Source organism: Saccharothrix sp. S26 (assembly GCF_021390395.1).
In the GTDB taxonomy this organism is placed as follows: Bacteria; Actinomycetota; Actinomycetes; order Mycobacteriales; family Pseudonocardiaceae; genus Actinosynnema.
Genome location: NZ_JAJUWT010000021.1, coordinates 115344 through 173014 on the forward strand (window position 1 = coordinate 115344; position 57671 = coordinate 173014).

The window sequence follows — 57671 nt, forward strand, 5'->3', positions numbered from 1 at the left end:
ACCTGCACCGTCGTCGCGCCCTGCGGCACGCACAGTCGCCCGTACACCTGGTGCACGGTCAGCGCGACCCGCACCGGCGCCGTCACGTCCTCGCACGTGGTCCGCGCGCCGGCCGTGCCGGGCACGAGACAGAACCCGGCGGCCAGCAGCACGACGGCGCCGATGCGGCGCAAACGCGACCAACCCACGGAGAACGACCTCCAACTTCAGTTTCGGGGTACCGCCGTCATCAGCATTCCGCTGGGGTAGGCGGCGGACGTGAACTTGACGCGCACGGGCTCGCCCGGCACGGGGACCAGTCGCCACCGCGCCGCGACGGTGGCGACGGCGATGGCGATCTCGGTCTGGGCGAACAGGTTCCCGACGCACTGGCGCGCGCCCGCGCCGAACGGGACGAACGCGCCCTTGGGTATCCGCGCGGCGCGTTCGGGCGACCACCGGTCGGGGTCGAAGCGGTGGGGGTCGTCGAACGACGCCGGGTCGTGGTGCAGGGCGTGCGGGCTGAAGATCACCTCAGCGCCCTCGGGCAACACCGCGTCGCCCAGCTCGACCGGCTCCAGCGTGCGCCGCATCAGGAACCACACCGGGTACATCCGCAGCACCTCGTTGACGACCTGCCTGAGGTAGACCAGGTCGCCGATGTCGGCGAAGGTCGGCGTGCGCCCCGCCAGCACCTCGTCGACCTCGGCGTGGACGCGGCGCTCGACCTCGGGGTTGCGGGCCAGCTCGTGCAACGCCCAGGCCAGCGCCAGCGCGGTCGTCTCGACTCCGCCGACGAGCAGCGTCATGACCTCGTCGTAGACCTGGTCGTCGGACATGCCGGCGCCGGTGTCCGGGTCGCGGGCGGTCATCAGCACCGACAGCAGGTCGCCGCGGTCCACGCCGTCCTCCCGCCACCCGCGCACGACCTCCAGCACGATCGCGCGCATCCGGGCGATGGCGTCGTCGAACGCGCGGTTGGCCGGCAGGGGCAGCTTCTCCACGAACGACGGCGACACCGCCCGGACGATGCCCTGCTTGAGCACGGTGAACAGGGACCGGCGGATCTCCTCGACCGCGCGCTTGCCCAGTTCGGTGGAGAACAGCGCCTCGCCCACGACGGTGACGGCCAGCGCCTGGGCGTCCTCCTCGACCACGCGCACCTGCCCGGGGCGCCAGTCGGCGGTCCACTCGGCCGCGACGCGCGCCATGGTGTCGGCGTAGCGGCTGACGCGGAGCCGGTGGAAGGCGGGCTGCACCATCCGGCGCTGGCGTCGGTGGAACTCGCCGTCGGAGGTGGCCAGCCCGTTGCCGAAGATCGGCCGGAACCTGTCGAACAACGCGCCCTTCCTGACTGACGACCCCTTGCCGACGAGCAGTTCGTGGACCAATAGAGGATTCGTCACAAAGTAGGTGGGCATCGTGCCGAGGTCAATTCGGACCACATCGCCGTGTTTCCGCAATAATGCGGTGAACAACTGTCGTCGGCGCAGCATCGACACGGTGTGGCCGAGCAGGGGAAGGCGGCCCGGTGCGACCGGGACGGACATGTCCGCTCCTCGCCTGGTTGAAGGGAACGGCCCACGATAGAACCCGTTCGGGTGACGTCGACAGTGCCCGTTCGGGTGACTATGCACGCTCCGGTGGCCCAAAGACGCCGGGGAACCGGGTGGTTAGGATGATGCCCTCCATCGAAGGGGTGTTCGCAGTGGTGCAGACGGAGTGGATTCCCCCGAGCGTCGACATTTCGGTGCCGAGCATGGCTCGCACCTACGATTTCCTGCTCGGCGGCGCGCACAATTTCGCGGTCGACCGCGCGCTGGCCGAACAGGTCGAGCGCGTCATGCCCGACGCCCGCTCCGCGGCCCGCGTGAACCGCGCCTTCCTCGGCCGGGTCGTCCGGCACATGATCGGGCAGGGCGTCACCCAGTTCCTCGACATCGGCTCCGGCATCCCCACCGTGGCCAACGTGCACGAGGTGGCTCAGGCCGTGGACCCGCGGTGCCGGGTCGTGTACGTCGACAAGGACCCGATCGCGGTGGCGCACAGCGAGCTGATGCTCGCCGACAACGACCACGCGGCCATCGTGCACGCCGACATGCGCGACCCCGCGGCGATCCTCGGCCACCCGGAGACCCGCCGCCTGATCGACTTCGACCAGCCGGTCGGCTTGCTGGTGCTGATGATGCTGCACTGGGTGCCCGACGAGGCCGACCCGTGGGGGCTGATGGCCACCTACCGCGACGCGCTCGCGCCCGGCAGCCACCTGGCGATCACCCACGTCACCGCCGACCAGCAGGACGAGCGCCTGACCGACGTGACGGACCTGATCAAGGACAGCCGCAGCGCCGACCAGCTCACCGAGCGCTCGCACGACCAGGTGCTGGCGCTGTTCGGCGACTTCGAGCTGGTCGAGCCGGGCCTGGTCGGGTGTGCGGCGTGGCGGCCCGGCGGACCCGGTGACATCTCCGACACCCCGGAGATGAACATGGTGATCTACGGCGGTGTCGCCCGGAAGCCGTGACCCCACCGTCGGCGCACGGGGTCGTGCGACCGACCGACGCGCTCACGGCCGGCCCCCGGCCGGCGGGCTGCCGCGCAACTCCAGCGAACGCAGGACCGAACCGATGTCGCAGCCCGCACCCGCGCCCGAGCCCCGACCGGCCACCCCGGACGGCGCACGCGCGCGTGACCTCCTCGCCCGCAAGTGGACCTACCTGCTCAGCGGCGTCGCGCCGACCGCCCTGACCAAGGACGAGCTGGAAAGCGCACTGCGCGCCCAGCTCGACGCGTTGTGCTCGGCCCTGACCGCCGACCGGTTCGACGCCGCGGCGGTCGAGCGGATCGGCGAGCACGTCGTCGCGACCGGGTACGTCGGCGAGGACGGGCTGCGCCGCACCGTGGACGTCCTCGGGCGCGGGTTGCCGGCGCTGCCGGAGTTCCGGTCGGGCCACGCGCACCGGGTGGCGCTCGGGATCGGTGCGCTCGCCACCGGTTTCCTCACCGCGAACCGGCGGGCGGTGTTCGAGCAGCAGGAGCGGTTGCAGCTGTCGCTGCTCAAGTCCGTGCGGGACGCCAAGTGGCACCTCAAGGAGAGCGAAGCCCGGTTCGACGAGGTCGTCACGTCCTCGGCGAGCGGCGTGGCGATCGCCGACCTGGACGGGCGCCTCGTGCGGACCAACGACGCGATCGGCGACATCCTGGGCCGCACGGCCGAGGAGCTGACCGGGGCGAGCCTGTTCGACTTCGTGCACCCCTACACGGTCGGGATGCTGCGCGAGGCGATGCGGGCCGTGGTCGAGGGGCGGCAGGACCGCGTCCGGCAGTCGCAGCGGTTGCTGCGCGCCGACGGCGACGTCGCCCGGATCTCGCTCACCGCGTCGCTGGTGGGTGACGCCGGCGCGTCCAGCCACTTCGTCGTGGTCGTCGAGGACGGCACCGAGCTGATGCTGCTGCAGAACGAGCTGAACCGGCAGGCGCTGCACGACGTGCTCACCGGCCTGCCCAACCGGCAGTTCTTCGGCACCCACCTGGAGAGCGCGGTGCGGCGCGCCGACCCCGTGCACGGCCTGGTGCTGCTGCACCTCGACCTCGACGCGTTCGGCCTGCTGTGCGACAGCCTCGGCCGCCGCGCGGGCGAACGGCTGCTGGTGCACGTCGCGCGACGGCTGAAGTCCGTGGTGGCGCGCGAGAAGGCGATGGTGGCCCGGTTCGACGGCGACGAGTTCGGCGTCCTCGTGGAGAGCACGGCCGGCACGCCCGACATCGCCACGATCGTGGCCGCGGTCAACCAGGAGCTGGCCGAACCCCTGTACGTCGACGGGCGCGGTGTGGCGCCGTCCGCGTCGATCGGCGTCGTGCGGGGCGGGCGCGACGACGACCCGGTCGAGCTGCTGCGGGCGGCCGACCAGGCGTTGCGGCGGGCCAGGACGCGGCGGCGCGGGCAGTGGGAGGTGTTCGACCCGGTCCACGACCTCGCGGAGCGGTCGCGGCAGGAGTTGGCGATCGGCATGCCGGGCGCGTGGGAGCGGGGCGAGATCACCGCCCGCTACCGGCCGGTGGTGCGGCTCGCGGACGGCGGCGCGGGTGGCGTGGAAGCGGTGCTGCGCTGGGACCGGCCGGACGGTCCGGTCGGGCACGAGCGGTGCGTGCGGCTGGCCGAGAAGACCGGCTTCGTGCTGCCGCTGGGCGAGTGGCTGCTCGGCGTGGCGGGCGGCCAGGTCGCCTGGTGGCGGCGCAACGGCTTCACCTCCCCGTTGACCGCGGCGCTGACCGCGCACCAGGCGTGCGACGCCGACCTCGTGCCGCGGGTGGTGCGCGCCCTGGACGGCTGCGGCCTCGCGGCGGACGAGCTGGTGCTCGGTTTCCCGGCGCGGGTCGTGACCACGTCGGAGGCGGTGGACAACCTCGGCGTGCTGGCCGAGATGGGCGTGCGGATCGCGGTGGAGGACTTCGCCCTGGGCCCGGACGACTTCGCCGCCGCACGGGACGTCGGCGCGCACGCGATCCGGGTGGCCGCGCGCTGGGCCGACCTGGGTACCGGTGTGGACGCGGGCTACGCGGCCGCCCTGACCGCGGCGCTGCGCGACACGGGCGCGACCGTGTCGGTCTCCGGCGTCACGACCGCGGCTCAGGCGCAGTGGTGGCGGCGGGCCGGCGCGCACCTGGCCACCGGTCCGTTCTTCGGAGCCGACGCGCCCGCCGGGGATTTCCGCGCCACCCCGGGGGAGTAGCGACCCGCTCCGGTACCAGAGCCGGCCGCGGTTGTCAGCGCCTCCCACACTGCGGCACACCGCGCGGTGCGGTGGTCGTCGGCGGCATCCTGGCCGGGCGTCCCGTCGACCGAACCAGGAGACACGCCATGACCGTCGAAGTGCAGCACCCGTTGAACGACGTCGACACCCAGTCGATCGGCACCCTCGTCGCCGCCATCCAGGAGGATCCGGGCAAGGCGGCGACCACCTGGGCCGCGCGCGTGGCGTGGCAGGGCGGGTTCCGGTCGCAGGCGCGGGTGCGCGGGTTCGACCCGACGCCGTCGGACGAGCCGTCGGCGCTGGGCGGCACGGACACCGCGCCGAACCCCGTCGAGCAGCTGTTGAGCGCGCTGGGCAACTGCCTCGCCGTGGGGTACGCGGCGAACGCCACCCTCGCCGGCATCGAGATCGACGAGCTGAGCATCGAGCTGAAGGGCGACATCGACCTGCGGGTGTTCCTGGGGCTGGCCGAGGGGCACGCGGGCTTCGACACCATCACCGCCGCGGTCAGGATCGCCTCCGCCGCCCCGCGCGAGGACATCGAGGCGCTGCACGCGAAGGTCGTCGCCTCCTCCCCGGTGGGCCACACGCTCGGCCGCGCCGTCCCGGTGGCGATCGACCTCGCGTGACCGGCGTCCGTTCTCCCGGATCCCCGCGACCTTCGGCGGGTGTTGTCCCCCGTGCGAGCTACACGCAGGTGTCCACCGCGCGGTGACGTTTTCCGGCGGCCGACTCCCTAGCGTTTCGGGCAACCGCGGCGCATCGGGTCGCGGAGATCCCACGGAGGACGGGTCATGCGGTTGTTGGTGCAGTTCGGGGCGGTCGCGCTGGTCGCGTTCGGCGGCAGCGCGATCACCGGCGCGGCGGGGTGGAACGTGCCCCTCACCCTGGTGTCCGGCTTCGCGACGGCGGTGCTGTCGCTGCTCGTGTACGCCTGGGCGGTGCGGCGGACCGAGCACCGGGCACCGGTCGAGGTGGACGTGGCGGGCGCGGCACCGGCGTTCGGGCGGGGGCTGGTGATCGGCCTCGGCATGTTCGCCGCCGTCATCGCCAACATCGCGTTCCTCGGCGGCTACCGGATCCTGGGCTGGGGTTCGCCCGCCGGTGCGGTGGCGTTGTTCGGGTTCACGGCCGCGGCCGTCGTGGTGGAGGAGCTGCTCTTCCGCGGCATCCTGTTCCGCATCGCCGAACAACGCCTCGGCACGTGGGCGTCGCTCGTGCTCACCGGGTTGCTGTTCGGCGCGGCGCACCTGTTCAACGCCAACGCCACGCTGTGGAGCGGGATCGCCATCGCCGTCGAGGCGGGCTTCATGCTGGCCGCCGCGTACGCCGCCACGCGCAACCTCTGGGTGCCCATCGGCGTGCACTTCGGCTGGAACTTCGCCCAGGGCGGCATCTTCAGCACCAGCGTCTCCGGCACGGACGCGCCGCAGGGACTGCTGGACGGCGTCACGTCCGGCCCGTTCCTGCTCAGCGGCGGCGAGTTCGGTCCGGAGGCGAGCGCGTACTCGGTGCTGGCGGGCGTGGTCGTGACGGTCGCGTTCCTGTGGCTGGCCAAGCGGCGCGGCAACCTGGTGCCACCGCGTCGCCGTCGCGCCACCGCGGCTACGCTCGCCGGGTGATCGGCCACCGGCAGCTCCCGGACCTGTGGCGCCGCTTCGACGTCACGGTCCGGGACGTCCCGCTCGCGCTGGCGCTGGCGCTCGCCTCGCTGGTGCCCGCCCTGCACAGCCGCGGCACGCAGCTCGGCGACCTGCCGACCCGGCCGATGGACGCGCTGGCCGCGGTCGTGGTCGCGCTGGAGTGCCTGCCGCTGGTGGTGCGCCGGCGGTGGCCGTTCGCCTGCCTGGTCCTGGTGTGCACCGGGTTCGCGGCCGACCAGCTGCTCGGCTACCACACGGTCGCGGGCACCGCGCTGCCCATCGCGCTGCTGAGCACGGGCCTGCACCTGGACCGCCACCGGCACGTCGCCGCCGTGCTGGCCTCCGCGGCGTACGTGCCGCTGGCCGTCGCGCTCGACCGGCACGGGTCCACCGAGGGCGTGGCCGGGTTCGTGACGTTCTACCTGGCGCTGGCCGCCGCGTGGGCGATCGGGTCGTGGCTGCGGCTGTCCCGCGAGGGGGAGGCGCAGCGCCGCCGGCACGTGGCCGAGGCGACCCGGCACGCGGAGCGCACCCGCATCGCCCGCGAGCTGCACGACGTGGTGACCCACCACGTGACGGCGATGGTCGTGCAGGCCGAGGCGGCGCGGTACCTCACGGCGGCACCCGAGCGGCTGGACCAGGCGTTGACCGCGATCACCGACACCGGCCGCAAGTCCATCTCGGACCTGCGGCACCTGCTCGACCTGCTCGACCCCGACCACCACGCCGATCCGCGCACGCCGTCGGTCGGCGACCTGGACGCGCTGGTGGAGCAGGCCCGGCGGGCCGGGCAGCCGGTGGAGTTCACCGAGGAGGGCGTGCCACCGGCGGGGAGCGCGAAGGTGGTGGCGTACCGGGTGGTGCAGGAAGCGTTGACCAACGCCCTCAAGCACGCGCACGGCAGCCGGACGACGGTGCGCGTGCGCCACGGGGAGGACGAGATCGTGGTGGAGGTCGGCACCGAGGGCGGTGGCGCCCGTGCCGCGTCGCCCGGTGGCAGCGGGCGCGGCCTGGCCGGGTTGCGCGAGCGGGTCGGCGTGCTGGGCGGCGAGTTCAGCGCGGGCGGGCGTGACGGCGGTTTCGTCGTGCGCGCCCGCATCCCCGCGGGCAGCCCGTCGTGACCGCGCCGGTGCGGGTGCTGGTGTGCGACGACCAGGCGCTGGTCCGCACGGGGTTCGCGACGATCATCGACGCGCAGCCCGACCTGGAAGTGGTGGGCGAGTGCGGTGACGGGCGCGCCGCGGTCGACCTGGCCGTGCGGCTGCGCCCGGACGTGGTGGTGATGGACGTCCGGATGCCGGTGCTCGACGGGATCGAGGCCACCCGCCTGCTGGCGGGCGCGGGCGTGGCCGACCCGGTGAAGGTGCTCGTGGTGACGACGTTCAACCTGGACGAGTACGTCTACGAGGCGTTGCGCGCGGGGGCCAGCGGGTTCCTGCTCAAGGACGCCCCGCCGGCCCAACTGCTGCACGGCATCCGCACGGTGGCGACGGGGTGGGCGCTGCTGGCCCCCGAGGTGACCCGGCAGCTCGTCGGCCGGTACGCCGAGCGGATCCGACCCGTGCCCGGCGCGCCGGACGACGTGGCGCTGACCTCGCGCGAGCTGGACGTGCTGCGCCTGATCGCGGACGGGTTGTCCAACGGCGAGATCGCCGCGACCCTGGTGCTCAGCCCCGAGACCGTCAAGACCTACGTGTCGCGCATCCTCACCAAGCTCGACCTGCGCGACCGGGTGCAGGCCGTCGTCTACGCCTACCGGCACGGCCTGGTGGCCTGATCAAATCGCGGCCGTCACGGGACGTGGACGACGCGGTCGTCGGTCTCGACGTGCCAGGTCTCGGCGACCCGGGCCAGGGGCACCGGACGTGCCCGCACCTCGATCCCGCCCGTGTGCACGGCGGCGGCGGCTCCGGCAGCTCGGCGAGGAAGTCGCGGGCCGGGACCGAGCCGATGCCGCTGCCGCTGCCGCACAACTGCAACCGGACCGCGCGCAGCAGCGAGGCGTGGACGGGAGCGGTCTGGCCGGCCACGGAGCCGACCCGGACCCAGTCCAGCGGCGCGCCGCGGTCGCGGCGGGCGGTCGCCATCGCGGTCATCGCGCGGCCGGACGGTTCGCCCCACACGTAGTCGATGACGACGTCGACGTCGGCGGCGCGCTCGGCCTGGTCGAACGCCACCACCTCGTCCGCGCCCAGGTCGGTCAGCGCGGCGAGCCGGGTGGCGTCACGCCCGGCCGCGATCACCCGCGCCGCGCCGAACCGCTTGGCGATCTGCACCGCCATGCGCCCGGCGCTGCCGGTGGTACCCACGGCTCGGCACCCGTCGATTCCCCGTGACGGGTAATGCCTGCCGCGCTTGGTGAGTCCCCTCGATTCCCCCGCCCCGTCGACCCGACCCCCGCAGCCATGCCGGCCACAACGTGAGGGATGTGTCAAGGACCGGGGTGGGCGGAAGACCGCCGCCGCGGGGTGGTCGACCGTCCACATGCGACACGATGTCGCCGTGCGTCGTGCCGCCCCGTTCCGGCGCGGGTGGAGCTCGTCGAGTGCAGCGGTTTCAGCGGCTGCGGGCCGTGATGTCACCGTGCGCCGTGGTGGCGTGGATGTGCAGGGCGGCGGTGCCGTCGGCGTTGCGCAGGGCGTTGTGCACGCGGCCGTGGGCGGTGCCGGCGTCGAGGGAGGCGGAGACCCCGGCGGCGGCGTCGACCGACACGTCGCCGGACTGGGTGCGCAGCACGACCGCGCCGCGCACGGCCTCGGCGATCCGGATGTCGCCCAGGCCGGTGCTGATCTCCGCCGGCCCGTCCAGCCGACCCACCGCGACGTCGCCGCTGTGCGTGGTCAGGCGCACGCTCGCGGCCCGCTCGAGCTCGACCGAGCCGTGCGAGCCCTCGAAGGTGACGTCGCCGAGCCGTCCGACGCCCCGGAACTCGGCCGAGGCGGCCTTGGCGTCGACGCGGGAACCGGCGGGCAGCCGGACCGTGACGTCGACCGCGCCGGAGGGCCCGAGGAACTGGTTCTTCGCCGAGGCGGTGATCCGCAGCACGCCGTCGCCGTACTCGACCGCGGTGCTCTCGGCGACCTTCACGTCACGGCCCTTGGCCGCGTCCGCGGGCCGGACGTCGACCGCGGTGTCGGCCCGGTCCTCGGCGACGAACCGGACTCGGCCGGCGGGGATGTCGAGGACGGCGGACACGGGGGCCGGGGTGTCGAACGTGCGCATCTTGCTCTCCTGCGGTCTGCTCCGGGCCTGCCCCGGAGGGCCGGCCGTGATCGCTGTCGTGATCACGGGAACCACACTGACCGGCCGTCCTGACACCGGGCGGCCACCGTCCTGACACGGCCCTGACACGCGCCCACCGGTCGGCGGGGCCGGTCACTCCTCCAGCGCTCGGCGTTGCGCCGGGCTCAGGCGGTCCGGGCGCACGGCGAGGGCGTACGTCCGGGGTCCGGCGGTCCGCAGCACGAGGGGATCGGCGATGGCCGGGTGACGTCGGATCGCGTCCACGGCGGCGGCGGTGCGGTCGCGCGGCCAGTCGAGCGCGGCGGCCAGCGCGCCGAGGGTGAGCGGCCGGCCGGCGTGCACGAGGGCGGCGACCGCGGTCAGCGCGTCGTGCCCGAGCGCCTCGGCCAGGGTGCCGCCGCTCATCTGCTCGGTGAGCCGGGCGAAGAACCGGCCCATCCGGTTGAACCGCGCGCCGGCGGCGGTGCCGGCGCCGAAGATCCCGACGGCCTGCCGCGCGGCGGTGGCCAGCTCGGCGTGCGCACCGGTGTCGGCCTGCCAGGCCTGGAGCCAGACGTCGTCGTCCACGACGTACCGCTCCCGTCGACCACCGGTGTCCGGTCGGCGCGTCACCAACCGAAGCCCTTCCAGCGCGCCGACGGACTTCGACACCGACGCCGGGCTGACCCGCAACCGGCGCACCAGCTCCGCCGCCGTCAGGCCGTCGTCGGCGGTGAGCAGGCAGACGAACACCCGGGCGGTCATCCGGGGCAGCCCGGTCGCGGCCAGCAGGGTCGCGAACCGGTCCACGACACCGCTCCCCGCGCCGGTCGACCGCCCGTCGGCCACCGGCTCGGGAGGGCGCGGCCTGCGTCGGCGGGCACGGTCCGCCGCGGCCCGCTGGGCCCGGTCGGCCACGTAGTCGCCCGGTGTGCCGTTGCGGGTCACCTCACGGCTGATCGTGGACGTCGGCCGGCCGAGCCGGCGGCCGATCTCGGCGTACCCGAGCCCGTCGGCCAGCCAGACCGCGATCCGGCCGCGGTCCTCGCGGGTCAACCTGCCTCCGGGCACCGGCACACCTCCTCACGGTCGCGCATGACCCACCGTACCGCGCAACGTCCGATCAGGACAGTTGCGTTCACTCGCACACCTGTTGCACCGATTTCTTGTGCGACAAGGGTTTTCGGTGGTCGGCACGTTGACGCGATCGGAAACGCAACATAGCTTCCCCGCATCCGCAAAGGGAGGGAACAACGATGCACGTGCTGGTCGTGTCGACGGTCTCCGACGACGCCGCGTTCTGGAGCGGCCTGAAGAAGGCGCACGCCGAGCTGCCCAACGGTGCGCGGTGGAAGCTGGCCGTCGCCAGCGAGGACGGGACCAAGGCGGTCAACGTCATCACCCACGACTCGGTGGAGGGCGTGCGCGAGTTCTTCGAGGCGCACGCGGGCGCTCACGCCACCACCGAGTACTTCGAAGCGGACGCCGCGAACGCGGTCGGCCTCCCGCGATGACCCTCGACGTGGAGCGGCTGCGGACCCGGATCGGCGCGCTGCTGGCGGAGCACGGCATCCCCAGCGCCGCGGTCGGTGTGCTGCGCGGGGGACGGGTCACGGAGTTCGCGGTCGGCGTGAAGAACGTGGAGACGGGCGAACCGGCGACGCCGGACACCGCGTACCAGATCGGCTCCATGACCAAGACGTGGACCGCGTTGGCTTTCCTGCAACTGGTCGACGAGGGCGCGGTCGACCTGGACGAGCCGGTGCGGACGTACCTGCCCGGCTTCACCGTCGCGGACGCCGCGGCGAGCGCCGTGATCACCCCGCGCCACCTGCTCGACCACACCAACGGCATCGAGGAGGCCTACGGCGACCCGGGTGAAGGTGACGACGTCCTCGAGCGCATGGTCGAGAACATCGCCGACGCGCCCCAGGTCTTCCCTCCGGGCCGCACCCACGGGTACAGCGCGGCGCTGGGGTACGCGATCCTCGCGCGGATCCTCGAAGTGCACGACGGCAAGTGCTGGGACGACGTCGTGCGCGACCGCCTCTTCGACCCGCTCGGCCTGACCCGCACGACCAGCCGGCACGACCGGGTGGACCCGACCCGGGCCGCGACCGGGCACCTGATCCGGTCGCCGGAGGAGGGGCCGGTCGTCACGCCGGTGGACCACCTGCCACGGGCGTTCGGCCCCGGCGGCAACGTCACGTCCACGGTCCGGGAGGTGCTGGCGATGGCGCACGTCCTGCTGCACGGGGGCGTCGCGCCGAACGGCAAGCGCGTCCTGTCGGCCGAGGGCGTCCGGGAGATGACGCACTCGCGCGTGCCCGTGCCCGATCCGCACATGTTCGGGCCGGAATGGGCCCTGGGCCTGATCGTGTGCGACTGGCACGGCCGGACCGCCTACGCCTCCGACGGCAGCACGATCGGCCAGAACGCCCGGCTGCGGCTCCTGCCCGACTCCGACACCGCCGTCACCGTGCTGACCAACGGCGGTCCCCGGGAGGGCTTCCAGCGCAAGGCGTTCACCGCGATCCTGGCCGACCTCGGGGAGGTCACCGTCCCGGATTTGCCCGCGCCGGACCCGGCGCCGCACCTCGACCTGTCCCGCTACGAAGGCGTCTACGAGCGCCCCGGCGCGCGGTACGAGGTGGCGGCCGAAGGCGGGGAGCTCACCCTGACCCTGTCGCTGGACCCGGTGCAGGCGGCGTTCCTGGGCAGGCCGGACCGCGTTCGTCACCGGCTGCTCCCGGTGACCGAGACCCACTTCCTGGTGCCGCCGACGCATCCGCTGGAGGACACCCAGACGGCCGCGCTCTACGACTTCACCGACGGCCGCGCCCGTTACCTGCACACCAACAGCCGGGTCCACCCGCGCCGGGGATGACCGGGTCCACGTCACGCCCGGGGGCGGTCGAGGAAGCGCCGCAGGCCGGTGCGGACGCCGTCGGTGGTCGTGGTGGCGGCGAACCACGCGGCCTCGACCGCCAGGCCCTCGTCGATGGGCAGGTTGATGCCCCGGTTCACCGCGCGCAGGCACGCGGTGACGGCGGTGCCGGCGTGCCTGGTGATGCGCCGGGCCAGGTCGTGGGCGGCGTCGAGCAGGTCGTCGGCCGGCACCACGGCGTTGACCAGGCCGATGGCCTCCGCCCGCCGGGCCGGGATGGGGTCGCCGGTCAGGATCAGCTCCAGCCCGCGCTTGCGGCCGACGTGGCGCGGCAACCGCTGCGACCCGCCGAACGGCGGCGGGAACCCCAGGGCGATCTCCGGCTTGGCGAAGGTCGCGTGCCGCGCGGCGACGGCCAGCGCGGCGGCTTCCACCACCTCGCACCCGCCGCCGTAGGCCAGCCCGTTGACCGCGGCGATCACCGGCTTGGGGAACTCCTCGATGCGCCGGGTCAGCCCCTGGCCCCGCCGCACGACCTCGCGCAACGCCCGCTCGGTCCCGCCGGCGATGCTGCCCGCGAGCGCCGGGATGTCCGCGCCCGCGCTGAACGCCCTGGTCCCGGCCCCGGTCAGGATCACGGCCCGGACCTCGGACGTCGTCTCCAGGCGGTCCAGCGCCGCGCCGAGCTCGTCGATCGTGGCGTAGTCCAGCGCGTTCAGCTTCGCCGTGCGGTCGATGGTGACCGTGGCGACGGCGTCGCGCTGGTCGATGTGGACGGTCATGAGCACCTCGTCGTGCGGCCGGGTGGCGTGCGGGGACGCGACGAGGCTAGGCAGCCGTGGTTGGCACAATCCACTGATTGTCCTGGATACAGTGGGCCGTGCGCCCGCCCTCCTACAAACCCGTCGTGGACGAGTTCGCCGCCGCGATCCGCCGCGGCGAGCTGACGCCCGGCACGCGCCTGCCGACCCACCGCGACCTGGCACGCGAACGCCACATCGCCCTGGCGACGGCCACGCGCGTCTACGCCGAACTGGCCGCCCTGGGCCTGGTGGTCGGCGAACGGGGTCGGGGCACGTTCGTCCGCGACCAGTCGGGGTTCGCCGGCCTCACCGCGTCGCGCGACCTGCCCGTGCCCAGGATCGCGGACCTGTCGTTCGCCCAGCCGCCCGCCGACGAGCCGCCCGACCACCTGCGCCGCGCCCTGCGCGACCTGTCCACCTCCGGCGACCTGGCGTCGCTGACCCGCCAGCAACCGCCCGGCGGCCGGCGGCACGAGCGCGCCGCCGTGGCCACGCACCTGCTCGACCGCGGCATCGACACCGCGCCGGCGAACGTCGTGCTGACCTGCGGCGCCCAGCACGCGCTGGACACCGCGCTGCGCGCGACCACCCGGCCCGGCGACGTCCTCGCCGCCGACGCGCTCACCTACCCCGGGCTGAAGCTCCTGGCCGCCGCGCACCACCTCGAGCTCGCCCCGGTCCCGGTGACCGCGACCGGGCCCGACCTCGACGCCCTCGACCGCCTGTGCCGGACCCGCCGCGTCCGCGCCGTCTACACCATCCCGACCCTGCACAACCCGCTCGGCTGGGTGCTCGACCGCGCCACCCGGGAACGCCTCGTCGGCCTCGCGCGCGAGCACGACCTGCTGATCGTGGAGGACGGCACCTACGCCTTCCTCGACCCGGCCGCCCCGTCGCCGGTGCACGCCCTCGCGCCGGAGCGCACCTGCTACGTCTCCAGCCTGTCCAAGAACCTCGCCGGCGGGCTGCGGTTCGGCTTCGCCGTCGTGCCCGACGGCCTCGTGCCGGCGTTCACGACGAGCCTGCGGTCCTCCACGTGGGGCGTCGCGGGCCTGGTCAGCGCCTTGGCCACGCGGTGGCTCGCCGACGGCACGGTGGCCCGACTGGAACAGCGACTGCGGGCCGACGCCCGCGCCCGGCAGGCGATCGCCCGCACCGCCCTCGCCGGGCTGGACACCGCGGCGCACCCGGCGTCCTGCTTCACCTGGCTGCGCCTCGCGCCGCACCTGCGCGCGGACCGGGTCGCCGCGGCCCTGGCCCGCGTCGGCGTCCTGGTCTCCACCGGTGACGCCTTCGCCACCGACCGGCACCCGCCGCAAGCGCTGCGCCTCGCGCTGACCGGCCCGGCGATGGACGACCTCGCGCCCGTCCTGGCGCGGTTGCGCGAGACGCTCGACGCGTTCCCGCCGTGACCGCCGGCCCGACCACGCGGGCGGATCAGCTCACGCAGAGGCAGAAGGGGTGGCCCGCCGGGTCGAGGAAGACCCGGAACGTCGTGCCGGGCTGGTGCGGGTGCTTGGTCGCGCCGAGGTCGAGCACCGCCGCCTCGGCCGCGTCGAGGTCGTCCACGACCACGTCCAGGTGCATCTGCTGGGGCAGCTCCTGACCCGGCCACACCGGGGGCACGTACCCCTGCACCTGCTGGAAGCAGAGGCACTGCCCGTTCTCCGCGCGGACCTCGGCCCAGTCGGGGGAGGCGGTGACCTTCCAGTCGAGCAGCGCGCCGTAGAAGTTCGCGAGCGCGCCGGGGTCGGGGCAGTCGATGACGATGCTGGGGAATCGGGCGATGGCCATGCCGGCGATGGTAGGAGCGGTTGCGGACGATCCGCGTCCGGATCGTCGCGTGGCCGGGAGAAGTCGCGGTCCCGTCCGAGGCGCGATAACCGGGCGCGACCGGGTGCGCGTGGTTGCTAGAGTTCGCCGGCCGGCCGCGGGACTCCGGTGCGACTTCCGGAACCCGCCTTGGAAGCGATGATTCGCTGTTCGCGCCCCCACTCCCCGGCCGGCCCGACAACCCCTCGACCGGAGCGTGGACGCGTGGACGCCCTCACCGCCGACGACGTGCTGATGTTCATCAACGCGGCCACGACGTCCACCGCGCAACGCGAGTTCCACGGCGGTGCCGACGACCAGCGGCTGTCGCTGGACTTCCTGCACGACTACGTGATCGGCAACTACCGCGACCTCTACGCCGCCGCGCTCGCGCTGGACATCAACGACCACAACGCCGCGCTGATCGTCCGCAAGCTGCTGGAGACCGCGGGCGACGCCACCGCCGGGCAGCGGCGGGTCGAAGGCGCCCTGATCGCCCGGCGGCTGCGCGCGCTGCCGCCGCAACGCGTGTACGACCTGTTCGGCGCGTTGCGCCGGGCGAAGGTGAACAACCGTCGCACCCGCGCGATCATCCGGGAGTGGGTCGCCGGTCGGCCGGACCCGGTGTTCGACGCGGTCAAGTACCGCACCGGCCTGAAGCGGGCACTGCGGCACGCGCACGTCGCACCCGGCGGCGAGCTCGGCCCGTTCCTGTTCACCTCCGGCGCCCGCCGCTACGACACCCCGCTGCTGGAGACGTGGCGGCGGGCGCACTACGAGCAGGCGTCGGTCTACGGACTGCCGTACACGGTGGCCGAGGGTTTCGCCGCCGAGCACGGGATCGACCGGGCGACGTTCCTCAAGCGCATCGAGCCCCGGATGACCCGGCTGGAGCGGTTGCGGGCGCAGGAGTCGGCGCGTCGGGAGAAGGCCGAGGTGGTCGTCGACCTCGGGTCGATGCCGCTGACGCGCCTGGCCTCCTACGTCCTGGCCCTGCCCGTGCCCGACCGGGTGGCCCGGCGCGGTGAGCTGACCGGCGCGCTGCGTGCCGCGGCCGTGCGCGCCGCCGGACCGGACGCGGGCACGTGGGGCCGGGTCGCCGCGGTGCTGGACGACAGCTTCTCGGCGTTCGGGTCGACGCGGAAGCGCCGCCGGCCGCTGGCGGTCGCGCTGGCGTGCCACTACCTGCTGGCGGAGCTGGCCGGCGAGTACGTGCCGCTGTGGACGTCCGGCCGCACCGACGCCCTGCTGGCGCGCCCGCACGGGATGACGCCGCTGGGGGAGCGGGTGCTCGACGCGCTGGAGCGGTCGCCCGACCGCCTGCTGATCGTGTCCGACGGCTGGGACAACGCGCCGTACGGGCTGGCGTCGGAGGTGCTGCGGGTGTGGCGGGCCAAGCTCGACCCGGACCGCCGGGTGGTGGCGGTGCACCTCAACCCGGTGTACGACGCGGTCGACTTCGACGTGAAGCGGCTCGCGCCCGCCGTGCCCACGGTCGGCGTGCGTGACGCGGAGGACGTGCCCGCCCTGGTGGAGTTCGCCCGGTTCACCGAGGGCACGACCGGTTTCGCCGAGCTGCGCGCCCGCTTCGACGGCCGGGTGGCGAAGTTCCTGGAGGAGGGGTGATGGCGGCGCCCGAACCGGCCCGACTCGACCTGACCGGGCTGACCACGCGCCCCGCGCAGGTGTGGGGTGGCGTCCGGCTCGTGCCGTTGACCCGGGACGAACCGATCACCGGGCTGCGGCTGCACGCGCGCGCCTACGGTGACGAGCCCGGCGTGGTCGAGCTGGACCGGCGCACGCGCTACACGTCCTACATCCCGCACGGCTTCGTCGCGACGTGGAGCGACGACGACACCCCGGTCGCGGCGTACGGCACGCAGTTGGCGCAGGACGCCGCCGGTGGCCGGCCGCCCGCGCGGACCGTGCGGCTGCGGACGCACCGCCGGATGGCGCGCCGGGTCGAGCGCAACCGGTTGCGTTTCCTGCCCCTGCACCTGGCGGTCGAGGGGTACCTGGCGCTGCACTTCGGCGGGCCGGAGGTGGTGTGGGACGAGTGGTCGCAGCGCGCCGTCCGGCGTGGCCTGTCGCCGCGCGTGGAGGAGGCGTACCTGGGCGCCGAGGTCGCGGGGCTGGCGGACGCGCTGAAGCACTTCGAGATCCACCCCGGCCAGTGCGGTGTGCTCGTCCACGTGGCCGACGCGGTGGCCGCCGCGTTCGTCGTGCCGCACCCCGACGACTACCGGGCGCTGCACGCCACCCTCGTGCAGGACCTGTACGGTGAACTGGTCCACCACTACGCGACCCTGGCGGCACCCGTGCCGCGGTTCGAGGTGCGGCTGCCCGACGACGTGGCCACGGTGGCCGAGCTGCGTGCGGCGGCGACCCGTCAACAGGCGGAGTGGGCGCGCTTCCACGACACCACGATGGCCGACGGTCTGCTGGGCCAGACCTACGCCATGAGCCGCGTGTACCGGATGGGCGACTACACGCTGTCCCGCTTCCTGCCGGCGTTCCGCCTCAAGCAGGAGAACCACATCGGCGAGCTGATCACCGATCGGAACGGCCGCACGGCGTACCTGAAGACCTTCCGCCTCTCGGAGGCGCAGGTCCGCCGCGCCCACCTGCTGACGACCCTGGCGGCCCACCACTGGCACCTGCCCACCACCGCGACCGCCCTGGGGCTCACGGAACCGCAACTGGGCCTGCGCCTAGACTCGGCGGGCTTCGGCGCACTGCTCCGCGAGGACGTCCTGGCCCGCTACCGCGCGGGCTGACGGCCCGGCGGCGGGCATGTGCCGCACCTCGGCAGCGCCCGGGGGTCCTCGCTCGACCGTCCGGGGCGAGGTCCGCGGCGGTGAAGGCGAGCAGGACGTGGTGCGGTGCCGGGTCGAACCGGTTCGACCGAGGTGTCAGCGGTGGCGGGCGCCCGTGCTCGACCGCAGGGCGATGTCCGGGCGCAGCAGGGCGTGGCGGTGTGGCGCGTCGGGGTCGGCGATGCGTTCCACCAGCAGGTCCACCGCGAGCCGGGCCATCTCCTCGGCCGGCACGTCGGCGGCGGTCAGGGGTGGGTGGAAGGACTCGGCCAGGCGGCCGGCGATGACGCCGGTGATCGAGAAGTCGCCCGGGACGTCCAGGCCCGCGTGGCGCAGGGCTCGTTGCAGGCCCGGCAACGCCGCCTCGTTGATCGTCACCGCCGCAGTCACCTCCGGCCACCGGTGGCGGATCTCCTCGAAGCACGCCAGACCCGCGGCGGGTTCGTCGGGGCAGCACACCGTGTGCGCGGTCAGCCCGCGCTGCCCGGCGGCGGTCAGGAAGCCGCTCGACGCGCGCAGGGCGGGCCCGTAACCGGCGGCGACCAGCTCGTCGGACCGGTTGATCAGCACGATGTCGCGGTGGCCGAGGTCGGCGAGGTGGTGCACGCAGCGGGTGATCAGCTCGGCGTAGTCGACGTCGACCCAGGACGACGCGCCGGGGCGTTCGACGTGGCCGATGGTCACGAACGGCAGCGACTCCTGCTCCAGCCGGGCCACGCGCGGGTCGTCCAGCAGGATCTCCATCAGGATCACGCCGTCCACCCGGCGGCCGGTGACCACCCGCTCGAAGGACCGGTCGTGGTCGCCGCCGCTGGGTGAGAGCAGCACGTCGAGGTCGTGCGTGGCCGCCGCCTCCACGACGCTGGCCACGAACCCCAGCTGCACGTCGGTCAGCCGCCTGCTCGCGGGCGGTATGACCAGGCTCAACGTGCGGGTGCGCCCCTCGGCCAGCGCCCGCGCGCTCGCGTTGGGCCGGTAGCCCAGCTCGGCGATCACCTCGTTGATGCGCCGCGCGGTCGCGGCCGACACCGGCCGTTTGCCGCTCAACGCGTAGGACACGGTGCTGCGCGACACGCCCGCCCGTTTGGCGATCTCGCCGATGTTCATGCGCCCTCCGTCCAACCGGTTCGACAGACCTCGAATGGTAGGGCAACGAGGTCTTGCATGGATTCTCGCCTGCCGCTACGTTGACGCAACACCGCGAGGTCGAACCGGTTCGATGACGGTTCGACGGTCGTCAGCGCGAGCCGACTGGAAGGATCCCCATGACGCGCCCCCCGTTCAGCCGCCGCCTGACCCTCGCCCTGGTCGCGGCGGGACTGTGCCTGACCGCGTGCTCCTCGGCCGGTGACGCGGGCGGTGATCCGGCCGGCCCGTTCGCGGTGTGGGACCCGTACCCGCAGTTCGACGGCACCTCGGAGTGGGTGAAGGTGATCGAGAGGTGCGGTGCGGAGGCAGGCGTGCGGGTCGAGCGCCAGGCGTACGACACCTCAGACCTGACCAACAAGGTGCTGCTCGCCGCGCAGCAGGGCGTCGCGCCGAACGTGCTGGTCGTGGACAACCCGGTGGTCTCCACGCTGGCCGAGGGCGGGGTGCTGAAGGCCAACGAGGACGTGGGCCTGGACGCCTCCGCCGCGTCGCCCAACCTGCTGGCCGCCGGTGAGGTGGCCGGCAAGGCGTACGGCGTGCCGATCGGGGCGAACACCCTGGCGCTGTACTACAACAAGGCGGTGCTGGCGCAGGCCGGCGTCGACCCCGCGTCGCTCACGGACTGGGCATCGCTGGACGCGGCGCTGGCCAAGGTCGTGGCCGCGGGCAAGAAGGGCATCACCTTCTCCGCGATCGGCACCGAGGAGGGCTCGTTCCAGTTCCTGCCGTGGTTCTGGGGCGCGGGCGCGGAGCTGACCGACCTGGCCTCACCGCGGGCCGTCGCGGCGGTGGAGCTGTGGAAGTCCTGGCTGGACCGGCGGTACGCGCCGAACTCGGTCATCGGCAACACGCAGACCACGAGCTGGCAGGAGTTCGCCACCGGCGAGTACGCGTTCGCCGAGAACGGCACCTGGCAGCTCGGCAACGCCGGAGAACTGGGATTCGAATACGGCGTGATCCCCATCCCGTCCCGTGACGGGGGCGTCGCGCCGGCACCGACGGGTGGCGAGTTCGTCACCGTGCCGGTGCAGGGCTCGGCGGACCGCGAAGCGACCGCGGCGAAGATCGCCGGCTGCCTGACCGGCGCCGACACCGTGCTGGCCACCGACACGGCGCTGACCTACGTCTCCGCCATCGGCTCGGTGCGGGAGCAGCAGGTCGCCGCCAAGCCGGAGCTGGCGGTGTGGGTCGACGCGGTGCAGGCGGCCAAGGGGCGCACCGGCGACGGCCTCGGCACCCGCTACCCGCGCATCTCGCAGCCTCTGTGGACCGCGGTGCAGGAGGTGCTCACCGGGTCCAAGCCGGCCTCCGGGGCGCTCGCCGACGCCCAGCGCGCCGCGGCGTCGGCCAAGTAGCGCCGTGGCCCGCCGCACCCTCGTCGGCTGGGCGTTCCTCGCCCCGCTCGTCGCGTATCTGCTGCTGTGCTACGGCTACCCGCTGCTGACGACGATCGACCTGAGCGTCCGCGACTACACCGTGCGCACCTTCGTGCACGGGGGCGCGCCGGTCGTCGGCCTGGCCAACTACACGGCCGTGTTCGCCGATCCCGTCTTCCGCACCGCACTGCTCAACACGCTCGTGTTCACCGCGGCCTCCCTGGTGTTCCAGTACACCACCGGCCTGGCCCTGGCGGTGTTCTTCTCCCGCCACTTCCGGCTGTCGGCGACGCTGCGCGCGTTGTTCCTGGTGCCGTGGTTGCTGCCGCTGATCGTGTCCGCGTCCACGTGGGCGTGGATGTTCAACAGCGAGGCCGGTGTGGTGAACGCGGCCCTGGCGTGGTTCGGGCTCGACGCGGTGCACTGGCTGACCTCGCCGGACTGGGCGCTGGTGTCGGTGATCGCGGCCAACGTCTGGATCGGCATCCCGTTCAACCTCGTCGTGCTCTACAGCGGTCTGCGCAACATCCCCGCCGAGGTGCACGAGGCCTCGGCCCTGGACGGCGCGAGCGCGTGGCAGTCGTTCCGGCACGTCACCTTCCCCATGCTGCGGCCCGTCTCCGCGGTCACGCTCCTGCTCGGCCTGGTCTACACGCTGAAGGTGTTCGACCTCGTCTGGATCATGACGCGCGGTGGCCCCGGCGGGGCGTCGACCACCCTGGCCACCTGGTCCTACGAGCTCGGCTTCGGCAGCATGCTGCCCCGCTTCGGCCCCAGCGCCGCGGTGGGCAACGTGCTCATCCTGCTCGCCGTGGTCGCCGGCCTGGTGTACGTGCGCGTCCAGCGGCACCAGGAGGCGTCATGACGCGCTCGTCGTGGCGGACCGCGGTGGGCGTGCTGCTCACCGGCGTGATGCTGTTCCCGGTCTACTGGATGGTCAACGTCTCCCTCACCCCGCCGGGCGAGCTGCGCAAGTCGCCGCCGGACCTCGTGCCGACCAACCCGACGTTCGACGGGTACGCGCGGGTCCTCGACGAGCAACTGCCGTACTTCGGGACGAGCCTGCTCGTCGCACTGGGCACGGTGGCGCTGACGCTCGCACTGGCCGCGCCCGCGGCGTACTCGCTGGCGAAGCTGCGCCCGCGCGGCCGCCGCCCGCTGACGTTCGTGCTGCTGGTCGCGCAGATGATCCCCGGCATCATCATGGCGCTGGGCCTGTACGGCATCTACGTCGAGCTCGGCATCACCAACACCGTGTGGGGACTGGTCTTCGCCGACTCCACGATCGCGGTGCCGTTCGCCGTGCTGATCCTGACCTCGTTCATGTCCTCGGTGCCCGACGAGGTCGTGCAGGCCGCGCGCATCGACGGCGCGGGCGCGTGGCGCACGTTCCGGTCCGTAGTGCTGCCCGCGAGCCGCAACGGGGTCGTCACCGCCGGGCTGTTCGCGTTCCTGTGGGCGTGGTCGGACTTCGTGTTCGCCGCGACGCTCGACAGCGGCGGGTCGATGCAACCGCTGACGCTCGGCATCTACCGCTACATCGGCAACAACAACCAGGAGTGGAACGCGATCATGGCCACCGCCGTGGTCGCCTCCGTGCCTGCCACCGCGCTGCTCGTGCTGGCCCAGCGCTTCGTCGCCGCGGGCATCACGTCCGGCGCGGTCAAGGACTGAAAGGGACCTTCGTGGACGACTTCTCGGTGCGGGAGATCCCGTTCAGCCATGCCGGCGCCTGGTTCGGCGTCTCGCCGGTCGTCGGCCTCGCCGCCTACGCCGAGGACCTGCACCTGGTGTCCCACCGCAACGGCATGCACGCCGTGCTGTCGCTCGTGCCGGTGCTCGCGGGGGCGAGGGTGTCCGCCGAGGTGAACGCGAACCCCGCCGTGCTCACCTGGAGCGCGGGCCGGGCGCGGGTCGCGGCGGCGTTCGAATCACCCTCGGCGCTGAGGGTCTCCGGCGCCGGCCTCGGCCTGCGCATCGCCGCGGCGGACGACACCCTCACCCCGTTCACCGGCACGTTCTTCTTCCACGACCCGGTCACCTCGGCGCACGTCTTCACGTCCTACGAGACCGGGCACCGCTACCGCGTCACGGTGTTGGCCGGGCACGCGGACGTGGCGGGCGCCGGCGCACTCGGCACGGCGCAACGGGCGATCGTCGTCGGCGGGGACGGCGGCGAGTGGGAGCTGGTCGTGGAAGAGCTGACGACCACGCGGGAGCGGTTCTCCACCACCGCGACGTTCCACGAGGTCGTGACGGCGGCACGGCGGTCCTTCGAGCGGTTCGCCGACGACGTCGCGCCCTGGCGCTCCGACCGCACCCCGGCCGCCGAGCTCGCCTGCTACGTGCTGTGGTCGGCCACGGTGAGCCCGGCGGGCTTCCTCGGCCGCCCCGCGGTGCTGATGTCGAAGAACTGGATGGACAAGGTCTGGAGCTGGGACCACTGCTTCAACGCCCTGGCCCTCGCGCCGGGCACGCCCGCCCTGGCGTGGGATCAACTGCGGGTGGTGTTCGACCACCAGACCGCCGAAGGGGCGTTGCCCGACTCGATCACGCACGCCGAGGTGCTGCACAACTTCGTCAAGCCGCCGATCCACGGCTGGGCGGTGGCCCGGTTGCGGTCCAGGCTGCCCGGCGGCCTCCCGGCCGACGAACTGCCGTCGCTGTACCGGGGGCTGGCCGCGTGGACGACGTTCTGGCTCGACCACCGCCGTGCGCCGGGCGAGTCGTTGCCGCACTACGAGCACGGCAACGACAGCGGCTGGGACAACGCCACCGTCTTCGACGGGCGGCGGCTCGTGCAGTCCGCCGACCTGGCGGCGTTCCTGGTGGCGCAGCTGGGTGAACTGGCCCGGTTGGCCCGCGAGCTCGGTGACCCGGCCGCCGCCACGCGGTGGGAACGGGAAGCCGCGACCGTACTGGACGCGATGCTCACGAGGTTGTGGGACGGCACGGCGTTCACCAGCCGTGCCCTCGACGGCACGTCGCGCACCACGGCGAGCCTGCTCGACCTCATGCCCGTGGTGCTGGGCGCGGACCTGCCGCCGGACGTGCACGCGAAGCTCGCCGAGGGCATCGCCCGGCACCTCACCGCCGTGGGCCCGGCCACCGAACGACCCGACTCGCCCCACTACGAGGCGGACGGCTACTGGCGCGGCCCGGTGTGGGCCCCGTCCACCGTGCTCATCGAGGACGGCCTGCGCCGAGGGGGTGCGGTCGAGCTCGCCGACCAGGTCAGCGCCCGGTTCCGCGCGGTGTGCGAGAAGAGCGGGTTCGCCGAGAACTTCGACGCCCTCACCGGCGAGGGCCTGCGCGACCGCGCCTACACCTGGACCGCCGCCGCCTACCTGCTGCTCGCCGCCGACGCCGAGGCCCGACCGGCCCAGGCGGGCGGCAGCCCGGACCACCCCACCCCGGTGGGGTAGGCGACCCGATTCGACCGCCGTCCCCGCCGCGACCACCGGCGAATCGCCGCCTGTGCACGCCCAACACCTCTGACGAAGGAGTCACGCGTGGCCCTCACACCCGCAAGACGGCGAGGCCGCGGCCTCGGCGCGGTGGTCGCCCTCGTCGCGACCGCCCTGACGTGCGTGGTCGCACCCGGCCCGACCGCGTCCGCCGCGGACGAGTCGATCTCCGTCGACTTCGCCGCGGCCGGCGGCGCACCGACCTACCGGGCCTCCGGCTGGATCTACGGCATGACCGAGGACGCGTCCGGTCCCGCGGACCACTTCTTCCGCGACGTGAAGTTCCGGTACATGCGCGCCGGCGGCGCGCAGTTGGACAGCCCCGGCGGCTGGGTGGCGGGCAAGTACGACCGCCGGTGGAACTCCACGCGCGCCCAACTGCTGCGCACCCGGTCGCTGGGCGGCGAGTTCATCCTCCTGCTGCACGACCTCTGGGGCGCCGACGGCTACCCGATCTCCCGCTTCCCCGGCGACAACGGCAACTGGACCGACTACGACAACTTCCTCACCCGCGTGATCGCCGACGTGCGGGCCACCGGCGCGCCCGTCCAGTGGGACCTGTGGAACGAGCCCAACATCACCCTGTTCTGGAACCGGCCGCAGGCGCAGTACTTCGAGCTGTGGCGGCGCACGTACCAGCGGGTGCGGGCCGCGTTCCCGCAGCAGCTCATCGTCGGCCCGAGCTGCGCGTGCGTGCCGACGACGACCGGGGCGTGGTGGAACCAGTACCTCGACTTCGTCCGCTCGTCCAACACCGTGCCCGACATCGTCAGTTGGCACTCGCTGCCCGGTGACCCCGTGGCCAACGTGGCGGCGGCGAACGCCACGCTCGACGCGCGGGGCATCCCGCACCCGCGGCCTTACCAGATCAACGAGTACGGCGCGACCGACGAGCAGAACCCCGGTGACGGCTCCTGGTACATTGCCCGCCTCGAACGGGCCGGGGCCGACGGCCTGCGCGCCAACTGGGCCAGCGCGGGCAACCTGCACAACGACCTCGGCAACCTGCTGGTCCGCAACTCCGCCGGCCGGCACGTGCCGAAGGGCGAGTGGTGGGTCTACCGCTTCTACGGCTCGCAGACCGGTCAGGTCGCCGCCGTCACGCCCAGCGCGTCGTACGACGCGTTCGCCACGAAAGCGACCGGCGTGGCGAAGGTCCTGGTCGGCGGTGGCGGTACCACGGGCAACATCGCCGTCCGGCTCCTGCGGCTCGACGCGACCAGCGGCATCGTGCAGAACAACCAGGTGCGGGTGGTCGCCCAGCGCATCCCGCACAACGGTGGCGGCGCCGTCCAGGGACCGGTCACCGTCCAGAACTCCGTGGTGACGCTGTCGGGCAACAGCGCCACGGTCACCCTGCCGCACACCAACGCCAACGACGCGTTCACCATCACGCTCCTGCCGCCGTCCAGCCGCGGGGTCGCGTCCGTGGCGGTGGCCCAGCACTCGCAGCTGTGCCTGGACAACACCGACCTCGGCGCCGCCGACGGCAACCGGCAGCAGCAGTTCGACTGCGAGGGCGGCGACCAGCAGCTGTGGGACTTCCGCCCGGTCAGCGGCGTCGCCGGCACCTACACCGCGGTCAACCAGCAGACCGGCAAGTGCCTCGACGTCAACGGCGGCTCCACCGCCGACGGGGCCGCCGTGCAGCAGTGGACGTGCCTGGCCGGCGCGCAGAACCAGCAGTTCACGCTGAGGAAGGTGACCTACTCGGGCAACGACCCGCACGACTACCAGCTCGTGGCCCGGCACAGCGGCAAGTGCGTGGACGTCAGCCAGGTCTCCACGGCGGCACGCGCCCAGGTCCACCAGTGGACCTGCAACCCCGTCAACCAGGGCAGCCCGCTGAACCAGACGTGGCGGCTCTGGGGCTTCTAGCCCGACCGGGCGCGGTGGGCGGCCGCACGACGGTCCGCCCACCGCGCCCACCCGGTCAGTCGTGCCTCGAGCCGGACCCCCAGGCCATGAAGTTCGCGAGGAGCGCGCCGAGCACCAGCACGCCCAACAGGACGCCCGCCACCCAGTGCGCCTGGTCGTTGTCGGCCAGGGCGGCGTCGACCACCCGGCCGTCCTCCAGGTCGTAGCGGACGGTCACGCGGTCGCCGGGGTGGCGGGCCGGTCCGTTCTCCGAGAGGGTCGAGACCTGCTTCGCGCCGTCCGGCAACGGGTACTCGACCTCGACCGAGAAGCTCTTGCCCGACCGCAGCCGCTCCCGCACGGTCCCCTCGGCACTGGCCCAGGACCGCTGCTCGACCGCGGACCGGATCACGAGCACCAGCCCGATGACCGCGCCGACCAGCACGACCGCGGCCACGACCCGGCCGACCCCCGACTTCGACGACTTCGCCACGACGCCTCCTTCGCCGACCACATCGCCGCACCGCCGCGGAACGTGACGGTCGGGTGGAATACGCGACAGGAGGTGTCGTGATTCGTTGCGAAGCTCGGTCCGTCGACGCGAGTGCCGTCGACGGACCGAATGGAGCTGAAGTGGCTGTGGAGCGAACGGCGGTCAACCCCTGGACCTGGTCGGTGCGGCTGGGCTACCACCAGGGCGAGGTCGTCTCGGGGCACACCCGGACCCTGTACTGCGCCGGGCAGACCGCGATGAGCGGTGACGGCGAGCCGCGGCACGCGGGCGACATGGCGGCGCAGGTGGCGCTGAGCCTGGACAACGTGGAGGCCGTGCTCGGCGAGGCGGGGATGACGCTGGCGAACCTCGTCCGGCTCAACGTCTACACCACCGACGTCGCCCTGCTCTTCGAGCACTACGGCGTGCTGGCGTCGCGGCTGGCCGCCGCCGGGGTGGCCCCGGCCACCACGATGCTGGGCGTGACCCGCCTGGCGATCCCGACCCTGCTGGTCGAACTGGAGGCGACGGCCGTCGCGTGACCGGGCCGCACCCGCCGCTCGTGCCCGCACGAGCGGCGGGTGGCCGCACAATTGCGTACCGGGAACGCCGGACGGCGGCGAGGCTCTCCGCATCGAAGCGAACGAACCCCCGGCCGGCACCCGGAACCAGGTGACCGGCGACCCGGGTGTGGCGGTGCAGTCCGGTTCGATCAGGAGGCTGTTCGTCGGCGGCACCCACGAGCGGCACGGCGTGTACGCGCTGGCGGGTGTCCTGGTGGTCGGGATCGTGGTCGCCGGGCTCGTCGCCTGGTCGGGCGGTCGTGGGGCGGACGACCCCGCACCACCGGTGCTGCTCGCGGCCGTGGCGGCGGCGGGTCCGAAGGCGGACTGCAAGTCGGGCTGGGTCGTGCCCGGCCCCGTCGACGAACAGGCGCGAGCCTCGGGGCGACCGGCCGGCGGGGTGCTGAGCTCCGGCGGCGTCGTCGTGGTGACCGTCCAAGGGCTGACCGACGCGGCGGTGGTGTTGCAGGAGGCCCGGATCGAGGTGGTGCGGCGGGACGCGCCCAAGCCGGGGGTGTTCCTGCGGTCGGGGTGCGGCAGCGACCAGTTGACGCGGTACTTCGACCTCGACCTGGACGACCCGCAGCCCGTGCTGACCCCTCAGCGGGACAGCACGACGTTCCCGTTCCGCATCTCGGAGAGCGAGCCCGAGAGGTTCTCCATCACGCCCGTGGTGGGCGATCGGCTCGTCGAATGGGTGCTGCGCCTGCGGTGGACCTCCGGCGCGCACGAGGGGGAACTCGTGGTGGACGACAACGGCACGCCGTTCGCGACCACGGGCACCGGCGCGACGGCGTACACCCTTTGCCCCGACAACACCGGCGGGAAGTTGACCCGACAATGCTGAGGCTGCTCCCGCTGGTCCTGCTCCTGGCCGCGTGCACCACGCCCGCCGCCGTCCCCACCGACGCACCGCGACCCGAACCGCCGCGCTGGTCGAAGCTCACCTCGGACCTGCCGGCCGACTTCGACGTCATCGACCTGGCTGGGTGGGACCAGGGGCTCGTCGTCACCGGCAACCCGGTGGACCCGCAGGTCAGGTTCTCCGCCGACGGGCAGCGGTGGACCGAGGCGCGCCTGAACGGGATCACCGGGTTCGCCTACGGCGGTGCGACCGCCGGGCACGGCGCCGCGGGTTACGTGCTCGGGACCTCCGAGCGGGCCGCGGCGGTCTGGCGGAGCGAGGACGGCGCGAACTGGCAGCGGATCGAGCTGCCCGACGCGGCCCTCGACCAGTACAGGTCCATCGCCGCCGGCCCGCGTGGCGTGGTCGTGGTCGGTCTCGGGGAGGGACGCCGGCGTGAGGGTGGCGTCACCGTCTACAGCGACTTGCAGCTGTGGTTCGCCGAGGACGGGCGCTCGTTCGTGCCCAAGGTCCGGGTGCCGGCGGACGTCAGCACGGGCGCGACACCGCGGGTCACGGCCGTCGCGGACGGGTTCCTCCTGGACGTGGACGGCAGCATCGCCGGCCGGACCCTGCTGTACTTCTCCCCGGACGGACTGGACTGGCAACCGATCGGAGACGGGATGCCGGCCACGATCGAGAAGGTCGTCGGCAGGTCCGGCCCGGTCACCGCGATGCTGGCCCGGACCGCGCGGGGCGACGAGGCGTCCTCCGAGGCGTGGCGACGCGACGAGGACGGGCAGTGGCGCGAGGGCACGCTGGACCCGGGCAAGCTCCCCGACGCCGGTGTCTCGCCGAACGGCCACCAGGTCTTCACCGGCATCCGGCAGTGGGGGAGCGGGTTCCTCGGCTTCGGCTACTCGGCGGGCACCGAAGGCACGGTCGGCGTCGTCTGGACCTCGGCGGACGGGCTCGCCTGGGACCGGATGCCCGTCCGGGACAACGGGTTCGACGCCGTGCGGTCCATCTACGGGTTCGCGACCGTCGGGGACCAGGCGTTCCTGCTCGGCGGTGCACCGCAGTCGACCGACCCGGCCCCGGTGTTCTGGCGAGCGAACGCCGTCCGCACATCCGAGCCCGAGCCGGTGGCTGTTCCCACGACGACACCGGGCGGTCCCGTCACCGAGGTCGTCGACTACGTCCCCTTCCGGAACCCGCCGACATCGTCGGACCGGGGCGAGTGCTTCACGCCGTCGGAGTCCACCACGCGCACCGACGCCTGGAGGTGCCTCGGCGGCGACCCGTGCTTCTCCGCCGCCGACCACCCCGGCCAGGTCGAGTGCCCGCGGTCGACGGGGGAGTCGGTGCTGCTCCAGCTCACCGGGCCGCTGCCGGAACGGCACCCGTCCCCGCCCGGGCCGGACGTCGCGTGGCGGCTCCGGCTGGCCGGCGGGGCCGTGTGCGACCCGTTCCACGGCGCGGGCCCCGAACCGCTGGAAGGGCTCGCCCTCGCCATGGTGTGCGGGGACGGCACGATGGTCTGGGGCAACCCCGACACGTCCACCGGCACGTGGACCGTGCGCACCTCCGCCGACGAGTACGGCCCACTGACGACCTCACCGGTGGTGACCGCCTACCGCTGACGGGCCAGGCGAATCAGCGCTCCTCGAAGAGGCCGTCCCAGGACAGCGCGAGCAGGTCGAGACGGCCTTCGTCGGTGATCTGCCGGACCATCGCCTTCTTCGCCGCCTTGACCGCGACCTGCCGGCGCTGCCGCCAGTGCTCGACCTCCGCCTGGTCGCCGCGCCGGCGGGCCGCCTTCAGCACGTGGTCCAGCGCGGCGAGGTGCCCGGCTTCGGCGGCGGCGCGGTAGCGCTCCTCGGCGGCGGCGTGGTCGCCGCGCTGCTTCGCGAGGTCGGCGTGGTTGTACAGCGCCTGGACGCTGCCGGCCTCGCCCGCGCGGGCGCACCACATCTCGGCGGCGTCCCAGTCCTTGCGCAGGTAGGCGAGCTTGCCGAGCTCGAGCATCGCCCCGGGCTCGCCGTGCTCGGCGGCCTCGGTCCACCAGCGCTGCGCGTCGGCGAGCCGGCCTCGCGCGGAGTGCAGCACGCCCACCTCCGTCATCGCCGGCGCGAACCCGGCGCGTGCGGCGGCCCGCCACCAGCGCTCGGCGTCCTCGCGGTGGCCGAGGAGGGAGTGGGTGAGGCCGAGGTTGTGCATGGCGTACCGGTCGCCGTTCTCCGCCGCCGTGGTCCACATCCCGACGGCCTGGTCGAGCAGCCGGCCGTCGCCGGTCACGCGGCCGGCCACGAAGGACGCATAACCGGCGGCGACCAGTGCGGCCGGGTTCCCGCTCCGGATGGCCCGCCGGATCACGTCGACGGCCTCGCGGCGGCCCTCGCGCAGGGCCCTCAGCGCCACCTCGAACACCCACGGATCGGTCTCCTCGCCGTCGAGCAGGACCTGCCACGTGGTGTCCGGGATCGGGGCGCTGCCCGGGTCGGCCTGGGTCCGGTCCACCAGGTAGTCGAACACGGCGAAGCGGCCGTCCGCCTCGGGCAGCAGGCAGGAGCTCGCCCCGCGGACCGGGGCCGTCGCCCAGTCGAACGCCTCGTCGAGGTCCGGCCGGCGCAGGCGGTTGCGCGTCCGCGGGTCGAGGTAGGCCGGGTACAGCGCCTCCAGCCACCCGCGTGGCACGGGGTCGAAGTAGCCCGCGCGGCGGCAGTCGACCGCCGCCGAGATCAGCGCCGCTCCCACCTCCTGCATCCCGTCGCGGCCGGCGTGCCAGCGGACGAGCGCCTCGGGCGCGGCGGCCAGGTGCTCGGCCAGCCCCGCGCCGGTGCGGTCGGCCAGGGCGGCGGCGATCCGCGGGTCCGCCTGGTGTCGGCGGGCCGACCGGCGCTCGTCGGGGTCGAGGTCACGGGCCAGCCGGACGGTCCGCGCCGTGGCCAGCAGGTGGTCCGCCGACCGGCTCACCTGCGGGTACCGGCCGTCGTCCCCGAGCTGACGGCGGGTCTGCGAGCGCAGGGTCGCCACCAGCAGGACGTCGGTGCGGCCCGGCGGGCACACAGCGGCCACCATCGCCGGGTCGAGCCCGTCCGGGGTGAGGTACCGCTCGAGGTCGTCCAGCCACACCACGACGTCCCGCAACGGCTCGCCCGACTCGACCACCAGCCGCAGCGCCGCGCCGTCCCTCGGCACCAGCACCGACCGCCAGCCGTGCGACGGCGCGTTGCGGCGCACGGCCTCCCAGGCGCTGCGGGTCTTGCCCGCGGCCGAGTTGCCCTCCACCACGACCAACCCGCCGCCCGCCACCGCCCGGTCGAGGTCGGCATCGGCCGTGCGCGGGATGTAGGGCGGCAACAGGGGGAGGTCCGCGACCTGCGTCGGCCGGTGCACGCCCAGGTCGCGAACGGGGTCGCAGTCGCCGATCGGCCGGTCCAGCAGCGCACCCGTGCGGCGCAACCGCTCGACCGCCGGGTCCGACGGCCGACCCTGCTCGTACAGCGCGTGCAGCACCGCCGTCTCCAACCCGTCCGGCGACGACACCACCGCGGTGGTCACGCCGCTGTCGCGCAGCCGGCGGCGGAACTCCTCCTGCCGCGGGTCCCGGTCGCGCAGCGCCTCGTCGGTGTCCTCCGACAGCAGGAACACCAGGCGCGGCAGACCCGCTCCGCCGGCCACCTCGAACTCCAGTTCGGTGTAGGACACATCGGGCCGGTCCCGCACCGGCGACCCGTACCGGAAGCCCGCCACCAGCACCAAGACGTCGGCCCCGGCGACCGACTCCCGGCACACCGCCTCCGGCGCGTCGTCCCGCGCGGGAAAGTACGCCATGTCGACCACCGCGTCACCGGCACGCGCCACCGCCGACTCCACCGCGGCGATGTAGGACCGACCCGGGGGAAGCCGCCGCAACTCCGAGGTGTGGCTGATGAACACCCGTCGCGGCGCTGCGCCCCACCGACCCGACGACACCTGGCCACCACCCCCGGTCCGCACCCGCCCCCAGCACGTCGACCGCCATGATCCTGGCTCGACCGGGTGTCGTGCCACCCCGGCCGGGGGATTCGGTTCAGCGGTGCGCGCGTTGCCAGAGCACCGGCCAGCCGCCCGACCCCAGCAGTGCCGCCGGGACGAGCAGGCCGCGTTCGGCGACGCGGTCGGGGAACAGCTCCACGGGCGCGCCCAGGTCGGCCGCGGCGTCCAGCGCCTGCCGCCACGGCCCGTGCTCGTCGGACAGGTCGCCGGCGGGGAAGCCGGGAACCGCCGTCTCGCGCGGCGCGACCACGCGCACGGTCGCGTCCTTTGTGGACTTCTCGGTGCACGTGGTGGCGATCGCCAGGGCGCACACCAGTTCGGTCGAGGGGTGGTGTGCCACCGATCGTGCCAGCACGTCGTCGTCAAGCAGGTGGCCCATGGCCAGGCGGACCGCTCGGGCCACCACGTCCATGGCGTGGGCCGGCGCGACCTCCGGGCGGCGCACGAGCGCCCGCAGCGTGCGAGGCAGCGGTGAGCCGTCGGTGAGCGACCCGAGGCGGCCGTGGTCGCGGAGTGCGGGATCGAGGCGGGCCACCGCGGCGGCGAGCGGGCGGACGCGGGTCGCCTGCCACAGGGCCGTCGCGCCGAGTCCGCCGTCCAGAGCCGCGCGGAGCAGCGCCACGTGCTCGCCCGGGCCGATGCGCTTCAACGCGACCACCGCCGCGTCCGGCTCGAAGTCGGCGGGCTGCCCCGGTCGTCCGAGCCCGCGCGCGAGCGTGGCGTAGGCGCGGCGCGCGGAACGGACCGGCGGCGAGGCCAGCTCCCGCTCCACGGCCGCGGCCAGGGCTGCCGTGAGCGTGGCGGGCAGGCGTGCCGCGGCGGAACGGCGGGCCGAACCAGCCCGGACCGGCGGCACCGCCACCAGGGGCTCGGGTGTCGGCGGCGCGGGCGGCGGGATGCGGTCGACCCACTGCTTGATCCGCTGCTCCAACGCCGGCGTGACGTCGTCGTTGAACCGCGCCCGCAGCTCGTGGACGTGCCATCCGCCGGTGCTCCGCCGCACGTCGAGGTTGGCGACGATGCGGCCGTCGGTCGGGTCGCGCAACGCCATCAGCACGCACTGGCCCTTGCGCGCCCGGTCGGCGTACCACGACTCGCCGATGCAGTTGCCCATGTACGCCGACCACTCGGCCAACTGCCGCGGATCACGGCCCAGTTCCACGGCCAGCCGCGTGCCGGCGATCACCTGACCATCCACAGTAGACAGTTCCGGCGGGATCGGGAACGCGCCGACGCTCGCTTCGGAGACCACCGCGTCCGCGCCGACCCGCGCGGCCAGCTCCGCCCAACTGCCGCAGCGGGGCGGCGGCGTGGCACCGAACATGACCAGTTGCGCGACCCCGGCCGCCGCGAGCGGCACGGAGTCGGCCCGTGGCCCGCCCGGCTCGTCGTGCGGCGTGTCGTACCGCAGCTCGGGCATGAGCCGTTCGTGCACGACCTCGGCGCGTTCGTTGCCGTGGAAGGGCGCCAGGGCGTCGGCGAGGTCGGCGAACCAGAGCAGGTCGTGCGGCGCTTCCACCGAGGCCGGGTCGTCGTCCGCCGCGCCCGCGGCGATCCGTTGCGCCAACGTGCGCGTCGGACCGTCGGCGCTCGCGTCGGCCAGCGGCGGCTGTTCCCAACCGCCCGGTGACCGGGAGAACCCCGCCGCGGCCCGCCACCGGTGCAGCTCGGGCACCCGCCAGGGTTGGCACGCGTCCCAGCACTCGTACAGCGGTCGGCCGTCCAGGTCGGCGAGCAGGTCGGTGACGGCCCGCAAGACGACCACGCCGTAGTTGCGCGCCATGGCCAGGCGCGTCTTCACCCGGGCCTCGGTCCTGGCGGTGATCGTCCGGTCGGGAGCGAGGGCCTGGACCAGGTGGTGGACGTAGCAGCCCGGTCGCGCCGGGTGGCTGTAGTCGCCCTCGCGGCGGCGGGCGGCCGCGGCCCGGTCTTCCTCCGTGAGGCAGGCGTCGGCCGCGACGAGTTCACCGCGGTGCTTCTCGACGGCGACGGCGAGACCTTCGTCGGACGTGGTCTTGGCGAACCTCAGCAGCGCGGTCGCCGCGATGGCGTCGTGCAGCAGGCGGGTGAGCTCCAGCGCGGACCACCACACGGGTGGTCGCCAGCGCGCGGCGGCGGCCGGCGTCGGGTTCTCGCCGATCGCCCGGGACATCTGCCGCACGACCGGTTCGTCGAAGTGCTCGCGGTGGCGGGCCTGGAGCTTGGGGATCCGCTCGGCACGCGTCTGCGTCGCGGCCCGCCGTGCCACGCGCCGCCGTTCGACCAGCAGTTCGCACACGTGGTCCCACAGGCTGACGACCAGCGCCAGCCGCCGGGGCCGCGGGTACACCGCCAGCACGCGGGCCAGGTGACCGGCCAACGTCGACGCCGCGCCGCGCGGGAACGGGTCGATGCCGTCCGGTGCGCGCAGTTCCAGCACGCGCTCCACCTGTTCGGGTCCCAGGAGGTCCGACGCCGCCGAGGCCAACCGCAGCGCGCCCCACCGCCGGTCGGCCACCGCCGCGTGCGCGGCCGCACCGACCCGCTTGGTCGCCGCCGGCCCGAACAACGCCACCAGCACGGCGCTCCGGTCACCCAATCGGTGCGCGCCCTCGACCCCAAGGACCTGCACGGCAGCCAGCACCGCGTCCCGCCGGTCACCGTGCGCCCCGGCCAACCTCGCCGACGTGAAGCCGCCACCGAGCCCGACCCCGGCCCCGGCCGCCTCGACCCCGTCCCGCACCAGCCGCGCGAGCTGCCTGCCCGCCTCCCGCACCACCTCGGGCTCGGCATCCACCGGCCCGACCGCGACCGGCGACCCCGGCGGGTGCGAACCAACCCGATCCTCCGCGGCCGCGGGCATATCACCATCACCGGGTGCGGGAAGCCAACAACGCAACCCCGCCCCGGCCGTCACCCCGAACGCCAACTGGATGGACATCGACACCATCATCGCGCACCACCGCCACCGGTTTTGCGCTCTGGCCAAGCAACCCGCACGGGCGGAGTGCCGTCGGCCGTTCGCGGTCGGTGCCGACCTGGCGCTCTTCCCGCACATTCGAGCGCACCAGCAGGTGCCTCTGTCGCCTGTGCCGCCGATGAGATCAAGCCGACGACCGGCGCGCCCGGTCGCTTGGGTCGAGGTGTCGCCGTGTGGGGTACGGGGGTTCGGTGCAGGTGCTTGCTGTCGCCCCATGTGCGGTGGTGGTCGTTCGGCACCGGATGAGATGGATCCGGATCGACAGCCGGTTCTCCGGTTATCGCCGAAGGCGTGACCGGTGCCCGGTCGCTTGAGTCGAGGTGTCGCCGTGTGGGGTATGGGGGTTCGGTGCAGGTGCTTGCTGTCGCCCCATGTGCGGTGGTGGTCGTTCGTATACCGGGTGCGATCACCTGGACCGCCAGCCGGTTCCCTGGCCCCGCCGAACGCGTCACCGGTGGCCCGTGCCGAGGTGTCGCCGTGTGTGCGGCACGAAGGTTCAGCGCAGGCGCTTGATTTCGCCGCGCGTGCGGTAGAACGAGCCGTTCGCGGAGGTGAGGACCTCACTGACCAGGTAGCGCGCCCCGGGCACGCGGATGTTCTTGGGGAACTGCACGCCCCACGTGCGGTCGTAGCCGTCGGACACCACGTGGACCCGTACGCGGCCGCCCTCTTGGACGCACTCGACGACGACGCCTTCGCCCGGCGCGACCTGGGAGATCACCTCGACCTCGGCGGTGGCCTCGACGCGGGCGATGGAGCCCGCCTTGATGTCCTGGCGCGGCGGCAGTTGGCCCTGTTCGGCGGCGTGCACGGCGGCCGGGCTCGCGTCGAGGCACGCCAGCGAGCCGTCCGTGGTCACCAGGTAGAGCCGTTCGTCGCGGTACTGCATGGAGTAGGCCGAGCCGCAGCCCGTGGCGAGCTTCCACAGCCTGGTGCCGTCGGCGGCGAAGCAGTAGACCGAGGACTGGTTGTCGCCCGCGAACACCAGCTCACCGTCGGGCGAGGTCGCGCACGAGAACACCGGCGCGTCGCAGCGGTAGTCGGCCAGCTTCGCGCCGTCGGACTTGCGGATGCGCTGCACGTAGCCGCGGCTGGTGCCGGCGAACACCTCGGTGCGCTCCTGCCAGCCGAACAGCACCTGCCCCAGGGTCTCGCTGTGCCAGACCTGCTCGCCGCGGTCGGTGTAGTGCGTGACGCCCCGCGAGTGCCCGTGGAAGACGCCCTCGCCCGCGCAGCGGACCATCCAGGCGCTGTCACCGGTGGCCGGCCGGGACCACTGGAACTCGTCCTCGTGGTCCACCACGGTCACCCGGCCCTGCCGGTCGGACACGCCCAGCACGCCGTCGTGGATGTCGAGCCAGTAGATGTCGACGTCCTCGGCGATCTCGTAGGCCACCCGGGGCACCTTCGCCCCCAGGTCGTAGACGCGGCCGTCGTCGCACCCGGCGTAGATCCAGAAGTCGTCGGCCACGATGCACTTGACCGCGTCGGGCAGGCCGAACCGCCCGGTCACGCGGCCGTCGTGGGTGAGGGTGTAGATGTCGCCGTGCTCGTTGCCGACCCACGCCTGGTCCTCACCGACGTAGATGCCGAACGCGGGCGCGCCGGACGCGAACCGCCACAGCACCGGCGCCTGGTGCGCCGTCGACCGGGTGCTGACGATCTGCCGCCTGCTCACCGGCCTGGCCTGCCGCACCCCCTTGACGGCGGGCGCGTAGCCCTTGCGCACCTTCTCGCCGATCTTCTTCTCGGCCGCCTTCACGGCCTTGGCGTGGTCGGCGAAGCTCGCGGTGCGGACCTGCCCCTGCTCCCCGATGCGCCCGTAGGCGATGGTGACCTCCGTGCCGTCGACGCGCACCTCGTAGAACTTGTGCGCCCCACCGCCCGCTTCGGACAGCTCCAAGTACGTGGTGGCAGACATGCGTTCGCTCCCTCTCCCCGACCCGCTCGATCGACTCGGGGGAACGTTATCGGCCACCACCGACAATTCTGATCACGCCGGCCGGACGGCCGACAGCGGCCCGGCCGGCGCGAAGGAGGTCAGACCACCGCCGGCTCGGCGTACCGGCTGACCGGGCGCGGCAGGCCGTAGTGCTCGCGCAACGTGTGGCCGGTGTACTCGGTGCGGAACAGGCCGCGGGCCCGCAGCAGCGGCACCACGTGGTCCACGAAGTCCTCCAGTCCCGACGGCAGCAGGGGCCCCATCACGTTGAAGCCGTCCGCCGCGCCCGTGGTGAACCACAGCTCGATGTGGTCGGCGATCTGCTCGGGCGTGCCGGCCACGACCTGGTGCCCGCGCCCGCCGCCGAGGCGGGCGAGCAGTTGGCGCAACGTCAGCCGCTCCCGCTGCGCCAGGTCGCGCACCAGCTCGAACCGGCTCTTCGCGCCGTTGACGCGGCTCACTGGCGGGAACTCCGGCAGCCGCTCGTCCAGCGGGTGGTCGGTCAGGTCGACGCCGATCAGCTCGGCCAGCTGCCGCACCGCCCGCGCCGGGATGATCAGCCCGTCCAGCTCCTCGGCCAGCGCCCGCGCCTGCGCCTCGGTGCCGCCGAGCACCGGCACGATCCCGGGCAGCACCTTCACGCCGTCCGCGTCACGTCCCCTCGCCGTGACGCGGCGCTTGAGGTCGGCGTAGAACGCGGCCGCGTCGCCGTGCGTCTGGTGGGCGGTGAACACCGCCTCGGCCCAGGTCGACGCGAACTCCCGGCCGTCCTCGCTCGACCCGGCCTGCACCAGCAGCGGGTGCCCCTGCGGGCTGCGCACCGCGTTCAACGGCCCGCGCACCGAGAAGAACCGGCCCTTGTGGTTGATCTCGTGCACCTTGGCGTCCTCGGCGAACACGCCGGACTCGCGGTCCACGACCAGCGCGTCGTCCTCCCACGAGTCCCACAGCGCCGTGACCACGTCCAGGAACTCGTCGGCGCGCCGGTAGCGCTCGGCGTGCTCGGCGTTGACGTCGCGGTTGAAGTTCTGCGCCGCCCGGTCGCCCGCGGTGGTCACGATGTTCCACCCGGCCCGCCCGCCGCTGATGTGGTCGAGCGAGGAGAACAGCCGGGCCAGGTTGTACGGCTCGCTGAACCCGGTCGACGCGGTCGCGATCAGCCCGATGCGCTCGGTGGCCTGCGAGATCGCGGTCAGCAGCGTGATCGGCTCGAACCGGTTGGCCGCGGTGTGCCGCACGTCGCCCCAGATCTGCACGCCGTCGGCGAGGAACACCGAGTCGAACGTGCCGCGCTCGGCGATCCGCGCGAGGTGCTGGAAGTGCGCCACGTCGTCGAGGGCGCGCGGGTCGGTGCGGGGGTGCCGCCAGGCGGCCTCGTGGTGGCCGACGCCCATGAGGAACGCGTTGAGGTGGAGCTCGCGTGCGGACAACTTCTACACTCCCAATCGGATCGGGTTGCGGATGTCGAGCGGGTCGGCGTAGATCGCGTCGAGCTGCACGGACCCGGCCGCCACGCCGAGCACGTCCCGGCCGAAGCTGCTCGGCAGCACGGCCGACGGCGACGGGCACGCGCGCGAGGTCGCGGCGACCTCGGCCCGCACCGCGTCGGCGCACTCGGGCAGCCGGATCACGCCCAGCTCGGTGACGACGACGACGTCGGGGTTGACGATGTCGAACAGCAGCGCGGCGGCGCGGGCGACGATCCGGGCGCGGTCGACGAGCAGCGCGGTGGCCGCGGGGTCACCGGCGACCGCGGCGTCACCGAGGTCCGCGATCGACGGCCGCGCGATCACGCCCGCCTCGTAGGCGCGCCACGCCCACGCGCGGTCGGAGACGGTGGCTTCCAGGCACCCGTTGCGGCCGCACGGGCACTCGATCGCCGGGTCGCCCAGCGCCAGGTGCGCGACACCGCCGGCCGCCGACCGCGTGCCGCGGTGCGCGCCGCCGCCGGTGATGATCGCCGCGTCCACCACGTTGCCGACGAACAGGTGCACCAGCGACTCGTGGTGGCCCGCCGCGCCGAACAGCTGCTCGGCCCGCGCCAGCGCCCGCGCGTGGCTGTCCACCAGCACCGGCAGCCCGGTCCGCGCCGCGAGCAGGTCGCGCACGGGCACGTCCCGCCAGCCCAGCGAGGCGTGCTCGACCAGCACGCCCGCCTCGGTGTCGACCCACCCGCCGGCGGCCACGCCCAAGCCCAGCGGCACGTGCCCGGGCAGGTGCTCGGCGTGCAGCCGCACCAGGCGGTCGGCGGCGGTGGCCAGCACCTCCTCGTGGTCGTCCGGGTCCCGGTGCGGCACCTTCAGCCTGGCCCGGACCCGGCCGCGCAGGTCCAGCAACGCCAGCGTGCAGTGCTCGTGCGCGACGTGGATGCCGGCCACCAGGTGGCGGCCGGTCTCCACGTCCACCGGCGTGTGCGGGCGGCCCACGCCCCGGTACGGCAGCGGCCCGGCCACCTCGGTCAGCAGGCCGAGGCCGGCGAGCGCGGCGCAGTTGCGGGTCACCGCCGCCGGGCTCAGCCCGGTCAGCCTCGCGATGGTGGTGCGCGCGACCGGCCCGTGCCGCAGCACCGCGCCCAGCACCGCCGCCGCGGCCGTGCCGCGACCCGTGACGCCGGGGTTCACGAGATCAGCGGCGGGCCGGACGGGGACAGCGCGGGGCCCACCGCCCGTGCCGCGCCCGGCGTGCGCCCGCGGCCCCACCCGATGTCGCGGCGGTAGCTGCCGAGCAGCCCGGTCCGCCGCAGGTGCTCCTCGTCGTGCGCGAACGACTCCGCGGGCAGCGGGTGGGTCTGCGGCGCGACGAACAACGCGTCGGTCGGGCAGTTGGCCTCGCACTGGAAGCAGGTCTGGCAGTCCTGCTGCCTGCTGATCACCGGCACGCCGTCGGGGCCGCGGTCGAACACGTTGGTGGGGCACACCGCGACGCACTTGTCGCAGGTGACGCACCGCGCGGCGGACACCAGCTCGATCACGCCGCCACCTCCTGCGGGCGGGCCCAGACCTCGTCCAGGCCGCCGGAGGTGATCCGGAAGTGCTGGGCGGGGTCCAGGTCGGGGAAGTCGAGCCGCTTGGCCATGCCGCGGCTCTCGCTGCGCGCCAACGCCGAGGTGTACATCCACCGCGCGTGCGCCACCATCGCCGCGGCTTGGCGCGCCCGCACCAGCTCCGCGCCCTCCGCGCGCAGGCCGGAGCGCACCGCCGACCACGTGCCGTCGAGCCGGCCCAACGCCGTGCGCAGCACGTCACCGTGCCGCAGGTAGTTCTTGTCGTACGGCAGCACCTCGGCCTGCACCGCGCTCACGACCTCCGCCGCCGACACCGACGACGTGGCGCCGGTCGGGCGCAGCCCGGCGCCACCGGCGGCCCGGACCGGGCGCTGTGCGGCCGACGGGCCGAGGGCGCGGGCGAACCGCGCCGCCGCCCGCCCCGACCACGACCCGGACGACATCGCCCACGCCGCGTTGTGGCTGCCGCCGCCGGTGAACCCGCCGCAGATCAGCTCCCTGGTCGCCGCGTCACCGGCCGCGTACAGGCCCGGCACGGTGGTCGCGCAGCCGTCGTCGACGATCCGGATGCCGCCGGTGCCGCGCACCGTGCCCTCGGCCAGCAGGGTCACCGCGAACGGCTGGGTGAACGGGTCGACGCCCAGCCGGTCGAAGGTCAGGAAGAAGTTCGGCTGCGCCAACCGCATCGCCTTGCGGGCCGCCTCGTCGGCCCGGTCGAGCTTGCAGAACACCTTCTCCGAGGCCAACAACGTCCGCGCGATCACCGACCGGCCGCGTTGGCTGCCCGCGCCGTCGAGCACCGAGCCGTCCGCCCGGTAGAACGTGGCGTAGTTGTAGAACGCGGTCTTGGTGACCGACGTGTGCTCCGGCGCGATGCCGTAGGCGTTGGAGAACTCCATGCCGGACAGCTCCGCCCCGACCTCGGCGGCGAACAGCGCGCCGTCACCGGTGTTGACGTCGCACCCCAGCGCCTTGCTGAGGAACGCGCAGCCGCCGGTGGCCAGCACCACCGCACCCGACCGCACCCGGAACGCCCGGTCGGCCTGCCGCTGGTGGCCCGCCGCGCCCGCGACCACGCCGTCCTCCGTCGTGAGCAACTCCGTGACGGGGCTGTGGTCGAGGATGCGGACACCGGCCCGCCGCACCCGGATGCGCTGCCGCCGCATGTACTCCGGCCCTTGCAGGCCGTTGCGCAGCGGCGCGCCGTCCGGGCCGACCGGGAACGGGTAGCGCGCCACCTCGGCCAGCTCGTTGACCCGGTCGTAGGTCTCGTCCAGCACCCGGGCCATCCAGCGCCGGTCGGCGAGGTAGCCGCCCAGGCCTTCCCGGCTCGCCATGGCCTTCTCGCGGGACTCGGGCTCCGGCGGCACGTACCACACGCCGGTGCCGCCGGACGCCGTCGCACCGCTGGTGCCGCAGTACCCCTTGTCCGCCAGCACCACCGAAGCACCGTCCTCGGCGGCCTTGAGCGCGGCCCACGTCGCGGCGGGCCCACCGCCGACGACCAGCACGTCCGCGTCGAGTTCGAGCGTCATGCGATGCTCCTTCCGTACCGAGGGGGGATCAGGAACCGACAGGGACGCGCCAGGACGTGAACCGGCGCTCCAGGGCGACGAGCACCTGGTTGAACACCACGCCGATGGCCGAGATCGTGATGATCCCCGCGTACATCTGGGGGATCGCGAAGTTGAACTGCGAGGCGTTGATCAGGTAACCGAGCCCGGCCTTGGCTCCCACCATCTCCGCCGCCACCAGCACCAGGATCGACACCGCGCCCGCCAACCGGATGCCGGTGAACACCGTGGGCACGGCGGCGGGCAGGATCACCTTCTGGAACAGCCGGAACCCGGACAGGTCCACCGACCGGGCCAGCCGCAGCAGGGTGGGGTCGACACCGCGCACCGCGCTGATCGTGTTCAGCAGGATCGGCCAGGTGCAGGCGTAGAACACGATCGCGATCTTCGACGTCTCGCCGATGCCGAGCAGCAGCACGAACACCGGCAGCAACGCCAGCGCCGCGGTGTTGCGGAACACCTCCAGCAGCGGCCCGAGCAGCGTCGCCACCGGCTTGTACCAGCCGATCAGCAGGCCGAGCGGCACGGCCACCGCCACCGCCAGGCCGAACCCGGACAGCGACCGGGCCAGGCTCGCCCCGGTGTTGTCCAGCAGTTGGCCGTTGGCGGCCAGCCGCCACCACGCGTCGAGCACGGTCGAGAACGGCGGCAGGAACGTGGCGTCGACCAGGCCCAGCCGGGGCGCGGTCTCCCACACCGCCAGCAGCACCACGATCGCCGCGACCTTGCCGGCCGCCGTGACCAGCGCGTCGGCCACCCGTCGCACCGCCGACGGCCGCCTCACCCGGTCCCGGCCCGCGGGCCGCCCTTCGTCCACGGCCGGCCGTGACTCCAGCAGCGCGGTCATACCGCGGCCACCTCCTTCTCCTGTTGCTGGGCGCGGGAGACCTCGTCGTGCAGCAGCTCCCAGATCCGGTGCCGGTAGCGGGCGAACTCGGCGCTGGACCGCAGGTCGGCCTGCTCGGCGCGGTCGCCGAGCTCGATCGGCACGACCTCCTTGACCCGGCCCGGCCGCGAGGTCAGCACCGCGACCCGTTGACCCAGGTAGACGGCCTCGTCGATGGAGTGCGTGATGAACACGACCGTCTTGCCGGTGCGCCGCCAGATCCGCAGCAGCTCGTCCTGCAACGACTCGCGGGTCTGCGCGTCCAGCGCCGCGAACGGCTCGTCCATCAGCAGCACGGTGGGGTCGTAGGCCAGGCTGCGGGCGATCGCGACGCGCTGCCGCATGCCACCCGAGAGCTGGTGCGGGTGCCGGTCGGCGAACCCGCTCAGGCCCACCAGGTCCAGGAACCCGCGGGCCCGCCCGGACCGCTCCCGGCGCGGCACGCCGGCCGCTTCCAGGCCGAACTCGACGTTGCCCTGCGCGGTGCGCCACGGCAGCAGCGCGTACTGCTGGAACACCACGCCCCGGTCCAGGCCGGGGCCGGTGATCGGGACGCCGTCCAGCAGCACCTCGCCCTCGCTCGGCTCGGTCAGCCCGCCCAGCAGGTCCAGCAACGTGGACTTGCCGCAGCCGCTGGGCCCGACCAGGACCAGGAACTCACCGCGCGCCACGTCCAGGTCCACCCCGTCCACGGCGGTGAACTCGCTGTGCCGCCGCGACGCGCGGTCGCGGACCACGAACCGCTTGGTGACGCCGCGGAAGCGGATGTGGGCGCTCATGCCGCCACCCCGTTGAACTCGTTGGTGTACAGGTCGGTCAGCTTCACCTGGTCCTTGGTGATCTCGCCGCGCTCGGCCAGCCAGTCGACCCACAGCGCCAACTCCTTGTCCACGATCCGACCGCCCTTCTCGGCGACGCCGGTGGACCTCCAGTACCGCAGCGCGGCCGGGTCCTCGTTGCGCCCGCGCTTGGTGAGGATGTCGACCTTGCGCGCCACCACCTCGTCACGCGGGGTGGTGCGGCTCCACTCGATGGCCTGGGCCACGCCGCTGACGAAGGAGCGCACGGTGTTCGGGTTGTCCCGGAGGAACTTCTCGGTGAACACGTACGTGCCCGCGGTGAACGCGCCCAGCAGGTCGAAGTCGGAGAACAGCTTGCGCAGCCCGCCCTTCTCCAACGCCTTGTCGCGCAGGATGCCGCCCAGCACGCCGACCTCGATCTGGCCCTGCCGCACCGACTGCTCGATGTTGACCGGCGGCACCGCGATCGGCTCCACCTTCTTGATCTCGTCGGGCGACAGGCCGTTGCGCTTGAGGTAGATGCCGAGCATGGCCTCGTGGTGCGCGCCCAGCGTGTTCATGCCGACCTTCTTGCCGATCAGGTCGCGCGCGGAGGTGACCGGGCTGCCCTCCAGCACGTAGAAGCCGCTGAAGGCCGCCTCGTCGGAGCCGTAGTAGCCGATCACCGACTTGATCGGGGCGCCGGCCGCCTTGAGCTTGACCACCGCGCCGTTGAACGCGCCGCCGAAGTCGACCTGGCCGGTGGCGGCGGACTGGATGTCCTGCGGACCGCTGGTGGTGTTGCCGACCCACTCCAGCTTCACGTCGCCGAGGTAGCCGAGGTCGGCGGCCAGTTCGGGCAGGGTCACGTCACCCGCCCAGCCCTGGTAGCGCAGCGTCTTGGTCTCGGCGCCGCCACCGGCGCCCGCGGTGGAGCAGCCGACCGCGGCCGCCGTCAGGCCGAGGAAGGTGAGGCCGAGGAAGTTCCGTCGCGTGCTGATCACGGCGAATCCTTTGCTGGGAAAAAGCGGGCAGGCCGAAATACCGGGCAACGACACCCGGATCGGGGGAAAAAGGGGCGGGTTCAGCGGCCGGCGCGACAGAGCGCGCCCGCCTGCCGCCGGAGATCGACGTGCCGGCGCGAGGTGAGGTTGACGGCTTGGCTCACGTGGCAGAGCCTCACACCCAGGTCAGGCGGGGTCAACGGGTCCGGCGGCCGTCCCACATCATGGAGCCGGCCGCCCGCGGAGCTGGACAACGGCCACTTTTTTGCCCAGCGCAACGAAGTGCCGGCGGCCGTCGAAGATGTCAACCGCGTCCGCGTGCTGGGACGACTTAATTCACCGCCGCGCAATGTTGTGCGCGATCCGCGCGGCCGCCCATCGTGAAGTGCGAACGCATTCTCACGAGAGGACACCGGCGATGACCGCACAGCTTTCCGACACGATCACCGTCCACCGGCTCGGCGCGGGCATCGGCGCGCGGATCGACGGCGTCCGGCTGGGCGGCGACCTGTCCGAGGGCGCCGTCGCGACCGTCCGGGACGCCCTGCTGGCCAACAAGGTGGTGTTCTTCCGCGGCCAGGAGCACCTGGACGACGCGGGCCAGCTCGCCTTCGCCCGGCTGCTCGGCGAGCCGACGCTGGCGCACCCGACCGTCAAGGGCCGCGAGCACGCCAACGTGCTGCCGATCGACTCCGACTACGGCAAGGCCAACAGCTGGCACACCGACGTCACGTTCGTCGACCGCGTGCCCGCCATCAGCATCCTGCGCGCGGTCGAGCTGCCTCCCTACGGTGGCAACACGGTGTGGGCCAACACGGTGCGCGCCTACGAGGAGCTGCCGCCGGCGCTGAAGGCGTTGGTGGACCGGCTGTGGGCCGTGCACAGCAACGTCTACGACTACGCCGGGCACGTCGACTCGACCCGCATCGGCGGCGTGGACGTGAAGGAGGAGTCCTACCGCGACGAGTTCCAGTCGCAGCGCTACGAGACCGAGCACCCAGTGGTCCGGGTGCACCCGGAGACGGGCGAGCGGGCGTTGCTGCTGGGTCACTTCGTCAAGCGGATCGTGGGCCTGACGAGCGCCGAGTCGCAGACGGTCTACCGCCTGCTCCAGGACCGCGTGACCCGGTTGGAGAACACGGTGCGCTGGCAGTGGGCCGACGGTGACGTGGCGATCTGGGACAACCGCGCCACCCAGCACTACGGCGTGGCCGACTACGACGACGCGCGCCGCCGCCTGCACCGCATCACCATCGCGGGCGACGTCCCGGTCAGCGTGGATGGTGTCACCAGCACCACGGTGGTCGGCGACGCGGCGCACTTCTCCGCGCTCTGAGGCCGACCGTCCCCGGTGGACGGTCGGGAGGCGTAACCGCCTCGACGGCGGGCGTTCGCCCGGGCGTCGAGGCGGTGAACTCTTGCCGCCGGTCCTTCGGGTTCCGTGCCGCGGTCAGCACAATCGCGCTGTGATCCCACGACCCCCTTCACGCCTGCGTGCCGCGCTGCTGTGCTGCCTGCTGGCCGTCGGCCTGCTGTCCCCGGCCACGGCCTCCGCCGCTCGCCCGCCCTACTCCCTGCTGCACATGAACGTCTGCGCCAGCGGGTACGCGGGCTGCTACGCCAAGACCCAGTACCCGAAGATCGTGGACGAGGTGGTCGCCCGCGTCCGGGCCAACGACGTCAACGCGGTCACCCTCAACGAGGCGTGCAGCGGCGACGTGGCCTCGATCGCCGCGCGCACCGGGTACCACTACCGCTTCGCCACCGTGATCTACCGCGGCGCGCCGCTGCCGTGCAAGTCGCCGGAGGGTCGGGGCGTGTTCGGCAACGCCGTGCTGACCAAGGAGGCGATCCGCGCCGCCGAGGACGCGCCGTTCTCCGTGTTCAGCGGTGTGGAGGAGCGGCGCTGGCTGTGCGTCACGACCGCCCGCCGCGTGGACGTGTGCACGACGCACCTGTCCACCGGCGGCGAGGCTCCCGGCACCGCCAACGCGATCCAGTGCACCGAGCTGAGCGAGGTCCTGTCCGATCGCGGCCGGCCGACGATCTTCGCCGGCGACGTGAACCGGCGCGCCTCGTGCGCCCCGGAGGGTCAGTGGACGCTGACCGACGCCGCCGCCACCCAGGCCCCCGGCATCCAGCACGCCTACGGCACCCTCGCTGCGCCGACGCTGGAACTCGAGCCGACCACGTACACGGACCACGACGCGCTGGTGGTGCGCGCCGGCCTGCGCCGCTGACCAAGGGCATCGACCGAGACCATCGACGACGGACCGGTGCGGGCCTACCACCCGCACCACCCCGATCCGCCCCCGCAGCGCCCCACCGCCGCCTTATCGCGGGCCACCGCGCCGCATTGCCACTCGCAGCGCCGCACTGCCGGTCGCAGCACCCACATCGCTAGTCGCCACCGGTCACGCCGCGTGCGGCCTCCGCCGCGTTATGGCCACCACACCGCATCACCCACCGCAGCGCTGCACATTCGGTCGCATCGGCCACATCACAGTTCGCCGCCACCGCATCACCGGCCGCCGCCACCGCATCACCGGTCGCTGCCGCCAGTTTCGTGGGTGGCTATCGCCGCGTCGTGGGTGGCAGCGCTGCATTGTCGCTCGCATCGGCCGCGTCGTTGGTCGCCGCCGGATCGCTGGCCGCTGCCGTCGCGTTGGTCGCCGCGCCGCGTTGCCTGCCGCAGCGCTGCACAATCCGTCGCATCGGCCACATGACTGGTCGGCGCCACCGCATCATCGGCCGCCCCTGCGACTTTGTGAGTGGTCGCCGCTGCGTCGTGGGTCGCAGCGCTGCACTATTAGTCGCAGTGGCCGCGTCGTTGGTCGCTGCCCCGCATCGCCGGTCGCTGCCGCAGCTTTGTGGGTGGCTGTCGCTGCGTTGTGGGTGGCAGCGCTGCATTGTCGGTCGCAGTGGTCGCGTCGTTGTTCGCTGCCGCCCGATCGTTGGTCGCTGCCGTCGCGTTGTGGTCACCGCGCCGCGTTGCCTGTCGCAGCGCTGCATATGCGGTCGCATCGGCCACATCGCTGGTCGGCGCTACCGCATCACCGGCCGCCGCTGCGGCTTTGTGAGTGGTCGCCGCTGCGTCGTGGGTCGCAGCGCTGCATTGCTGGTCGCAGCGGCCGGATGGTCGGTCGTGGCGCGGCGTCGTTGGTCGCTGCCGTCGTGTTGTGTCCACCGCGCTGTGTTGTCTATTGCAGCGCTACGCTCTCGGTCGCAATGGCCGCGCCGTTGGCCGCTGCCGCCGGATCGCCGGTTGCGGCCGTTGTGTTGTGAGGGTTGTCGCTGCGGTGGGGGTTGCAGCGCTGCATTATCGGTCGCAGTCACCGCATGGTTGGTCGCTCACGTCGCATCGATGGTTGCTGCCGTCGCGTTGTGGTGTTGCCGCCGCGTTGTTGGTCGCACCGGCTGCGTCGTTGGGTGCTGTCGTTGTGCGTTGTGCGTTGCAGCGCTGCGTATCGGTTGGGGTTGCCGCATCACTGGTCGCGGCCGTCGCGTCGTTGGTCGTAGCGCCTCGTCATGGGTAGCTGCGACGTCGTTGGTCGCGGTGGCCGCGTTGGAGGTCGTAGTCGGCGATCGAGGAGGCCGCTGTCGGGCGTCCGTCGGTGCCGCACTGTCGTGGGTTGCAGCGAGTAGGGCAGGCGAACGGCGGGGGCGGTGGGCGGATCGGCCGGTTGTGGTCCGGACCTCTGTGTGAGGTTGGTTGATCCGGCGGTGAGAGCGCTCCCAATCGTGCACGTTGTTGTTGTGTTTTGCTGATGTCTGTGGGTAGATGAACGGCGTCGTGCTGGGTCTCAGAGTCGAGCCCGAGGAGAACTCCATGCCCCCTGCTGCCCGACGGCTGTCCGCCCTGGTCGTGGCACTCCTGCTCACCCCCGTCCTCACCCTCCCCGCGACCGCCGCCGCACCGCCCGCGCACGGTCTCAAGGGCGAGTACTTCCGGATGTCCGCCCCCGGCGCGCGCGACTTCGCCGAACCCGGCGGCACGACCCTCGACCCGAACATCGACTTCCCCGACCTGACCAGCACGTTCCAGCAGCTCACCGGCCGCACCGAGCACACGACGGCCCGCTGGACCGGCACCCTCGCCGCCCCCGCCACCGGCGACTACACCTTCCACGCCATCGGCGACAACGGCTTCCGCCTGTTCCTCGACGGCACACCGGTCATCGACCACTGGACCGGCGACTGGGACGTCGAGCAGCACAGCGCGCCGATCCGCCTGGTCGCGGGCGAGCGGCACGATGTCCGGATGGAGCTGTTCCAGGACGTCGGCGGGGCGAACCTCCGCCTGCGCTGGTCCACGCCGACGCTGGCCAAGCAACCGGTGCCGGAGACGGCGTTCCTCCCGCCCGCCGACTTCCCGGTCTTCCCGGTCGGCCTGACCGTCACCCCGGACGGCCGGACGCTGAGGGCCGCTTTCGACCAACCCGTGCGCCACCTGAGCGGCGACCTGACCGGGCACCTCAAGGTCGAGGTCGACACCGTGCCGTTCCCGATCGAGTCCGCCACCGCCGACGGTGCCGAGGTCGTCGTGCGGCTCGGCGCGACCGTCCAGAAGCCACAACGCGTCCGCGTCACCTACGACGGCGACGGCGGCCTGGTCGTCGGCACCGAGACCGTGCCCCGGATCATCCGCACCGCGACCAACACCTCGACCCAGCGGCTCAAGACCGAATGGGGTGAGAAGGTCGACCGGGACGACCCGTTGCCGGAGTACCCGCGCCCGCAGCAGCGGCGCGACGAGTGGCTCAACCTCAACGGCCAGTGGGAGTTCTCCGCCGCCACCGAGGGGCAGCGGCCCGCGTTCGGCCGCACCCTGCCCGAGCGGATCACCGTGCCGTTCCCGGTGGAGTCCCAGCTGTCCGGGCTGGAGCGCCACGAGGACCACATGTTCTACCGCCGCCGGTTCGAGGTGCCGCGCGACTGGCGGATCGGCCGCGGCGAGCGGCTCAAGCTGAACTTCGGGGCGGTCGACCACCACGCCGAGGTGTGGGTGGACGGCACGCTCGTCGCCGAGCACACCGGCGGCTACACCGCGTTCACCGCCGACGTCACCGACGCCCTGCGCGGCGGCGGCCGGCACGAGCTGATCGTGGCCGTCACCGACACCACCGGCGACAACCAGCCGATCGGCAAGCAGTCGCGCAACCCCGGCGGCATCGTCTACACACCGTCCTCGGGCATCTGGCAGACCGTCTGGCTGGAACCGGTGCCCGACAAGGCGATCGACGACGTGAAGACCACGCCGGACATCGTCGGCGGCACGCTCACCGTCCGCGTCTCGTCCTCGACGGCGTCGGCGACCGCGAAGGTCACCGCCACCGCCCGCGACCGCCAGGGCAAGCGGGTCGGCACGGTCACCGGCGCGCCGAACACCGACCTGACCCTGCCGGTGCCGGACCCGCACCTGTGGAGCCCCGACGACCCGTACCTGTACGACCTGGACGTGTCCCTCAAGGACGGTCGGAGCAAGGACGAGGTCAAGAGCTACTTCGGGATGCGGTCCCTCGGCGTGCGGAACGTGGCCGGCTTCCCGAAGCTGGTCCTCAACGGCGAACCCGTGTTCTCGCTGGCCATGCTGGACCAGGGCTTCTGGCCCGACGGCCTGAACACCGCGCCCAGCGACGAGGCGTTGGCGTGGGACATCAAGGCGCAGAAGGACCTCGGGTTCAACGCGGTGCGCAAGCACATCAAGGTCGAGCCCGCCCGCTGGTACTACCACGCCGACCGGTTGGGCATGCTGGTGTGGCAGGACTTCGTGAACGTCAACGTGCCCGACGAGACCGGGCGGCGGGCGTTCCTCACCGAGGGCCGGCGCACGATGGAGCAACTGCACGACTCTCCCTCGATCATCGGGTGGATCGTGTTCAACGAGGGCTGGGGCGAGTGGGACCGGGAGGAGACCGGGCGCATCACCGAGTCGGTCAAGGCAGCGGACCCGTCCCGGGTCGTCAACGCGCACAGCGGCGTCAACTGCTGCGCGTCGAAGGGAGACTCCGGCAAGGGCGACGTGATCGACCACCACGACTACAACAACACCGACCCGGCGTGGCCGGACGCCACCCGCGTCGCGATGGACGGCGAGCACGGCGGGTTCACCCTGCGCACCCCCGGCCACCAGTGGCCCGGCGCACCGGCCGTGATCTACAGCGGGGTGGCGGACAAGGCCGCGCTCACCGCCAAGTACGTGGCCAACACCGAGGCGTTCTACCTCGACGCGGCCGGCGCGGAGCTGTCCGGTTCGGTCTACACGCAGATCACCGACGTGGAGACCGAGCTGAACGGCCTGTGGACCTACGACCGGCGTGAGATCAAGGTCGACCCCGGTCCGGTCCGGGAGGTCAACCGGAGGGTGATCGCGGCCGGCGCGGCGGCGGCCGGGCGCACGTACGACGGCAAGGGCTCGTGGTCGCTGGACGGCACCGGTGAGGACACCGCCGGCGCGCCCGACCCGGTGTCGCTCGACGGTGACGCGGCGTGGACGACCGGTGTGCGCGGGCAGGCCCTGCGGTTCGACGGTGACGGCGACCACGCCCGGACCGCCGGACCGGTGCTGGACACGACCGGCTCGTACTCGGTGTCGGCGTGGGTGACGATGGACTCGCTGCCCGGCAACTACGCCACCGCCGTCAGCCAGGACGGCCGGCGCGTGGAGAACCCGTTCTACCTCCAGTACGGGCAGGGCCGGTGGGCGTTCAGCGTGCCCGGCGGCAGGCGGGCCACGCTGGCCGCCACCCCGCAGCCGGGCCGTTGGTACCACCTGGTCGGCGTGCGCGACGAGGCGGCGGGGGAGACGCGCCTGTACGTCGACGGCGTGCGTGCCGCCGCCATCCCGATCGGGCCGGACGAGGTGAGCACCGGGCCGCTGGCCGTCGGCCGCGCCAAGTACGCGGGCGCGCACGTCGACTTCTGGCACGGTTCGATCGACGAGGTCCGCGCCGTGGACCGCGCCCTGACCGACGCGGAGGTGGCGCGGCAGTACGCCGCCCGCTGACCGGGCACACGCCGGCGAAGGGCCGCGGACGTTCCCGCGGCCCTTCGCCGTGACCCGCGTGCACGAGCCCGCGAGCACGTGGCGGTCCGCGAGTCCGGTGTGGACTGTTCGGTGCCGATGCCGGCTACGTCCAGGTTCAACGCCCCGCCGTGCCTACCCGCTTGGCGGCCCCCAGGCGTTGCCGACCGCCGGCCGGGTCAGTCCCACCAGAACGTCCACGAGTGGTCGTCCACGAGGCGGTCGGCGTACGCGGCCAGCGTGTGCGGGGCCGGGCCCTGCCAGACGTTGTCCGGGCAGAACGCGAAGTGCTCGGCGGCCACGGCCAGCGCGCCCTCACGCGTGGTCGGCGGGGCGGCGACGCTGAGCACGAGCGTGGCGAACCCGAGGCCGACGACCCGCGCGCCGAACCGGTCCTCCCAGCTGCGCAGCACCGCCGAGACCTCGGCGGTGTCCCCGGTGTGGTTCACCGGGCCGGTCCAGCCGGCCACCGTCACCGCGTCCGCGCCGCGGTCGGCCGCCACCAGGCCGAGGCGGATCGACGGGTGACCGGCCACGAGCTGCTCGGCGAGGCCGTCGGCGATGCGGTCCGGGTCGCCGCCCGGCCGTGCCGCGAAGGTCAGCCCCGGCCAGGTGCGGCCGAACGGGGCGGTGACCGCCGCGCGCTCGGCGGGCCCCAGCGCGTCGCCCGGGTCGCTCGCGGTGCCGAGGGCCCACCAGCGCGCCAGCAGCGCCTCGGGGTCGTGCTCGTCGGGCGAGGACATCTCGTCGGGCAGCACCTCGCCGTTGCCCCACGGCCGGTACTCGTCGTCCTCGTCGTCCAGCGAGTCCAACAGCAACGGCCACAGCCCCGACCGGGCGTGCTCGGCGCGCAGCCGGGGCCACAGGCCGGCGGGCGCGGGCCCGTCGCCGAGCCAGAACGCGGGCCGCCCGGAGGGGTCGTCCTCGGCGACGACCGGACGTCCGGGCGGCAGCGGGACCGACAGCGTGCGGCCGGTGTCGGTCCCCTCGGCGAACAGCGCCCGGAGCTCGGCGGGCAGCGGCGGTTCGGAGATCATGGGGCGGATCGTAGGGCGTGGCACGACCTCGTGACGGTTCGCGGCACGCCGTGTCGGACCCGACCGGGGCAACTGCGGCGGCGTGGCTTCGACCGGCCTCGGACGGGGTAATGGACGGCATGGTCACCTCGCTGAACCGGGCCGTGAGCACGCCCCTGCTGTACTTCTTCATCCTGGGCGACATCCTCGGCGCGGGGGTGTACGTGCTGGTGGGAGCGGTCGCGGGCGAGTCCGGCGGTGCGGTGTGGCTGCCGCTGCTGATCGCCCTCGGGCTCGCGGCGCTCACCGCGGGCTCGTACGCGGAGCTGGCCACGAAGTACCCCCGAGCGGGTGGCTCGGCGCACTACGCGACGAAGGCGTTCGGCCCGGCCGCCGGGTCGGCGATCGGGTTCTGCATGCTCGCCGCCGGCGTGGTGTCGGTCGGCGCGTTGGCGCGGGCGTTCGCGGGTGACTACCTGCGCGCCCTGGTGTCGGCGCCGACCGCGGTCGTCGTGGTGGTGTTCCTGGCCGTGCTGGCGCTGCTCAACATCCGCGGCGTGAAGGAGTCGCTGGGCGCGAACGTCGTGGCCACCCTGATCGAGGTGGGCGGCCTGGTGCTGATCATCGGCCTGGGCGCGTGGGTGGTGCTGCGCGGTGACGCCGACCTCGGTCGGCTGACCCAGGTGGGTACCGGCGGGCACGGTGTCGTGGCCGCGACGCTCGCGGGCGCGGTGCTCGCGTACTACTCGTTCGTGGGATTCGAGACGTCGGTGAACCTCGCCGAGGAGGTGAAGCAGCCGCGCCGGTCCTACCCCCGCGCCTTGTTCGGCGCGCTGCTCACCGCCGGCGCGGTGTACCTGCTGATCGGCGTGGTGGCCGGCGCCACCGTGCCGACCGATCGGCTGGCCGCCTCCAGCGGCCCGCTGCTGGAGGTGGTGCGCCTGGCCGGTGGCGTGCCGGAAGGGCTGTTCAGCCTGGTCGCGCTGGTGGCGGTGGCCAACGGCGCGCTGCTGACCGGGATCATGTCCTCGCGGCTGGCCTACGGCATGGCGCGGGACGGTTTGCTGCCGTCGGTGCTGGCCAAGGTGCTGCCGGGTCGCCGGACGCCGTGGGTGGCGATCCTGGTCACGTCGGCGGTGTCGCTGGTGCTGGCGCTGACCGGCGAGGTCGCCTCGCTGGCCGAGACGCTGGTGCTGTTGCTGCTGGTGGTGTTCGTGGCGGTCAACGCGGCGGCGCTGGTGCTGCGTCGCGACGAGGGCGAGGCGGAGCACTTCCGGGTGCCCGTCGTGATCCCGTGGCTGGGCCTGGCGTCCTGCCTGCTGCTGTTCACCCGGATCGACGGCTCGGTGTGGCTGCGCGGCCTGCTGCTGATCGTGCCGGGGCTCGTGCTGGCCGGGGTCAACCTGGTGCGCGCGAGGCGTGCCGCCGCGGCGCCGGTCGGGACGCGCTGACCGCTCAGCCGCCCGCGAGGATCCCGGCCGCCGCGTCGAGCCCCGCCGCGGTGCCCACCACCACGGCCAGGTCACCGTGGTCGAACACGAACTCCGGGCCGGGCGACGGGTGCACGACACCGGCGCGGATCACCGCGACGATCGACGCGCCGGTGCGGGTGCGCAGAGCCGTGTCCCCGAGGGCGCGGCTCGCGAACGCCGTGGCGGGCAACTGGCGGGTGGTGACGCCGCTGACGTCGCGCTGCTGCTCGCGCAGCTGCGCGACCAACTGCGGCGCGCCCAGCAGACCGGCCAGCGTGCCCGCCTCCTGCGGCCCGAGCGGGATCGACGCGGCGGTCGTGTCGGGGTCGTCCGGCCGGGACACGATCAGCTCGACCTTGCCGTCCCGGTGGGTGATGACCCCGATCCTGCGGCCGGTGCGGATCGTGAAGTCCTGACGTGTCCCGATCCCGGGCAGCGGAGTCACCTCGACGTTCACGCCGGACACACTACATCCGCCGCCCCCGCCCGCCACGGCGTCGATCGCTAGGCGACGCTCAGGTACGCCAACGACAGCACCGCGCCCGGTGCGGTCAGCAGCCCGAGGCCGATCGCGCCGTACAACGGCTCGTCCTTGACGAACATCCGCACCATCAAGGCAGCCGCGCCCGCGACCACGAGCGCCAACAACGCCAACACGACAACAGAACCAACGGACATGGATCGGCCCTCCGGCACGACTCGGCCGCGTCGGGGCGTGCGTCATCGCCCGCCGTCAGCGAAGGCACGGCGGACACCGGACACAGCTCGACACGGGAACAGCAAGGCGAATCAACGGCCTCGGGGCAGGCCGCTGCGCCACGACGCCGCGCGATGCGCGCGAGCGCGTGGTCCGACAGGTCAGACTCGGGTCGTCCTGCTCACGCCGGGGGCGCGCGGCTGGAGCGCGAGGTCGGGACCGTGGCGGCCAGGCCGGAGCCGGACACCTCGCCGACGGGCGGGCGCCCGCGCGGGACGCGGGCGTCGGTCGCGGGCGAGCACAGCGCCCACCAGGTCTCGTGCAGCGTCGTGGCCGGCACGTGACCCGCCGTCACGGACAGCCGCGGCCGGTCGTGGAGGTCGTCGTGCAGCGTCGGCGCGGAGGACACGGACTCGGCGACGACGCCGTGCGCCCCCGCGTGCCCGATCCCGACGCCTCGCGCCGGGGCCACCGTGACCCCGAGCAGCACCAGCAGCGACACGAGCGCGAGCCCGAACCGGCTCACCCCCGTCGCTGCCCGCACCTGCCCGGTTCCTCTCACCGACGACTCCTCCCGTGGTGCGCCAGCATACGGGTCGGCGGCAGCACCGGACCGGGCTCACACGAAGTAGCGCAGCCACACGTATCCCCACGCCACCGCGGTGCTGAGCAGCGTCACGACGATGCCGTACCGGGTGAACTGCCAGAAGGTGATCGGGTGGCCGGCGCGGGCGGCGATGCCGAGCGCGACCACGTTGGCGCTGGCGGCGACCGCCGTGCCGTTGCCGCCGAAGTCGGCCCCCAGCGCGAACGACCACCACAGCGCCTGCCCGGTGGCCGGGTCCGGGATCTCGGCGACCATGCTCTCGACGACGGGGGCCATGGTGGCGACGTAGGGGATGTTGTCGAAGAACGCGCCCAGCGCGCTCGACCCGAACAACAACGCGGTCGCGGCGGCGAAGTGGTTGTCCCCGAACGCCTGCGTGGTCCAGGTGCCGATGGTCTCGATGACACCGGTGTGCACCAGACCCGCGACCATGACGAACAGCCCCATGAAGAAGGTCAGGGTGGGCCACTCGACCTCGGCCAGCACGTCGCCGACGTCGGCGCGGGTCACCAGCAGCATGACGCCCGCGCCCACCAGGGCGACGATCGCCGGGTCGAGGTGCAGCACGGAGTGCAGGCCGAACCCGATCACCACGGCGGTGAACACGACCAGGCAGCGGCGCAGCATGGCCGGGTCGGTGATGGCCCGCCGCTCCTGCAACGCCATCACGGCGGCCACGTGCTCGGGGTTGTACCGGAAGGACTTGCGGAACAGGACTTTGGTGAACAGCACGAACCCGGCGAACACGACGGCCACGACGGGCGCCATGTGGACGAGGAAGTCGGTGAAGGTCAGCCCGGCCCGGCTGCCGATGATGATGTTGGGCGGATCGCCGATCAGGGTGGCCGCGCCGCCGATGTTGGACGCGAGCACCTCGGCGATCAGGTAGGGCTGGGCGGGGATGCGCAACCGGTTGCAGACGACCACGGTCACCGGCGCGACCACCATGATCGTGGTGACGTTGTCCAGGAACGGCGACGCGACGGCGGTGATCGTCATGAGCATCACCATCAGCCGGTACGGCCGGCCCCTGGCCTTCTTGGCCGCCCAGATGGCGAGGTACTCGAACACCCCGGTCTGCTTGACGATCCCGACGATCACCATCATGCCGAACAGCAGGAAGATGACGTTCCAGTCGATGCCGGCGTGCTCGGAGAAGAACACCTCGGCTCCGGGCACGAGCCCCAGCGCGGCCATCAGGCCGGCGGCGATCAGCACCACCTTGACCTTGTCGGCCTTCTCCGTGGCGATGTGGAAGAACGCCACCACGAAGATCGCGAGCGCGAGGACCGGGCTCACGGCGCGAGCCCCGGCGGCCCGGCGGGCTCGGCGGCGAGCGCGAGGACGCGGTGGGCGACGTCATGGGCGGCGGTATGGGGGCACACCGGGGAGACCTCCGGGCAGTGGGGTGTCACGAGGGGTGTGTCGCCGCCGACGGGTGGTCACGTCGGCGGCGACCTCGGGAGGTGGCGCGGGTGGGTCAGTCCTCGGTGCCGAGCACCACCAGGGCGGTGATCAGCCGTTCGAGGGTGATGGCGCCGACGAGCGCGCCGGCGGCGTCGACCACGGCGACGAGCGGGCTGTGCTGGCGGGCCATCAGCGCGGCGACCTCCAGCAGGGTGGCGTCGGCGCGCACCGTCACCGGTTTGGTGGGGTGGCGGGGCAGGCAGTCGCCGACGGTCCGGTTGGCCGGCTCCAGCCAGAACCGGTCCGCGTGGTCCTCGTCGATGGTCCGGGCGAGCGCCGGGTCCTCCTGGTAGGAGCCGGGCACGGCCAGGCGCAGCACCTGGGTGCCGGGCAGCACCAGCCACGGCCGCGCGCGGTCGTCCACGACGACGAGGCCGGGCAGCCTGCTCACCGCCATCACCCGCACCGCCTGGGCGACGGGGTCGTCGACGGTGATCGTGGGGACGCGGATGGCGATGTCGCGTGCTTGCATGGCACCAACCCGTTCGGTGTGCGGAGCCGGCTGCGGTGCGGACATGTCGCGATGCCTCCGTTCTCCGCGGGCCGTCCGTGGTCACGACCCAGTCTTCGGGGCGCGCGGGCAGGCGACCATCGGTGCCGGCACCCATCCGCGCCGGGGCGCGACATGCAGATCAGCGGCGGTCGACCAGGCCGACGAGCCCCGCGAGGATCACGCCGGCGGCGACGAGCACCCCGTTGCCCGTGACGACGCCGGCGATCAGGAGGGCGACGGCGGACGCGAGGAGCGGCCAGGGCGATCCCCGCCCGGCACGGGTGCGGTGCGACTGGTCGCTGCGGGTCATGCTGCCTCCTGCGGCCGGCGCGGTCGTCGGTGCCCGCGGGTCGAGGTGGTGCTCCGACGCCTTCCACGATCCGCCGCGCCGCGGTGGTCCACCATCCGTGGTCACCCTCATGCGTGCCGCCGAGTGGTGGCGTGGGACGTGGTGCAACATGGGTGTCAGCCCGGATGGACAGCCGGGGTCCTCCCGGCCAACCTCGCAGGTGTCCGGTGCCGCCGACGAGAGGAGAGGGCGCGGGTGTCGTTGTTCGGGCGGATCTTCCTGCTCAACGCCGCGGTGCTGAGCGCGGCCACCGCGCTGTTGGTGCTGGGCCCCGTCACGGTGTCGACGCCGGCGCTGTTCACCGAGGTGCTGATCCTGGTGGCGGGCCTGGCGGTGGTGCTGGTCGCCAACGCGGCGCTGCTGCGGTTCGGGCTGGCGCCGCTGAAGCGGCTGACCCGCGCGATGACGACGATCGACCTGCTGCGCCCCGGGCCGCGGCTGGCCGCCGAGGGCCACGGCGAGATCACCGAGCTGATCCGGACCTTCAACACCATGCTGGACCGGCTGGAGGCCGAACGCGGCTTCAGCGCCGCGCGCGCCCTGTCGGTGCAGGAAGCCGAACGCCGTCGCGTGGCGCAGGAACTGCACGACGAGGTGGGCCAGTCGCTGACCGCCGTGCTGCTCGGCCTCAAACGGGTCGCCGACGACGTACCGGAACAGGCGCGCGCGGAGTTGTCGCAAGTGCAGGAGAC

At 73.3% G+C, this 57671-nt stretch carries 51 protein-coding genes (2 of these 51 cut by a window edge); 24 read left to right on the forward strand and 27 right to left on the reverse strand.

The features are described from left to right. On the reverse strand, positions 1–188 hold the beginning of the coding sequence (locus LZG04_RS30155; protein ID WP_233823235.1) for an alpha/beta fold hydrolase. The gene continues 817 nt to the left of window position 1, outside the view; 188 of the gene's 1005 nt are visible here — the first part of the coding sequence; its start codon is at positions 186–188; its stop codon lies beyond the left edge, outside the window. A gap of 18 nt (positions 189–206) precedes the next feature. Further along, positions 207–1529: a cytochrome P450 gene (locus LZG04_RS30160; RefSeq protein ID WP_233823236.1), complete on the reverse strand. Its 1323-nt coding sequence runs from the start codon at positions 1527–1529 to the stop codon at positions 207–209. Between the two features lie 131 nt (positions 1530–1660). Between LZG04_RS30160 and LZG04_RS30165 the strand changes: the two genes are divergently transcribed. The 6 genes from LZG04_RS30165 (at position 1661) to LZG04_RS30190 (ending at position 8153) form a co-directional block, all read left to right on the forward strand. Continuing rightward, on the forward strand, positions 1661–2503 hold the full coding sequence (locus tag LZG04_RS30165) for an SAM-dependent methyltransferase (protein WP_267938339.1): 843 nt from the start codon (positions 1661–1663) through the stop codon (positions 2501–2503). Between the two features lie 103 nt (positions 2504–2606). Beyond that, positions 2607–4712 (forward strand): bifunctional diguanylate cyclase/phosphodiesterase, encoded by a 2106-nt coding sequence (locus LZG04_RS30170; protein WP_233823240.1) that lies wholly within the window; start codon positions 2607–2609, stop codon positions 4710–4712. 128 nt (positions 4713–4840) lie between these two features. After that, positions 4841–5362: an OsmC family protein gene (locus LZG04_RS30175; protein WP_233823242.1), complete on the forward strand. Its 522-nt coding sequence runs from the start codon at positions 4841–4843 to the stop codon at positions 5360–5362. Between the two features lie 165 nt (positions 5363–5527). Continuing rightward, positions 5528–6355, forward strand: a complete 828-nt coding sequence (locus LZG04_RS30180) for a CPBP family intramembrane glutamic endopeptidase (RefSeq protein WP_233823244.1) — start codon at positions 5528–5530, stop codon at positions 6353–6355. After that, positions 6352–7497: a histidine kinase gene (locus tag LZG04_RS30185; RefSeq protein WP_233823246.1), complete on the forward strand. Its 1146-nt coding sequence runs from the start codon at positions 6352–6354 to the stop codon at positions 7495–7497. Before LZG04_RS30180 ends, LZG04_RS30185 begins: the two co-directional genes overlap by 4 nt. Then, positions 7494–8153 (forward strand): response regulator transcription factor, encoded by a 660-nt coding sequence (locus LZG04_RS30190; protein WP_233823248.1) that lies wholly within the window; start codon positions 7494–7496, stop codon positions 8151–8153. The genes LZG04_RS30185 and LZG04_RS30190 overlap by 4 nt, the downstream gene beginning before the upstream one ends. Here LZG04_RS30190 and LZG04_RS30195 read toward each other — a convergent pair. The 3 genes from LZG04_RS30195 to LZG04_RS30205 form a co-directional block, all read right to left on the reverse strand. After that, positions 8083–8685, reverse strand: a complete 603-nt coding sequence (locus LZG04_RS30195; protein WP_233823250.1) for a zinc-binding dehydrogenase — start codon at positions 8683–8685, stop codon at positions 8083–8085. The genes LZG04_RS30190 and LZG04_RS30195 overlap by 71 nt on opposite strands. Positions 8686–8932: 247 nt before the next feature. Then, the gene (locus LZG04_RS30200) at positions 8933–9598 is read right to left on the reverse strand and encodes a DUF4097 family beta strand repeat-containing protein (RefSeq protein ID WP_233823268.1); all 666 of its coding nucleotides are present in this window, start codon (positions 9596–9598) and stop codon (positions 8933–8935) included. A 153-nt stretch (positions 9599–9751) separates the two neighbouring features. Beyond that, the gene (locus tag LZG04_RS30205) at positions 9752–10669 is read right to left on the reverse strand and encodes a helix-turn-helix domain-containing protein (RefSeq protein WP_374202920.1); all 918 of its coding nucleotides are present in this window, start codon (positions 10667–10669) and stop codon (positions 9752–9754) included. A gap of 185 nt (positions 10670–10854) precedes the next feature. Here LZG04_RS30205 and LZG04_RS30215 point away from each other — a divergent pair, with 185 nt between their 5' ends. Together LZG04_RS30215 and LZG04_RS30220 are read left to right on the forward strand one after the other, a co-directional pair. After that, the gene (locus LZG04_RS30215) at positions 10855–11112 is read left to right on the forward strand and encodes a hypothetical protein (protein ID WP_233823270.1); all 258 of its coding nucleotides are present in this window, start codon (positions 10855–10857) and stop codon (positions 11110–11112) included. Beyond that, positions 11109–12485: a serine hydrolase gene (locus tag LZG04_RS30220; protein WP_233823272.1), complete on the forward strand. Its 1377-nt coding sequence runs from the start codon at positions 11109–11111 to the stop codon at positions 12483–12485. The genes LZG04_RS30215 and LZG04_RS30220 overlap by 4 nt, the downstream gene beginning before the upstream one ends. An 11-nt stretch (positions 12486–12496) precedes the next feature. Here the strand turns inward: LZG04_RS30220 and LZG04_RS30225 are convergent, their stop codons facing one another. Further along, complete coding sequence (locus LZG04_RS30225; RefSeq protein WP_233823274.1) at positions 12497–13267, reverse strand: enoyl-CoA hydratase-related protein; 771 nt, start codon at positions 13265–13267, stop codon at positions 12497–12499. Positions 13268–13344: 77 nt separating this feature from the next. Here LZG04_RS30225 and LZG04_RS30230 point away from each other — a divergent pair, with 77 nt between their 5' ends. Next, positions 13345–14700 (forward strand): PLP-dependent aminotransferase family protein, encoded by a 1356-nt coding sequence (locus LZG04_RS30230; protein ID WP_233823276.1) that lies wholly within the window; start codon positions 13345–13347, stop codon positions 14698–14700. 25 nt (positions 14701–14725) lie between these two features. On the opposite strand, the gene LZG04_RS30235 is transcribed toward LZG04_RS30230, so the two are convergent. Further along, a complete protein-coding gene (locus LZG04_RS30235) occupies positions 14726–15082 on the reverse strand; it encodes a VOC family protein (RefSeq protein WP_233823278.1) in 357 nt (118 codons plus the stop codon). Between the two features lie 243 nt (positions 15083–15325). Here LZG04_RS30235 and LZG04_RS30240 point away from each other — a divergent pair, with 243 nt between their 5' ends. Then, entirely contained in the window at positions 15326–16726 is a 1401-nt protein-coding gene (locus LZG04_RS30240; RefSeq protein WP_233823280.1) for a hypothetical protein, read from the forward strand. Next, on the forward strand, positions 16726–17877 hold the full coding sequence (locus tag LZG04_RS30245) for a hypothetical protein (protein ID WP_233823282.1): 1152 nt from the start codon (positions 16726–16728) through the stop codon (positions 17875–17877). The genes LZG04_RS30240 and LZG04_RS30245 overlap by 1 nt, the downstream gene beginning before the upstream one ends. Positions 17878–18012: 135 nt before the next feature. On the opposite strand, the gene LZG04_RS30250 is transcribed toward LZG04_RS30245, so the two are convergent. Beyond that, positions 18013–19023, reverse strand: a complete 1011-nt coding sequence (locus tag LZG04_RS30250) for a LacI family DNA-binding transcriptional regulator (RefSeq protein WP_233823284.1) — start codon at positions 19021–19023, stop codon at positions 18013–18015. 158 nt (positions 19024–19181) lie between these two features. On the opposite strand from LZG04_RS30250, the gene LZG04_RS30255 reads away from it, so the two are divergent. From LZG04_RS30255 to LZG04_RS30275, 5 genes are all read left to right on the forward strand, one after another. Then, positions 19182–20420, forward strand: coding sequence for an extracellular solute-binding protein (locus tag LZG04_RS30255; protein WP_233823286.1), 1239 nt, complete (start codon positions 19182–19184; stop codon positions 20418–20420). A 4-nt stretch (positions 20421–20424) separates the two neighbouring features. Then, positions 20425–21306: a carbohydrate ABC transporter permease gene (locus LZG04_RS30260; protein ID WP_233823289.1), complete on the forward strand. Its 882-nt coding sequence runs from the start codon at positions 20425–20427 to the stop codon at positions 21304–21306. Then, positions 21303–22115 (forward strand): carbohydrate ABC transporter permease, encoded by an 813-nt coding sequence (locus LZG04_RS30265; RefSeq protein WP_233823291.1) that lies wholly within the window; start codon positions 21303–21305, stop codon positions 22113–22115. The genes LZG04_RS30260 and LZG04_RS30265 overlap by 4 nt, the downstream gene beginning before the upstream one ends. A gap of 11 nt (positions 22116–22126) precedes the next feature. Beyond that, the gene (locus tag LZG04_RS30270) at positions 22127–23866 is read left to right on the forward strand and encodes an amylo-alpha-1,6-glucosidase (RefSeq protein ID WP_233823293.1); all 1740 of its coding nucleotides are present in this window, start codon (positions 22127–22129) and stop codon (positions 23864–23866) included. Between the two features lie 87 nt (positions 23867–23953). Next, positions 23954–25786 carry an RICIN domain-containing protein gene (locus LZG04_RS30275; RefSeq protein ID WP_233823295.1) on the forward strand — a complete coding sequence of 611 codons (1833 nt, stop codon included), beginning with the start codon at positions 23954–23956 and terminating at the stop codon, positions 25784–25786. 55 nt (positions 25787–25841) lie between these two features. Here LZG04_RS30275 and LZG04_RS30280 read toward each other — a convergent pair whose 3' ends face one another. Then, positions 25842–26258 (reverse strand): DUF3592 domain-containing protein, encoded by a 417-nt coding sequence (locus LZG04_RS30280; protein WP_233823297.1) that lies wholly within the window; start codon positions 26256–26258, stop codon positions 25842–25844. Positions 26259–26404: 146 nt separating this feature from the next. Between LZG04_RS30280 and LZG04_RS30285 the strand changes: the two genes are divergently transcribed. The 3 genes from LZG04_RS30285 to LZG04_RS30295 all read left to right on the forward strand — a co-directional run bounded on the left by LZG04_RS30285 (position 26405) and on the right by LZG04_RS30295 (position 29308). Next, positions 26405–26800 (forward strand): RidA family protein, encoded by a 396-nt coding sequence (locus tag LZG04_RS30285; RefSeq protein ID WP_233823432.1) that lies wholly within the window; start codon positions 26405–26407, stop codon positions 26798–26800. 130 nt (positions 26801–26930) lie between these two features. Then, positions 26931–27668 carry a hypothetical protein gene (locus LZG04_RS30290; protein ID WP_233823324.1) on the forward strand — a complete coding sequence of 246 codons (738 nt, stop codon included), beginning with the start codon at positions 26931–26933 and terminating at the stop codon, positions 27666–27668. Further along, a complete protein-coding gene (locus LZG04_RS30295; protein WP_233823326.1) occupies positions 27662–29308 on the forward strand; it encodes a hypothetical protein in 1647 nt (548 codons plus the stop codon). The genes LZG04_RS30290 and LZG04_RS30295 overlap by 7 nt, the downstream gene beginning before the upstream one ends. A 13-nt stretch (positions 29309–29321) precedes the next feature. Here the strand turns inward: LZG04_RS30295 and LZG04_RS30300 are convergent, their stop codons facing one another. The 11 genes from LZG04_RS30300 to LZG04_RS43150 all read right to left on the reverse strand — a co-directional run bounded on the left by LZG04_RS30300 (position 29322) and on the right by LZG04_RS43150 (position 44282). Further along, positions 29322–31643, reverse strand: a complete 2322-nt coding sequence (locus LZG04_RS30300) for a DUF4062 domain-containing protein (protein ID WP_233823328.1) — start codon at positions 31641–31643, stop codon at positions 29322–29324. A 97-nt stretch (positions 31644–31740) separates the two neighbouring features. Next, entirely contained in the window at positions 31741–34482 is a 2742-nt protein-coding gene (locus LZG04_RS42735) for a hypothetical protein (RefSeq protein ID WP_233823330.1), read from the reverse strand. 679 nt (positions 34483–35161) lie between these two features. Continuing rightward, complete coding sequence (locus LZG04_RS30310; RefSeq protein WP_233823332.1) at positions 35162–36586, reverse strand: WGR domain-containing protein; 1425 nt, start codon at positions 36584–36586, stop codon at positions 35162–35164. A 119-nt stretch (positions 36587–36705) separates the two neighbouring features. Next, positions 36706–38037, reverse strand: a complete 1332-nt coding sequence (locus LZG04_RS30315; RefSeq protein WP_267938341.1) for an LLM class flavin-dependent oxidoreductase — start codon at positions 38035–38037, stop codon at positions 36706–36708. 3 nt (positions 38038–38040) lie between these two features. Continuing rightward, complete coding sequence (locus LZG04_RS30320) at positions 38041–39228, reverse strand: ROK family protein (RefSeq protein ID WP_233823334.1); 1188 nt, start codon at positions 39226–39228, stop codon at positions 38041–38043. Next, positions 39225–39578 carry a ferredoxin family protein gene (locus LZG04_RS30325; RefSeq protein WP_233823336.1) on the reverse strand — a complete coding sequence of 118 codons (354 nt, stop codon included), beginning with the start codon at positions 39576–39578 and terminating at the stop codon, positions 39225–39227. Before LZG04_RS30325 ends, LZG04_RS30320 begins: the two co-directional genes overlap by 4 nt. Further along, complete coding sequence (locus LZG04_RS30330) at positions 39575–41146, reverse strand: FAD-binding protein (RefSeq protein WP_233823338.1); 1572 nt, start codon at positions 41144–41146, stop codon at positions 39575–39577. The genes LZG04_RS30325 and LZG04_RS30330 overlap by 4 nt, the downstream gene beginning before the upstream one ends. A 28-nt stretch (positions 41147–41174) precedes the next feature. Continuing rightward, positions 41175–42032, reverse strand: coding sequence for an ABC transporter permease (locus LZG04_RS30335; RefSeq protein ID WP_233823340.1), 858 nt, complete (start codon positions 42030–42032; stop codon positions 41175–41177). Further along, positions 42029–42850: an ABC transporter ATP-binding protein gene (locus LZG04_RS30340; protein ID WP_233823342.1), complete on the reverse strand. Its 822-nt coding sequence runs from the start codon at positions 42848–42850 to the stop codon at positions 42029–42031. The genes LZG04_RS30335 and LZG04_RS30340 overlap by 4 nt, the downstream gene beginning before the upstream one ends. Beyond that, positions 42847–43854: an ABC transporter substrate-binding protein gene (locus LZG04_RS30345; protein WP_233823344.1), complete on the reverse strand. Its 1008-nt coding sequence runs from the start codon at positions 43852–43854 to the stop codon at positions 42847–42849. Before LZG04_RS30345 ends, LZG04_RS30340 begins: the two co-directional genes overlap by 4 nt. A gap of 80 nt (positions 43855–43934) precedes the next feature. After that, positions 43935–44282 (reverse strand): putative leader peptide, encoded by a 348-nt coding sequence (locus LZG04_RS43150; RefSeq protein WP_374202921.1) that lies wholly within the window; start codon positions 44280–44282, stop codon positions 43935–43937. Between LZG04_RS43150 and LZG04_RS30350 the strand changes: the two genes are divergently transcribed. The 3 genes from LZG04_RS30350 to LZG04_RS30360 all read left to right on the forward strand — a co-directional run bounded on the left by LZG04_RS30350 (position 44273) and on the right by LZG04_RS30360 (position 50860). Then, positions 44273–45190, forward strand: coding sequence for a TauD/TfdA family dioxygenase (locus LZG04_RS30350; protein WP_233823346.1), 918 nt, complete (start codon positions 44273–44275; stop codon positions 45188–45190). The genes LZG04_RS43150 and LZG04_RS30350 overlap by 10 nt on opposite strands. 130 nt (positions 45191–45320) lie before the next feature. Next, positions 45321–46094: an endonuclease/exonuclease/phosphatase family protein gene (locus LZG04_RS30355; protein WP_233823348.1), complete on the forward strand. Its 774-nt coding sequence runs from the start codon at positions 45321–45323 to the stop codon at positions 46092–46094. Positions 46095–47683: 1589 nt separating this feature from the next. Beyond that, positions 47684–50860 carry a LamG-like jellyroll fold domain-containing protein gene (locus tag LZG04_RS30360; RefSeq protein ID WP_233823350.1) on the forward strand — a complete coding sequence of 1059 codons (3177 nt, stop codon included), beginning with the start codon at positions 47684–47686 and terminating at the stop codon, positions 50858–50860. A 197-nt stretch (positions 50861–51057) separates the two neighbouring features. Here LZG04_RS30360 and LZG04_RS30365 read toward each other — a convergent pair whose 3' ends face one another. Further along, positions 51058–51915: a DUF4253 domain-containing protein gene (locus tag LZG04_RS30365; protein ID WP_233823352.1), complete on the reverse strand. Its 858-nt coding sequence runs from the start codon at positions 51913–51915 to the stop codon at positions 51058–51060. 119 nt (positions 51916–52034) lie between these two features. On the opposite strand from LZG04_RS30365, the gene LZG04_RS30370 reads away from it, so the two are divergent. Next, complete coding sequence (locus tag LZG04_RS30370; RefSeq protein ID WP_233823354.1) at positions 52035–53345, forward strand: APC family permease; 1311 nt, start codon at positions 52035–52037, stop codon at positions 53343–53345. Between the two features lie 4 nt (positions 53346–53349). On the opposite strand, the gene LZG04_RS30375 is transcribed toward LZG04_RS30370, so the two are convergent. The 6 genes from LZG04_RS30375 to LZG04_RS30400 form a co-directional block, all read right to left on the reverse strand. Further along, on the reverse strand, positions 53350–53823 hold the full coding sequence (locus tag LZG04_RS30375) for a TrkA C-terminal domain-containing protein (RefSeq protein WP_233823356.1): 474 nt from the start codon (positions 53821–53823) through the stop codon (positions 53350–53352). Positions 53824–53870: 47 nt separating this feature from the next. Beyond that, positions 53871–54044 carry a hypothetical protein gene (locus LZG04_RS30380; RefSeq protein ID WP_233823358.1) on the reverse strand — a complete coding sequence of 58 codons (174 nt, stop codon included), beginning with the start codon at positions 54042–54044 and terminating at the stop codon, positions 53871–53873. A 200-nt stretch (positions 54045–54244) separates the two neighbouring features. Beyond that, positions 54245–54625: a hypothetical protein gene (locus LZG04_RS30385; RefSeq protein WP_233823360.1), complete on the reverse strand. Its 381-nt coding sequence runs from the start codon at positions 54623–54625 to the stop codon at positions 54245–54247. Positions 54626–54682: 57 nt separating this feature from the next. Further along, positions 54683–55969 carry an SLC13 family permease gene (locus LZG04_RS30390; protein ID WP_233823362.1) on the reverse strand — a complete coding sequence of 429 codons (1287 nt, stop codon included), beginning with the start codon at positions 55967–55969 and terminating at the stop codon, positions 54683–54685. A gap of 181 nt (positions 55970–56150) precedes the next feature. Continuing rightward, positions 56151–56609 (reverse strand): CBS domain-containing protein, encoded by a 459-nt coding sequence (locus LZG04_RS30395; RefSeq protein WP_233823364.1) that lies wholly within the window; start codon positions 56607–56609, stop codon positions 56151–56153. A 160-nt stretch (positions 56610–56769) separates the two neighbouring features. After that, positions 56770–56940 carry a hypothetical protein gene (locus LZG04_RS30400; RefSeq protein ID WP_233823366.1) on the reverse strand — a complete coding sequence of 57 codons (171 nt, stop codon included), beginning with the start codon at positions 56938–56940 and terminating at the stop codon, positions 56770–56772. 234 nt (positions 56941–57174) lie between these two features. Between LZG04_RS30400 and LZG04_RS30405 the strand changes: the two genes are divergently transcribed. Continuing rightward, positions 57175–57671 carry the 5' portion of a sensor histidine kinase gene (locus tag LZG04_RS30405; RefSeq protein ID WP_233823368.1) on the forward strand. Its footprint extends 454 nt past the window's final position, so the window shows 497 of its 951 coding nt (coding positions 1–497); its start codon is at positions 57175–57177; its stop codon lies beyond the right edge, outside the window.

Excerpts from the sequence above, each read along its gene's own strand:
- LZG04_RS30400 (WP_233823366.1), bottom strand. The coding sequence starts at position 56,940 with ATGACCCGCAGCGACCAGTCGCACCGCACCCGTGCCGGGCGGGGATCG.
- LZG04_RS30330 (WP_233823338.1), bottom strand. The coding sequence starts at position 41,146 with ATGACGCTCGAACTCGACGCGGACGTGCTGGTCGTCGGCGGTGGGCCC.
- LZG04_RS30395 (WP_233823364.1), bottom strand. The coding sequence starts at position 56,609 with ATGCAAGCACGCGACATCGCCATCCGCGTCCCCACGATCACCGTCGAC.
- LZG04_RS30380 (WP_233823358.1), bottom strand. The coding sequence starts at position 54,044 with ATGTCCGTTGGTTCTGTTGTCGTGTTGGCGTTGTTGGCGCTCGTGGTC.
- LZG04_RS30365 (WP_233823352.1), bottom strand. The coding sequence starts at position 51,915 with ATGATCTCCGAACCGCCGCTGCCCGCCGAGCTCCGGGCGCTGTTCGCC.
- LZG04_RS30165 (WP_267938339.1), top strand. The coding sequence starts at position 1,661 with ATGCCCTCCATCGAAGGGGTGTTCGCAGTGGTGCAGACGGAGTGGATT.
- LZG04_RS30340 (WP_233823342.1), bottom strand. The coding sequence starts at position 42,850 with ATGAGCGCCCACATCCGCTTCCGCGGCGTCACCAAGCGGTTCGTGGTC.
- LZG04_RS30180 (WP_233823244.1), top strand. The coding sequence starts at position 5,528 with ATGCGGTTGTTGGTGCAGTTCGGGGCGGTCGCGCTGGTCGCGTTCGGC.
- LZG04_RS30220 (WP_233823272.1), top strand. The coding sequence starts at position 11,109 with ATGACCCTCGACGTGGAGCGGCTGCGGACCCGGATCGGCGCGCTGCTG.
- LZG04_RS30360 (WP_233823350.1), top strand. The coding sequence starts at position 47,684 with ATGCCCCCTGCTGCCCGACGGCTGTCCGCCCTGGTCGTGGCACTCCTG.
- LZG04_RS30170 (WP_233823240.1), top strand. The coding sequence starts at position 2,607 with ATGTCGCAGCCCGCACCCGCGCCCGAGCCCCGACCGGCCACCCCGGAC.
- LZG04_RS30245 (WP_233823282.1), top strand. The coding sequence starts at position 16,726 with ATGGCGGCGCCCGAACCGGCCCGACTCGACCTGACCGGGCTGACCACG.
- LZG04_RS30225 (WP_233823274.1), bottom strand. The coding sequence starts at position 13,267 with ATGACCGTCCACATCGACCAGCGCGACGCCGTCGCCACGGTCACCATC.
- LZG04_RS30370 (WP_233823354.1), top strand. The coding sequence starts at position 52,035 with ATGGTCACCTCGCTGAACCGGGCCGTGAGCACGCCCCTGCTGTACTTC.
- LZG04_RS30160 (WP_233823236.1), bottom strand. The coding sequence starts at position 1,529 with ATGTCCGTCCCGGTCGCACCGGGCCGCCTTCCCCTGCTCGGCCACACC.
- LZG04_RS30215 (WP_233823270.1), top strand. The coding sequence starts at position 10,855 with ATGCACGTGCTGGTCGTGTCGACGGTCTCCGACGACGCCGCGTTCTGG.
- LZG04_RS30235 (WP_233823278.1), bottom strand. The coding sequence starts at position 15,082 with ATGGCCATCGCCCGATTCCCCAGCATCGTCATCGACTGCCCCGACCCC.
- LZG04_RS30200 (WP_233823268.1), bottom strand. The coding sequence starts at position 9,598 with ATGCGCACGTTCGACACCCCGGCCCCCGTGTCCGCCGTCCTCGACATC.
- LZG04_RS30335 (WP_233823340.1), bottom strand. The coding sequence starts at position 42,032 with ATGACCGCGCTGCTGGAGTCACGGCCGGCCGTGGACGAAGGGCGGCCC.
- LZG04_RS30350 (WP_233823346.1), top strand. The coding sequence starts at position 44,273 with ATGACCGCACAGCTTTCCGACACGATCACCGTCCACCGGCTCGGCGCG.
- LZG04_RS30295 (WP_233823326.1), top strand. The coding sequence starts at position 27,662 with ATGCTGAGGCTGCTCCCGCTGGTCCTGCTCCTGGCCGCGTGCACCACG.
- LZG04_RS30175 (WP_233823242.1), top strand. The coding sequence starts at position 4,841 with ATGACCGTCGAAGTGCAGCACCCGTTGAACGACGTCGACACCCAGTCG.
- LZG04_RS30265 (WP_233823291.1), top strand. The coding sequence starts at position 21,303 with ATGACGCGCTCGTCGTGGCGGACCGCGGTGGGCGTGCTGCTCACCGGC.
- LZG04_RS30255 (WP_233823286.1), top strand. The coding sequence starts at position 19,182 with ATGACGCGCCCCCCGTTCAGCCGCCGCCTGACCCTCGCCCTGGTCGCG.
- LZG04_RS30310 (WP_233823332.1), bottom strand. The coding sequence starts at position 36,586 with ATGTCTGCCACCACGTACTTGGAGCTGTCCGAAGCGGGCGGTGGGGCG.
- LZG04_RS30250 (WP_233823284.1), bottom strand. The coding sequence starts at position 19,023 with ATGAACATCGGCGAGATCGCCAAACGGGCGGGCGTGTCGCGCAGCACC.